General features: G+C 66.6%; 51 protein-coding genes and 2 pseudogenes. 37 read left to right on the top strand and 16 right to left on the bottom strand.

Going from position 1 to position 53,789, the window contains the following annotated elements; all coding sequences use genetic code 11:
• A partial coding sequence (locus QOC69_RS26650) for an Lrp/AsnC ligand binding domain-containing protein (protein ID WP_526445321.1) occupies window positions 1-197 on the bottom strand: 197 nt, incomplete at its 3' end.
• Window positions 198-294: 97 nt separating this feature from the next.
• On the opposite strand from QOC69_RS26650, the gene QOC69_RS26645 reads away from it, so the two are divergent.
• Entirely contained in the window at window positions 295-1,260 is a 966-nt protein-coding gene (locus QOC69_RS26645; protein ID WP_526445319.1) for a thiamine-phosphate kinase, read from the top strand.
• A 28-nt stretch (window positions 1,261-1,288) separates the two neighbouring features.
• Entirely contained in the window at window positions 1,289-1,972 is a 684-nt protein-coding gene (locus QOC69_RS26640; RefSeq protein WP_526445317.1) for a uracil-DNA glycosylase, read from the top strand.
• An 86-nt stretch (window positions 1,973-2,058) separates the two neighbouring features.
• On the opposite strand, the gene rpmB is transcribed toward QOC69_RS26640, so the two are convergent.
• Window positions 2,059-2,253, bottom strand: a complete 195-nt coding sequence (rpmB, locus tag QOC69_RS26635) for a 50S ribosomal protein L28 (RefSeq protein ID WP_526445315.1) — start codon at window positions 2,251-2,253, stop codon at window positions 2,059-2,061.
• Window positions 2,254-2,450: 197 nt separating this feature from the next.
• Between rpmB and fakA the strand changes: the two genes are divergently transcribed.
• From fakA to QOC69_RS26620, 3 genes are read left to right on the top strand one after another with little or no spacing between them, the layout of a single operon-like run.
• Window positions 2,451-4,082, top strand: a complete 1,632-nt coding sequence (fakA, locus tag QOC69_RS26630; protein WP_526445313.1) for a fatty acid kinase ATP-binding subunit FakA — start codon at window positions 2,451-2,453, stop codon at window positions 4,080-4,082.
• Window positions 4,083-4,084: 2 nt separating this feature from the next.
• Complete coding sequence (gene recG, locus QOC69_RS26625; protein ID WP_526445311.1) at window positions 4,085-6,313, top strand: ATP-dependent DNA helicase RecG; 2,229 nt, start codon at window positions 4,085-4,087, stop codon at window positions 6,311-6,313.
• 8 nt (window positions 6,314-6,321) lie between these two features.
• Window positions 6,322-7,011, top strand: a complete 690-nt coding sequence (locus QOC69_RS26620; protein ID WP_526445327.1) for a GmrSD restriction endonuclease domain-containing protein — start codon at window positions 6,322-6,324, stop codon at window positions 7,009-7,011.
• A 198-nt stretch (window positions 7,012-7,209) separates the two neighbouring features.
• Here QOC69_RS26620 and QOC69_RS26615 read toward each other — a convergent pair whose 3' ends face one another.
• The 3 genes from QOC69_RS26615 to QOC69_RS26605 all read right to left on the bottom strand — a co-directional run bounded on the left by QOC69_RS26615 (window position 7,210) and on the right by QOC69_RS26605 (window position 9,817).
• Window positions 7,210-8,004: an alpha/beta fold hydrolase gene (locus tag QOC69_RS26615; RefSeq protein ID WP_526445309.1), complete on the bottom strand. Its 795-nt coding sequence runs from the start codon at window positions 8,002-8,004 to the stop codon at window positions 7,210-7,212.
• Between the two features lie 411 nt (window positions 8,005-8,415).
• On the bottom strand, window positions 8,416-8,811 hold the full coding sequence (locus QOC69_RS26610) for a DUF6262 family protein (RefSeq protein ID WP_526445307.1): 396 nt from the start codon (window positions 8,809-8,811) through the stop codon (window positions 8,416-8,418).
• 358 nt (window positions 8,812-9,169) lie between these two features.
• A complete protein-coding gene (locus tag QOC69_RS26605) occupies window positions 9,170-9,817 on the bottom strand; it encodes a hemerythrin domain-containing protein (protein ID WP_526445305.1) in 648 nt (215 codons plus the stop codon).
• Between the two features lie 253 nt (window positions 9,818-10,070).
• On the opposite strand from QOC69_RS26605, the gene QOC69_RS26600 reads away from it, so the two are divergent.
• From QOC69_RS26600 to QOC69_RS26585, 4 genes and pseudogenes are all read left to right on the top strand, one after another.
• Window positions 10,071-10,577: a pyridoxamine 5'-phosphate oxidase family protein gene (locus QOC69_RS26600; protein WP_526445303.1), complete on the top strand. Its 507-nt coding sequence runs from the start codon at window positions 10,071-10,073 to the stop codon at window positions 10,575-10,577.
• A 37-nt stretch (window positions 10,578-10,614) separates the two neighbouring features.
• Window positions 10,615-11,010 (top strand): hypothetical protein, encoded by a 396-nt coding sequence (locus tag QOC69_RS26595; RefSeq protein ID WP_526445301.1) that lies wholly within the window; start codon window positions 10,615-10,617, stop codon window positions 11,008-11,010.
• Between the two features lie 471 nt (window positions 11,011-11,481).
• Window positions 11,482-12,813 carry a protoporphyrinogen/coproporphyrinogen oxidase gene (locus QOC69_RS26590; RefSeq protein ID WP_526445299.1) on the top strand — a complete coding sequence of 444 codons (1,332 nt, stop codon included), beginning with the start codon at window positions 11,482-11,484 and terminating at the stop codon, window positions 12,811-12,813.
• A 720-nt stretch (window positions 12,814-13,533) separates the two neighbouring features.
• A pseudogene (locus QOC69_RS26585) lies at window positions 13,534-13,817 on the top strand (GmrSD restriction endonuclease domain-containing protein); the annotation flags it as partial.
• 58 nt (window positions 13,818-13,875) lie between these two features.
• Here QOC69_RS26585 and aroQ read toward each other — a convergent pair.
• Window positions 13,876-14,334, bottom strand: coding sequence for a type II 3-dehydroquinate dehydratase (gene aroQ / locus QOC69_RS26580; RefSeq protein WP_526445297.1), 459 nt, complete (start codon window positions 14,332-14,334; stop codon window positions 13,876-13,878).
• The gene (locus QOC69_RS26575; RefSeq protein ID WP_526445295.1) at window positions 14,331-16,160 is read right to left on the bottom strand and encodes a bifunctional sugar phosphate isomerase/epimerase/4-hydroxyphenylpyruvate dioxygenase family protein; all 1,830 of its coding nucleotides are present in this window, start codon (window positions 16,158-16,160) and stop codon (window positions 14,331-14,333) included. Before QOC69_RS26575 ends, aroQ begins: the two co-directional genes overlap by 4 nt.
• 92 nt (window positions 16,161-16,252) lie before the next feature.
• On the opposite strand from QOC69_RS26575, the gene QOC69_RS26570 reads away from it, so the two are divergent.
• From QOC69_RS26570 to QOC69_RS26525, 10 genes and pseudogenes are all read left to right on the top strand, one after another.
• The gene (locus QOC69_RS26570; protein WP_526445293.1) at window positions 16,253-16,894 is read left to right on the top strand and encodes a TetR/AcrR family transcriptional regulator; all 642 of its coding nucleotides are present in this window, start codon (window positions 16,253-16,255) and stop codon (window positions 16,892-16,894) included.
• 96 nt (window positions 16,895-16,990) lie between these two features.
• Complete coding sequence (locus QOC69_RS26565) at window positions 16,991-17,848, top strand: shikimate dehydrogenase family protein (RefSeq protein WP_526445291.1); 858 nt, start codon at window positions 16,991-16,993, stop codon at window positions 17,846-17,848.
• A 47-nt stretch (window positions 17,849-17,895) separates the two neighbouring features.
• The gene (locus QOC69_RS26560) at window positions 17,896-19,251 is read left to right on the top strand and encodes an MFS transporter (RefSeq protein ID WP_526445289.1); all 1,356 of its coding nucleotides are present in this window, start codon (window positions 17,896-17,898) and stop codon (window positions 19,249-19,251) included.
• A 159-nt stretch (window positions 19,252-19,410) separates the two neighbouring features.
• Window positions 19,411-20,202, top strand: a complete 792-nt coding sequence (gene pcaH, locus QOC69_RS26555; protein ID WP_526445325.1) for a protocatechuate 3,4-dioxygenase subunit beta — start codon at window positions 19,411-19,413, stop codon at window positions 20,200-20,202.
• On the top strand, window positions 20,199-20,771 hold the full coding sequence (gene pcaG, locus QOC69_RS26550; protein WP_526445287.1) for a protocatechuate 3,4-dioxygenase subunit alpha: 573 nt from the start codon (window positions 20,199-20,201) through the stop codon (window positions 20,769-20,771). Before pcaH ends, pcaG begins: the two co-directional genes overlap by 4 nt.
• Entirely contained in the window at window positions 20,768-21,973 is a 1,206-nt protein-coding gene (pcaB, locus tag QOC69_RS26545) for a 3-carboxy-cis,cis-muconate cycloisomerase (protein WP_526445285.1), read from the top strand. Before pcaG ends, pcaB begins: the two co-directional genes overlap by 4 nt.
• Window positions 21,970-23,151, top strand: a complete 1,182-nt coding sequence (pcaDC, locus tag QOC69_RS26540; RefSeq protein WP_526445283.1) for a bifunctional 3-oxoadipate enol-lactonase/4-carboxymuconolactone decarboxylase PcaDC — start codon at window positions 21,970-21,972, stop codon at window positions 23,149-23,151. The genes pcaB and pcaDC overlap by 4 nt, the downstream gene beginning before the upstream one ends.
• Window positions 23,148-23,852 carry a 3-oxoacid CoA-transferase subunit A gene (locus QOC69_RS26535; protein ID WP_526445281.1) on the top strand — a complete coding sequence of 235 codons (705 nt, stop codon included), beginning with the start codon at window positions 23,148-23,150 and terminating at the stop codon, window positions 23,850-23,852. Before pcaDC ends, QOC69_RS26535 begins: the two co-directional genes overlap by 4 nt.
• The gene (locus QOC69_RS26530) at window positions 23,849-24,532 is read left to right on the top strand and encodes a 3-oxoacid CoA-transferase subunit B (RefSeq protein WP_526445279.1); all 684 of its coding nucleotides are present in this window, start codon (window positions 23,849-23,851) and stop codon (window positions 24,530-24,532) included. The genes QOC69_RS26535 and QOC69_RS26530 overlap by 4 nt, the downstream gene beginning before the upstream one ends.
• A 170-nt stretch (window positions 24,533-24,702) precedes the next feature.
• Window positions 24,703-24,933 (top strand): annotated as a pseudogene (locus QOC69_RS26525) (hypothetical protein); the annotation flags it as partial.
• Window positions 24,934-24,945: 12 nt separating this feature from the next.
• Here QOC69_RS26525 and QOC69_RS26520 read toward each other — a convergent pair.
• Together QOC69_RS26520 and QOC69_RS26515 are read right to left on the bottom strand one after the other, a co-directional pair.
• Complete coding sequence (locus QOC69_RS26520; RefSeq protein ID WP_526445277.1) at window positions 24,946-25,785, bottom strand: DUF3159 domain-containing protein; 840 nt, start codon at window positions 25,783-25,785, stop codon at window positions 24,946-24,948.
• Between the two features lie 17 nt (window positions 25,786-25,802).
• Window positions 25,803-26,351, bottom strand: a complete 549-nt coding sequence (locus QOC69_RS26515; RefSeq protein WP_526445275.1) for a hypothetical protein — start codon at window positions 26,349-26,351, stop codon at window positions 25,803-25,805.
• Window positions 26,352-26,821: 470 nt separating this feature from the next.
• On the opposite strand from QOC69_RS26515, the gene QOC69_RS26510 reads away from it, so the two are divergent.
• Entirely contained in the window at window positions 26,822-27,805 is a 984-nt protein-coding gene (locus tag QOC69_RS26510) for a threonine ammonia-lyase (protein WP_526445273.1), read from the top strand.
• On the opposite strand, the gene QOC69_RS26505 is transcribed toward QOC69_RS26510, so the two are convergent.
• The 4 genes from QOC69_RS26505 to QOC69_RS26490 form a co-directional block, all read right to left on the bottom strand.
• A complete protein-coding gene (locus QOC69_RS26505; protein WP_526445271.1) occupies window positions 27,802-28,368 on the bottom strand; it encodes a hypothetical protein in 567 nt (188 codons plus the stop codon). The genes QOC69_RS26510 and QOC69_RS26505 overlap by 4 nt on opposite strands.
• A 255-nt stretch (window positions 28,369-28,623) precedes the next feature.
• Window positions 28,624-28,797 (bottom strand): hypothetical protein, encoded by a 174-nt coding sequence (locus QOC69_RS26500; protein WP_526445269.1) that lies wholly within the window; start codon window positions 28,795-28,797, stop codon window positions 28,624-28,626.
• Between the two features lie 9 nt (window positions 28,798-28,806).
• Entirely contained in the window at window positions 28,807-30,003 is a 1,197-nt protein-coding gene (locus tag QOC69_RS26495) for a cytochrome P450 (RefSeq protein WP_526445267.1), read from the bottom strand.
• Window positions 29,990-31,405, bottom strand: a complete 1,416-nt coding sequence (locus tag QOC69_RS26490; protein ID WP_526445265.1) for an ABC1 kinase family protein — start codon at window positions 31,403-31,405, stop codon at window positions 29,990-29,992. Before QOC69_RS26490 ends, QOC69_RS26495 begins: the two co-directional genes overlap by 14 nt.
• Before the next feature lie 74 nt (window positions 31,406-31,479).
• Here QOC69_RS26490 and QOC69_RS26485 point away from each other — a divergent pair, with 74 nt between their 5' ends.
• Window positions 31,480-32,079: a TetR/AcrR family transcriptional regulator gene (locus QOC69_RS26485; RefSeq protein WP_526445263.1), complete on the top strand. Its 600-nt coding sequence runs from the start codon at window positions 31,480-31,482 to the stop codon at window positions 32,077-32,079.
• A gap of 25 nt (window positions 32,080-32,104) precedes the next feature.
• On the opposite strand, the gene QOC69_RS26480 is transcribed toward QOC69_RS26485, so the two are convergent.
• Window positions 32,105-32,944 carry an aldo/keto reductase gene (locus QOC69_RS26480; protein ID WP_526445261.1) on the bottom strand — a complete coding sequence of 280 codons (840 nt, stop codon included), beginning with the start codon at window positions 32,942-32,944 and terminating at the stop codon, window positions 32,105-32,107.
• 6 nt (window positions 32,945-32,950) lie between these two features.
• Window positions 32,951-33,799 carry an aldo/keto reductase gene (locus QOC69_RS26475; RefSeq protein ID WP_526445259.1) on the bottom strand — a complete coding sequence of 283 codons (849 nt, stop codon included), beginning with the start codon at window positions 33,797-33,799 and terminating at the stop codon, window positions 32,951-32,953.
• Between QOC69_RS26475 and QOC69_RS26470 the strand changes: the two genes are divergently transcribed.
• The 6 genes from QOC69_RS26470 (at window position 33,798) to coaD (ending at window position 41,097) form a co-directional block, all read left to right on the top strand.
• Window positions 33,798-34,937, top strand: a complete 1,140-nt coding sequence (locus tag QOC69_RS26470; RefSeq protein WP_526445257.1) for an alpha/beta hydrolase — start codon at window positions 33,798-33,800, stop codon at window positions 34,935-34,937. The two genes, QOC69_RS26475 and QOC69_RS26470, sit on opposite strands and share 2 nt — an antisense overlap.
• 33 nt (window positions 34,938-34,970) lie before the next feature.
• Window positions 34,971-35,882: a DsbA family protein gene (locus QOC69_RS26465; RefSeq protein WP_526445255.1), complete on the top strand. Its 912-nt coding sequence runs from the start codon at window positions 34,971-34,973 to the stop codon at window positions 35,880-35,882.
• A complete protein-coding gene (locus tag QOC69_RS26460; protein ID WP_526445253.1) occupies window positions 35,879-36,520 on the top strand; it encodes a vitamin K epoxide reductase family protein in 642 nt (213 codons plus the stop codon). The genes QOC69_RS26465 and QOC69_RS26460 overlap by 4 nt, the downstream gene beginning before the upstream one ends.
• A 29-nt stretch (window positions 36,521-36,549) precedes the next feature.
• Window positions 36,550-39,939: a pyruvate carboxylase gene (locus QOC69_RS26455; protein ID WP_526445251.1), complete on the top strand. Its 3,390-nt coding sequence runs from the start codon at window positions 36,550-36,552 to the stop codon at window positions 39,937-39,939.
• On the top strand, window positions 39,936-40,526 hold the full coding sequence (gene rsmD, locus QOC69_RS26450) for a 16S rRNA (guanine(966)-N(2))-methyltransferase RsmD (RefSeq protein ID WP_526445323.1): 591 nt from the start codon (window positions 39,936-39,938) through the stop codon (window positions 40,524-40,526). Before QOC69_RS26455 ends, rsmD begins: the two co-directional genes overlap by 4 nt.
• A gap of 94 nt (window positions 40,527-40,620) precedes the next feature.
• Window positions 40,621-41,097, top strand: coding sequence for a pantetheine-phosphate adenylyltransferase (gene coaD, locus QOC69_RS26445; protein WP_526445249.1), 477 nt, complete (start codon window positions 40,621-40,623; stop codon window positions 41,095-41,097).
• Window positions 41,098-41,124: 27 nt separating this feature from the next.
• Here coaD and QOC69_RS26440 read toward each other — a convergent pair whose 3' ends face one another.
• Window positions 41,125-41,301 carry a hypothetical protein gene (locus QOC69_RS26440; protein ID WP_526445247.1) on the bottom strand — a complete coding sequence of 59 codons (177 nt, stop codon included), beginning with the start codon at window positions 41,299-41,301 and terminating at the stop codon, window positions 41,125-41,127.
• An 853-nt stretch (window positions 41,302-42,154) separates the two neighbouring features.
• Between QOC69_RS26440 and sepIVA the strand changes: the two genes are divergently transcribed.
• The 10 genes from sepIVA to QOC69_RS26390 all read left to right on the top strand — a co-directional run bounded on the left by sepIVA (window position 42,155) and on the right by QOC69_RS26390 (window position 53,533).
• Window positions 42,155-42,892 carry a cell division protein SepIVA gene (gene sepIVA, locus QOC69_RS26435; RefSeq protein WP_526445245.1) on the top strand — a complete coding sequence of 246 codons (738 nt, stop codon included), beginning with the start codon at window positions 42,155-42,157 and terminating at the stop codon, window positions 42,890-42,892.
• A gap of 49 nt (window positions 42,893-42,941) precedes the next feature.
• On the top strand, window positions 42,942-43,571 hold the full coding sequence (locus tag QOC69_RS26430) for a YceD family protein (protein ID WP_526445243.1): 630 nt from the start codon (window positions 42,942-42,944) through the stop codon (window positions 43,569-43,571).
• Window positions 43,568-44,275 (top strand): ribonuclease III, encoded by a 708-nt coding sequence (rnc, locus tag QOC69_RS26425; RefSeq protein WP_526445241.1) that lies wholly within the window; start codon window positions 43,568-43,570, stop codon window positions 44,273-44,275. Before QOC69_RS26430 ends, rnc begins: the two co-directional genes overlap by 4 nt.
• Window positions 44,268-45,116: a bifunctional DNA-formamidopyrimidine glycosylase/DNA-(apurinic or apyrimidinic site) lyase gene (gene mutM / locus QOC69_RS26420; RefSeq protein ID WP_526445239.1), complete on the top strand. Its 849-nt coding sequence runs from the start codon at window positions 44,268-44,270 to the stop codon at window positions 45,114-45,116. Before rnc ends, mutM begins: the two co-directional genes overlap by 8 nt.
• Before the next feature lie 35 nt (window positions 45,117-45,151).
• Window positions 45,152-45,568, top strand: coding sequence for an OsmC family protein (locus QOC69_RS26415; RefSeq protein ID WP_526445237.1), 417 nt, complete (start codon window positions 45,152-45,154; stop codon window positions 45,566-45,568).
• A complete protein-coding gene (locus tag QOC69_RS26410; protein WP_526445235.1) occupies window positions 45,555-45,860 on the top strand; it encodes an acylphosphatase in 306 nt (101 codons plus the stop codon). Before QOC69_RS26415 ends, QOC69_RS26410 begins: the two co-directional genes overlap by 14 nt.
• 27 nt (window positions 45,861-45,887) lie before the next feature.
• Window positions 45,888-49,487 (top strand): chromosome segregation protein SMC, encoded by a 3,600-nt coding sequence (gene smc / locus QOC69_RS26405; protein WP_526445233.1) that lies wholly within the window; start codon window positions 45,888-45,890, stop codon window positions 49,485-49,487.
• Window positions 49,488-49,553: 66 nt separating this feature from the next.
• Window positions 49,554-50,867 (top strand): signal recognition particle-docking protein FtsY, encoded by a 1,314-nt coding sequence (ftsY, locus tag QOC69_RS26400; RefSeq protein ID WP_526445231.1) that lies wholly within the window; start codon window positions 49,554-49,556, stop codon window positions 50,865-50,867.
• Window positions 50,868-51,809: 942 nt separating this feature from the next.
• The gene (locus QOC69_RS26395) at window positions 51,810-53,189 is read left to right on the top strand and encodes an ammonium transporter (protein WP_526445229.1); all 1,380 of its coding nucleotides are present in this window, start codon (window positions 51,810-51,812) and stop codon (window positions 53,187-53,189) included.
• Between the two features lie 5 nt (window positions 53,190-53,194).
• Complete coding sequence (locus QOC69_RS26390; protein ID WP_184442853.1) at window positions 53,195-53,533, top strand: P-II family nitrogen regulator; 339 nt, start codon at window positions 53,195-53,197, stop codon at window positions 53,531-53,533.
• The last annotated feature ends 256 nt before the right edge of the window (window positions 53,534-53,789 follow it).

Raw genomic sequence — 53,789 nt, 5'->3', positions numbered from 1 at the left:
ATCCCGGTCACCTGCTGGACGCTGGGAACGACGTTGGACTGCAAGTCGCCAAGTGAGTCGGCGCCGATGCGAACGACGACGTCGTAGGGCCCGGTGACGTACTCGGATGACAGCACGCCCGGCAGCGTGGCCAGCTGCTTGGCGATGACCTCGGCGCGGCCGACCTCGGTCTGAATCAGCATGAAAGCCTCGACCACCCGCTGTCTCCTCCGTCCCGCTGAATAGACTCCGGGGGACCAAACGTACCGCAGGTCGCGCCGGTGTTCAGGGGACGAAGATCTTGCTGGAGGTGGCATGGCGAGCGACGAGGGCGACGGGGTGAAGGTGACCCTGGCCGGGCTCGGCGAGTTCGCCGTGATCGACCGACTGGTGCGCGACCGGGAGCAGCCGCCGGTGGTGGCGCTTGGCCCCGGCGACGACGCCGCGGTGGTGTTCGCACCCGACGGCCGCACCGTGGTGTCCACCGACATGCTCGTCGAGGGCAGGCACTTCCGGCTGGACTGGTCGACCCCGCGTGACGTCGGCCGCAAGGCGATCGCGCAGAACGCGGCCGACGTCGAGGCCATGGGTGCGACGGCCACCGCGTTCGTCGTCGCCTTCGGCGCGCCCGGCGACACGTCCGGCGACGACGTGCTCGCACTCTCCGACGGTATGTGGGAAGAGGCCCGCAAGTTCGGGGCGGGGATAGTCGGCGGCGATCTCGTCGCGGCCCCGCAGTGGGTGATCTCGGTGACGGCTCTGGGCGACCTGGCGGGACGCGACCCCGTCCGCCTGGACGGTGCCCGCCCCGGTGACACAGTGGCGGTGGTGGGCGATCTCGGGCGGTCCGCGGCGGGATATTGGTTGCTGCACAACGCCGTTCGCGATCACGACGAGCTTCGCCGGTCGCACCTGACGCCGGAGGTCCGCTACGGGCAGGGTCCCATCGCCGCGGACGCGGGTGCGACCGCGATGACGGACGTGTCCGACGGTCTGCTGGCCGATCTCGGGCACGTCGCGGACGCGTCGGGTGTCGGCATCGACGTGTCGTCTGAGGCGCTGGCGGCCGATCACGACGCGCTCGCCGAGGCGGCCGCCGCGACGGCGCAGGACGCGTGGGCGTGGGTGTTGGGTGGGGGAGAAGACCACGCGCTGGTCGCGACGTTCCCCGGGGTGCTACCGGATGGCTGGCGCCGCATCGGCGTCGTGGTCGACGGTCCTGCGCGGGTGCTGGTGGACGGGACACCGTGGCGCGGAAACCCGGGCTGGCAGTCGTTCTGACCAACGCCGCACGCTAGGTTGACCCATCATGGCCGCACGTCCGTTGAGCGAAATCGTCGAGCGGGGCTGGGCCCGTGCACTGCACCCGGTTGCCGATCAGGTGACTGCGATGGGGGAGTTCCTCCGCCAGGAGATCGCGGCGGGCCACGGGTATCTGCCCGCCGGTGAGAACGTGTTGCGCGCCTTCACGTTTCCGTTCGACGACGTGCGGGTGCTCATCGTCGGCCAGGACCCCTATCCGACGCCAGGACACGCGGTGGGGCTGAGCTTCTCGGTCGCGCCAGACGTCCGGCCGTTGCCACGCAGCCTGGACAACATCTTCCGCGAGTACGCCGCCGACCTCGGGCATCCCGCGCCCACCTCCGGTGATCTGACCCCGTGGGCGCAGCGCGGCGTGATGATGCTCAACAGGGTGCTCACCGTGCGGCCCGGTACGCCGGCGTCGCACCGGGGCAAGGGGTGGGAGGCGGTGACAGAGTGCGCCATCCGCGCCCTGGTGGCGAGGTCAGGGCCGTTGGTCGCGGTGCTTTGGGGGCGCGACGCGGCGACGCTGAAGCCGATGCTGACCGGCGATCAGTGCATGACGATCGAGTCGGTCCATCCGTCGCCGTTGTCGGCGTCGCGCGGGTTCTTCGGCTCGCGGCCGTTCAGCCGGGCCAACCAGCTGCTCGCCGAGGTGGGTGCGGACCCGATCGACTGGCGGCTGGCCTAGTGCGTGGCTGCAACGACGTCGTTGAGATAGCGATGCGGGTGCAGAAGTGCGAGTAACCGCCGCCCTGGGCGCTATCTGAACGGGGATTAGCCCCGGGCGACCTTGCCGGCTTTGATGCAGGACGTGCAGACGTTCGTGCGCTTCTTGTTGCCGCCAGGGCGGTCCACGGCGCGCACCGTCTGGATGTTCGGATCCCACCGGCGGCTGGTCCGGCGATGGGAGTGCGACACCGACTTACCGAAGCCGGGGCCCTTCCCGCAGATCTCGCACACGGCAGCCATAGTAGAAACTCCTCGATCAGTACTTGGGGGTCTGGGTCCTGCGCCGCAACCGGCGCGTTTCGACCCGACAACCCGACCAGAATACCGGCCTTCCCTGGTATCGCCAAAACGCATCCACCGGGACGAACGCCGTGGAGTGGTGTCAGGCTCAGTGGCTAGGCTCAAGCGCACGCGGCGGCTCGTCGGTTGGAGGTGGGATGTCGGCTCGTCGGCTCGACGCGACCACCCTGCGGTACTGGGCCCACACCGCGGTCGGCGGCCTGATCGCCCACACTGACGAGATCAACCGGCTGAACGTCTTCCCCGTCGCCGATGCCGACACCGGCACGAACATGCTGTTCACCATGCGTGCGGCGTGCGCGCGGGCCGACTCGCGCCCCGACGGCGACGTGGTCGCGGTGGCCGCCGCGCTCGCCGAGGGCGCATTGCAGGGTGCCCGCGGCAACTCCGGCGTCATCCTGTCGCAGATCCTGCGCGGCCTCGCCGACGTCACCGCCGAGGCAGCCGCCGAACGCAACGGCGACTTCGCCGACGTCGACGGCGCGCTCTTCGGCGCGGCCCTGCGCCACGCGGTCGGCCTGACCGTCGCGTCGATGGGCGAGACCGTGCCTGGCACCATCGTCTCGGTGCTGCAGGCCGCCGCCGGGGCCGCCGAGGGTACTGCCGAGGACGGCGCGGACCTCGTCGCGGTGGTCGGATCGGCCTCCGAAGCGGCGGCGATCGCCCTGGACAAGACACCACAACAACTCGACGTCCTCGCCAAGGCCGGCGTGGTCGACGCGGGAGGCCGCGGGCTGCTGGTCCTTCTCGACGCGATGACCAGCGCACTGGCCGGGCAGTCGCCGCAACGCGCCGAGTACCAGCCCGCCCGGCCGCCCGGCGACGCGGTGACGGTGTCGGGGGGAGCGCCGCCGCAGTTCGAGGTGATGTACCTGCTCGGTGACTGCGACCACGCGGACGTCGAACTGTTGCGTGAGCGTCTCGAGCGGCTCGGCGAATCGGTGGCCATCGCGGCGTCCGGGCGCGGTGGCCGGTATTCGGTGCACGTCCACGCCGACGACGCGGGCGGCGCGGTGGAGGCGGCGCTGGACATCGGCACGCCGAGCCGCATCCAGGTCACCGCGCTGAACGGAGACGCAGGGGCACGGCCGCCGGGCGGCTGGAGCCGGGACCGCGCCGTGCTGGCGATCGTCGACGGTGACGGCGCAGAGGCGCTGTTCGCAGGCGAGGGCGCGCACGTGCTGCGACCGGATGCCGACGCGCCGATCAGCGCGCAGCGCCTGCTCCGCGCGCTCGTCGACGCCGGAGCTGCGCAGATCATGGTGCTGCCCAACGGTTACCTCGCCGCCGAAGAACTGGTCGCCGGGTGCACCGCCGCGATCGGCTGGGGCATCGACGTGGTGCCGGTGCCCGCGGCGTCGATGGTGCAGGGCCTGGCCGCGCTGGCGGTGCACGATGCCGGCCGTCAGGCGGTGGACGACGGCTACACCATGGCGCGTGCCGCCGCCGGCGCGCGGCACGGTTCGGTTCGTGTTGCCACCGAGGAGGCGCTGACCTGGGCGGGCATGTGCAGTCCCGGCCAAGGCCTTGGCATTTCGGGCGACGAGGTGTTGATCGTCGGCGATGACGTCGCCGCCGCGGGCGCGGGTCTGATCGACCTTCTGCTGACGTCCGGCGGCGAACTCGTCACCGTCCTGACCGGCGCCGGAGTCGACCCGAGCGTGGGGGAGGCCCTGCGCGCGCACGTTCACCACGAACACCTCGGTGCCGAGCTGGTGAGCTATCACACCGGCCACGGCGGTGACGTGCTGCTGATCGGGGTGGAATAGCGGTGGCCGCACTCACCGATCGGCTGGACTACGTCCTTGGCAAGAAGGCCGCAGGCCCACTCGAGGAGCACTTCGGGATCCGCACGGTCAACGACCTACTGCGGCACTACCCGCGCACCTACAGCGACGGCATGTCGGTGCGTGGCGAGGGCGACGAGCTCGACCTCGAGGAAGGCGAACACGTCACGTTCGTCGACGTGATCACCGACACCAAGGTCGGCACCATGAAGCCACAGCCAGGCAAGCGGCCGCGCAAGTGGCTGCGCGTCACCCTCGGACGTCGGCGGCCTAACGTCACGGCAACCTTCTTCAATGCGGACTGGATGATCGACAAACTGCCAGAGGGTACTCGCCTGATGCTCTCCGGCGAAGTTGGATACTTCAAGGGCGCAACGCAATTGACGCATCCCGCGTTCCTCGTCCTCTCCTCGCCCAGTGGCAAGGAGATCGGCACCAAGTCGCTGAAGACCATCGCCGATTCGTCGGGGGCAACCGGCGATGATCTGCTGGCGGTCTTCGAACGGGAACTCTTTCCGATCTATCCCGCCAGCGCCAAGGTGCAGAGCTGGAACATCTACGCGTGCGTGCGCCAGGTGCTGGACGTACTCGACCCCGTCGAGGATCCGTTGCCGGAATCGTTCCTGCGCCAACGGAATCTGATCTCCGAAGACGAGGCGCTGCGAGCGATCCACCTTGCCGAGAACGCCGCGCAACGCGATCGTGCCCGCGACCGACTGACCATCGACGAGGCGATCGGGCTGCAATGGGGTTTGGTGGCGCGCCGATATGGCGAGCTGAGCGAAACCGGGCCCGTCGTCGCGCCCAAGGACGACGGGCTCCTGGCAGCGATGCTGCAACAGCTGCCGTTCGAATTGACCAAGGGGCAGCACGAAGTGTTCGACGTGCTGTCGGCGGAATTGGCGGCGAGTCGCCCGATGAACCGGATGCTGCAGGGCGAGGTCGGGTCGGGCAAGACCATCGTGTCGGTCCTGGCGATGCTGCAGATGATCGACGGCGGCTACCAATGTGCGCTGTTGGCGCCGACGGAAGTCCTTGCTGCCCAACATGCGCGGTCGATCCGAGACGTACTGGGACCCTTCGCGATGGCGGGTGAGCTCGGCGGCGCCGAGGGGGCGACTCGGGTTGCGCTGTTGACCGGATCCATGTCGGCGCAACAGAAAAAGCAGGTGCGCGACGAGGTGGCCGCGGGTGGGGCCGGGATCGTGATCGGCACGCATGCGCTGTTGCAAGACGCCGTGGAGTTTCACAATCTTGGCATGGTCGTCGTCGACGAGCAGCACAGATTCGGAGTCGAGCAGCGAGACCGGTTGCGCGCCAAGGCTCCCGAAGGCCTGACGCCGCATCTCCTGGTGATGACGGCCACCCCGATTCCGCGCACGGTTGCCCTGACCGTGTACGGCGACCTCGAGACGTCAACACTGCGGGAGCTACCCCGGGGCCGCCAGCCCATCACCACCAACGCAATCTTCACCAAGGAGCATCCGACCTGGCTCGACCGAGCGTGGGCGCGCATCATCGAGGAGGTGCGTGCGGGTCGCCAGGCCTATGTCGTGGCCTCCCGCATCGACGCGAACGACAAGACGGCCAACGACAAGAACCTCGGTCCGCCTGCCACACCGGTCGTCGAGTTGTTCGAGCACCTCGGGCATGGCCCGCTGTCCGAACTGCAGTTGGGTCTGATGCACGGCCGGCTGTCCGGTGACGAGAAGGACGCCGTGATGGCCGCCTTCCGGGCCGGCGACGTCGACGTTCTGGTGTGCACCACCGTCATCGAAGTCGGTGTGGACGTGCGCAACGCGACGGTCATGCTCGTCATGGATGCGGATCGGTTCGGCATCAGCCAGCTGCACCAGTTACGCGGCCGGATTGGACGTGGCGAGCACGCCAGCCTGTGTCTGCTCGTCACCCGGCTCCCGGAAGGATCCAAGGTGGGAGCACGGCTCAAGGCCGTGGCCGGCACACTGGACGGGTTCGTGCTCGCCGACCTCGACCTGAAGGAGCGCCACGAGGGTGACGTGCTCGGGCTCAGTCAATCCGGCCGCGCCATCACGTTGAGGTTCTTGTCGCTGTCCGAGCACCTCGATGTCATTCTGACTGCTCGCGAGTTCTGTGAGTCGCTCTACGAACAGGACCCGGATAATCGGGGAATGGCACTACTGGCAGCGCAATTCACCGAGACCGAGCGCGTCGAGTACCTGGACAAGTCGTGAAGCGGTGGATGTGGCTGGCGGCTGGTGTGCTGCTCGCCGTGGTGGTGGCGATTCAGGTGGTGGTGTCGACCCAGAGTGCAGGCCGGTTCGTCGCGGCGGCCGACGTGCCCACCGTCGCCCCCGGCGTCGACGTGCTCGCAGGCATCGCGGAGATTCCCCAGCGGATACGTGGAAACGACTACCGCCGAGCGGCTTTCGGCGACAGCTGGACGGACGACAACGCCGCGCCCGGGGGACACAACGGTTGCGACACCCGCAACGACATTCTCGATCGCGACCTCGTGGACAAGACCTACGTGTCAATTAGCCGCTGCCCCAACGCAGTAGCGACGGGTACCTTGCACGATCCGTACACCGGCGAAACCATCAACCTCGTGCGCGGAAACCAGACGGGTGCGGCGGTCCAGATAGATCATCTCGTGCCATTGGCCTACGCCTGGGACCAAGGGGCTCGGAACTGGACCGACGAGATGCGCGTGCGGTTCGCAAACGATCCCGCCAATCTCCTTGCAGTGGACGGACCGATCAACGAGGACAAGAGCGACGGAGAGCCCGCGGTCTGGATGCCACCGAACCACGCGTTCTGGTGCCAGTACGCAGTGCAGTTCGTCGCGGTGATGCGCGGCTACGGGTTGCCTGTCGATGCGCCCTCGGTGCCGGTTCTGCGTGACGCGGCCGGGACCTGCCCGAAGAGTTGAGCTCTCCGTTCGCCCAAGTCTGCGTGTTGGGGAAGCTCGGCGATGAGGAGTCGATGTCGCGTCCGTTCTGCTGGTATCCCCACGGCTGAGTGGGTTTCGCAATGCGCGTGAAGTTGGGCAGAATGCTGCAAATCTCACGACTGTTGGCCGCGCTGTCGATTGCGGGGTCCGACGTCTGTCCGCGAACAGCGTTGTTGGTCAGTGTAATTCATGGGCTCCGTGTCGTTGGGCGATCGCGCGGATGTGCTCTGCCAGCATGCCTGCTGCACTGACCTGCGGGAAATGTTTGCAATTCAATAGACTGATCGGGCAGCCGGATTTGACCGCGAGCACAACGTTGTCAAAGAACATGCCAGCCGGATTCAGGCCCCCGATCGTCCATGTAATGGGCTTGCCCGCGAGATCTTCCGGCGAATGCGACGGTGGTGGTTCGGGGGCGACGTAGCGGCGGACCCACGTCACATAGTTGTCGGCGAGGCGGGTGTGGTACTCGTCGCCGAGTGCTTCCCATGCGGCGAGGTCGTCGTTCAACACGTGCCCGTAGGCAAATTTGCAGCTCTCAACTACCGCCGCATCGTCTAACGTCGCGAGGACGGCCAACGGGGCTCGGGACTCGGCCGTCGCGACTTCGTGCACAATGGCGTTCCGGACAAGTTCGGGGTGGCGGACCACGAGGTCGAGGACAGCGAGCCCGCCGGAGCTGCATCCATAGAAACTGGCGGGGTAGATCCCCAACGATTCGACCAGGCCCGCGATCTGCTCGGCAAGGTTCGATACCGAGACGTCATCAGCAGTTTGGACGTGGCTTCTTGAGAAACCGGGGGTATCGAAGGTCAGTACTGTGAATTCATCGGCCAGTTGAGCCGCCACCTGCTCGAACGACGCGCAATCCCCTTCGCCAGATGGCACCAACACAACAGGTGGGCCATCGCCTCGTTGTTCGCAGTGCCAGTCGACGCCAGCCGCCTGGTGCATAAACCGCTGCACGTCCACGTGTACACCCCCGCATTGTCACGATACGGCTGATCTTTGCTGATCGCATGAGTCATATCATGTGCGCCTTCCGATCGAGTGCGTGTTTGTCCGATTCAAGGACCTGGACGACGACAATGCTGGCCATCGCAGCCGAAACGTCGCGGCTTTGTGCGCGAGGGCAGCGTCGAACTGATGGCCCGGAACTTCATCGGTGGGCTCATCTTTCAGACCTCGCCAACCCCAGCCGCAGAGCGGTATCACGGGACGAGTTGCTTGTATTGGTCGTAGATCTCAGCACCTGGCTGTCCGCGGGGAACCCAGACTAATCGTTGCGATTCTCCTCATCGTCGTAAGGTCTTGGGGGCTGATATTGCCCGCTAGAGCAGACCGATATAATCGACCCGCGCGGGTGCAAAGTTGAGTGCTGCGCTACTCGTACGCCGCGAGTTTCCTTCGCAGCGCCAAGTTCTCACCTTGTGCTACTGCGAGTGCCTTCTGGAGTGCGGAGACTTGATCGTTGTGACCTCGTCGAAGTTCCTTCAGTTGCGCTGAAAGGGCACGGACAGGGGCCGATTCGGCCGGCGGCGTCCCGCCCTCTGAATCGACAGCGTTCACGGTCCGATTGATTGGGGTGCGCATCTGTTGGATGCGTTGACGTAGCTGAGGCTGGCGGTAGAGGAAGTCGGTGGAGACGTCGGCCTCGCGGGCGACGCTCGCGAAGCTGACCGCCGCCCCAGTGGCCGACAGTCGTGCCAGCGCAGTGGTCGCTCTTTCGGTGGCTTGATCGTGTTGGCGTTGAGCGGCTTTGCGAAGATGCTGCGGCACAATCGCGCTCCAATGCGGGTTGGTCGGTAACGCCCGCACCGCGCACGGCGCGGTCGGTGATCGAGAGCAAGGTGCGGTTCAGCGAGTCCATTTCGGTGCGGCGGCCCTGCAGCCAAACGTTGTCGTCACCCATGGGAGCGCCGTACTTGGCGCTGAAGGCCTCCTGGCGGTTTGTCACCAAGCGTTCCGTGTCCTCTAGTTGGCGGCGCAGTTCGGGGCCGTGGGTGACGTCGGTGACGAACTTGGCGCAGGTGAGGCAGGCTTCTCTGAACTTATCCAAGGGACGCGATACGCGAGCACCTGACGTCCTGCGTAAGGTGGCTCCGCCCAATGCGCCGGTTACATTCGGGTTGTGAAACTAGGCCGAGCCGTAGATCTTGGTCCGGTATGTGTCAAAGGTGCGTTGCCCGAGCAGTTTCCAGAGTATGCGTGCTGCCATCGGGATACCGGCGAGAAACTGCCGTTGCTCGTCGGGGGTGAGGTTTTGGAGCGTGAGGCCGAGCAATACGAGGGCCATCGTGTTCGTGGGCATGCCCTCCGCGCCGCGCTTGACGCAGCTCTTCCATTCGTCGGCGGTGATGTGCTGATTGATCAAAGGAAGAATGTTTTGTTCTTCGTCCTCGAGGTGCGTATCGACTCTGGCCGATAGATCCTCGGTCGCGGCGATCAGCTGCGCTGCCAGTTCGGGGCCGGCCGACGTGCGCCAGGGCATTCGAACGGTCTGTACCTTTTCGACCGCCTCGGCGATGGCGGCGTGGGCGTCTTCCATCTGCTTGATCGTGAGGTCAGAAGTGGCGGGCACACGGGTGTGCAGCGCGGGCCACAGCAGATCGTCCTCAGCCGTGTGGTGATGATGAAGCGCGGCCACGATGTAGCCGAGGTGATCGGCGATCAACGCGGAGCGCTTCGTGTCACCCGCCTCGACGCCACCGATCAGCTCGGGCGCGTTGCGTAGCTCATGGCGGAACAGACGGTGCGCGAACAGCATGTCGCTGGTGTCGATCATTGGATCCCCCCGGGCCAACCATTCGTGGTCGTGGCGGGAATCGTAGTTCAGTCTCGTGACCGGCAGCTCCGGAATGCCACCGTATGTGGCGTCGCACGGTGGCCGCTGCATGGCGAGCCTTTTCTGAAACGCCGCCGAAAGGTCCTGTGCAGCCGCGCCACAATCCGGGGACAAGTCAGCGGAACAGGCGTGAGGTAGGCCGAAATGCCTGGTCAAAGTGATGGTGCGTGTTTTCCAGGCGTAACGTCTATTCATGCCGTCCCCAGCCGTCGAGGTTGTCGTCAAGTACCGAACGTGCGAGTTCACCACTCTGTCCCGTGACGGCTCGCCGCAAACATGGCCCGTGAGTGCGCTATTGCTGGAGGACGGTCGTTTCCTGTTGTGTACGAGCATCGGGTTGCCGCAGAAGGCGTTCAATATCCGGCGCAATGCCAAGGTGAGTTTGTTGTTCTCCGAGCCGATTGGCTCCGGTGTCACTGAGCCGGGTGCGGTGCTGATTCAGGGCGATGCCACGGCCGAGGACCGCGTCGTGTCCGACATGATGGCCGACCCCCACCTCGCCGCGTTCATGCAGACGTGGTTCGGCCGCCAGCCCGCAGGCGCCTTCATGAGCTCGTGGCTTGGCCGACGGCTTCTGCCCTTCTATTACTGGCGCATCCTGATCTACGTCACGCCACGGCGGGCTGCTTTCTGGCCGACCCGCGACTTCACGAGCGTCCCTCAAGCGCTGGACCTTTCGGAGTTGCACCGTGTGGGCTGAGGCGGCCAAGTGGCTCGCCAAGTTTCCGGAGGCCGTCGTGACCGCGGTAGACGCCGAGGGCTACCCCGTCAGCGTCCGTGAAACCGCGCCGCGCTACGACGCTGAAACGGGCCAGATGTCCGTCACCTGGCCAGCCGGCGTCGCGGTCGCCGAGGGGCCGGCCAGCGTCTTGTGCCACTCCCACGATGAGAAGGTCTGGAACATCACGGCGATGCAGATCAAAGGCCGCCTCGAGCGCAGTGCGGGTGACTGGGTCTTCATCAGCACCGCATTTAGAGCCCCGTCGGGGATGCTCATCACCTTTTGGCGTCTCAACAGGAACGGCCGTGCAGCCGCGAGACGCTACCTCGAGAAGCGTGGCCTCACAACGCCGGCGGTCAACTGGGACGCCATAGACGAGCTTCAACGCCGCGCTCGGAATGGCCAAAGTTAGCCACGCTCGCCCCACGCACAGGACGAGCGTCAAAGCAGAGTCTCAGATCACTGTCAGCACTCAGCCCTGCTTCAGAGGGGTCCGAACTGAGAATGTGAATCTTATTTTGAGGCTGGTTTGGAGTCCTCCAACTTCGCCGGTCCAACCGTTGGCGCGGGCTTCGTCCATACGGTCGCGCAGGTTGGCGATGAACTCGACGAGTCGGGGCCGAGCTCGCGGATCGACCCGCAGGGCTCGGGCACCGGATACATGCTCACTGAACTTGTCAAGATCGATTGACCTGAAGCCAGGTGTCTCGTCCAGAGATTGAAGAATGTGCGGTTCTCTCACGCGCCAGAGGCGTTCGTCGGAGGCGACTTCGAGACCGCTCTGGCCGGCCCTTGACAGCCCTCCCACGTGAGGTGATGCTCAGCGCAGATCTTGTAGACGCCGGGATCACATGGTTCCGAACGTCGGGGTGGAGAAGGTCATATGAAGCGCGTGGTCGTCGTAGGTAGCGGCCTGGCCGGGTTGAGCGCCGGATACCGGCTCCGTGAGCAGGGCTGGCAGGTCACGGTATTTGAGTCCCTGGGCCGTGTCGGCGGGCGGGTGCTATCGGAGTCCGAGGACGGCTTCGTGTTCGACGTCGGACCGGTCATCGTCACGGACAAGTACACCGAGTACATGAAGCTTGTTCGCGATGTCGGCTTGTCTGACCAGGTGGTTGACTGCAAGCCGGAAATGGGCGTGGTCAAGGGCAATGAGCTTCACATTCTCGACACCCGTAAGCCGGTTAGATCGTTTCTCAGGACCAAGCTCTTGCCGGCGCGGGCGAAACTGCGGTTAGTGGCCAATGCGCTGCGGTTGATCAAACCCGTTTACGGTATGAGCCCGTATGACGTGAGCAACCGTGTGCAATACGACAACGAGTCCATCGAGTCCTACGTCGACCGGATTTTCGGGCGTCAGATCAACGACCTGTTGATCGAAGGATTAGCGCGGACGATGACGACCAGTCCACGCGACCGAGCGTCGGTGATCGAGTTCTTTGCCGGCGCCGTGCTCGCGTCGGGCAAGATGCAGACGATAAGGGGCGGGCTGCAGCTCTTGCCCGACCGGTTGGCCGATCTGCTCGATGTCCATCTCGACTCGCCGGTCACCGCCGTGCACCGCAATGAGCGCGGTGTCGAAGTCCAGTACCAGGACAAGTTTGGGGCATCGGCTCAGGTGCAGGCTGACGCGTGTGTGATCGCAACTGTTTTTCGGGATGCCGTCGAGATTTACCCGCCGCTGAAAGAACCTGGGGCCGAGCTTCTAGAAGCGACGAAGAACGCCGGTTGCATCACGGCGCGACTCACGTATGACAGAAACACCGACAAGGAGCCCTTTCTGATCATGGTGCCGACGGCGTCGTCCCCAGAGGTAGGAACCTTGTTCATCGAAAATGTCAAGGCGACGGACGGTGCTCCAGCAGACACCAGCCTTATCACCGCTTTCATCCCAACCCACTCCGACGACTTCGCCTCATGGAGCGATGACCGCCTGATCGGAGTCGTCCGCGACCTTGTAGAGCGCCTCTTCGCTGAACTTCGTGGCAACTTCCGCGCAGGCCGCCTCACTCGATGGTCGTACGCGTCGCACCAGGGCGAAGTCGGGTATTACACGGCCCTCCAGCGATTTCTCGATAGCTACCCAGCCGATGAACCAGTCCAAGTCGCCGGCGATTACTTGGCTACCTCTGGACAGGAATCCGCCGTGGTCGCCGGTATCAACGCCGCCCAGAGAATTCTCGCTGCGCACAACGGACGAGCCCCGCTCGGCTGAGCCCAGAAACGATGTCACCGACGCCGAAAGCGGCCGGACGCTCACGTTTTCATACTCGCAAGTGCGTTGGTCGCGGTCGGGGCATCGGCGGCTGAATTGCACTGCGGTAGCGAAGGTCGCCGTGCCATTCGCCGTCGTTGGGGGGAGGGCACGGCTTCGGCGTCGAGCAGATCTGTGATCAGACCCGGGGTGAGGATCGGGATCTCTCTACGTGGCAAACGCACCCGCACCGCAACTCTGCGCTGGGGGTTCCGGCCGCAGCGACTAAACGGTTGCATCGAACTCGTTGTGTCGGACGGCGGCGAGGAAGTTGCCGAAGTCGTGGATTCGCACTGCATCCCAGGATTTCGAGCTCGTCTCGAGGTAGGTCCACCATTGCGAGTCCGCGGGCGTATGCCTTGATGGTGTTGGGCGCGAAGCCGGTCTGGCGGCCGAACTCGAGGTACCTCTCCGCGGGCTCGACCACCGAGAGGGATTCCGACACGGCTGTCCATGTTGTCGTGCCGTCGAGTACCACCCGCTGCGTCGTCGCCACCCTGACCCTTTCGGTTAGGGCCAAAGTAACTCCCCGGTCTGACATCTCGGCGGAACGCTCGGGTGCGGCGCTGACGCCGGCTGCACTCCTAATCAGCTACGGATAACGGTGTCTTCGACGCCAACAATCCGGCAATTCAGAACCAGTCGATGACGTCGTCGGCACCGGGAAGCAGCTATGGATACCACCTCGTCCCGTTGGCCCTGGCGTGGGACCTGGGCGCCCGGTTCTGGACGGACGAGCTGCGCACCGGTTCGCCAACGATCCGGCCAACCTGCTCGCGGTCGAGGGAAAGGCCAACCGGCACAAGGGCGACGGGCAGCCCGCGGAGTGGATGCCGCCCAACCACGCGTTCTGGTGTCAGTACGCGGTGCAGTTCGCCGAGGTGTTGCGTGGCTACGGACTGCCGATCGATGAGCCGTCCGCGCCGGTGCTGCGTGAAGCGGCCGCCACCTGCCCGACGGGCTGACATCCGTGTCGGGGGAACACGACGACATCGGCCCCGCGCACGAGATCGACGCGAACTACTAGCCAGGTAACTTGGCGGACACCCTCGTTGCAAGGTATCGGACCGCAAGCTCGTAACCCAAGATCCCCGCACCGGCGACCACCATCTCGGCCACCGCGGACACGTACGAATGATGCCGAAAGGCTTCGCGCCGCTGGATATTGGTCAGGTGCACCTCGGCGACCGGCAGCGCCACCGCCGTCAACGCGTCGGCGAGGGCAATCGACGTGTGGCTGTAGCCGCCGGGGTTGATGACAACGCCGGAGCAATCGAGTCGCGCGTCGTGAACGGCGTCGATGAGGGCGCCTTCATGATTGCTCTGCACGGCCCGCACCGCCACGTCGAACTCAGCCGCAGTCGCGGCAACCGCCTCCTCGATCTCCTGCAGGGTCGTCGTCCCGTAGATCTCGGGCTGCCGTGTACCGAGAAGGTTCAGGTTGGGGCCATTGACCAGCAGCAGTCGCCGTCGATCGGTCACCTCCGCATGGTTCCTGCGAGGCCACTTCGTTGAGCGGCCAGACGCACCGGGGCATTGTCGGATCCGTATCCGTCGTAGTGCCCCCGCCGCTCAACGAACTCGAAGAAGACGCTGCCGACCGTGCGGGTGTAGAAATGCACGAATTCGCCGTCCGGATTCCGGTCGTACAGCAGGTCGAGTTCGCGGAGTTCGGCGACTGTCTCGGAGTCCACGCCGAAGCGGCCCGCCACGTAGTCGTAGTAGTTGTCCGGCACCGAGAGGAATGGCAGCCCCCGAGCGCGGGAAGCTCGAGCCAACTCGACAACGTCGTCGCATGCGAACGCAATATGTTGGGGCATCCCGGATTCGTCGAGCACGTGCGGGGCGACGTTCAGCGGCAACCGAACCGCGCCATCGGCGGTGCGCATCACCTGGCTGCGAACCAGCCCAGTGGGAGCCGCCACCTCGGTGGGCGCGTCCGCGGCTAGCCCGAAGACGCTGGTCAGGAACAGCACGGCTTCCTCGGCAGTCTGCCAGGGCTGCACGAAGTTGACGTGGTCAATGGCGCGTACGGGTGAGAGCTTGGCGCCGGGTACGCCGTTCTCGAATTCATCGATCCACGCCGGCGGCATGCCGGTGGGCGGTGCGGTAACCCAGAAGATCTCACTGCCATCGGGGGCGACTGCGCCGCCAAGAGGCTGTTCGGAAGCGTAGGTGCGGCGGTAGGCGGTGGGCGCCATCAGATCGGCGGCCCGGCGTGAGGTCGCTTCGGCATCGGGCACTTGCAGGCCGACGGCGGCGACGTGGGGTTCCAGGTCGCGAGCCTGCTGTTCGTTGAGCACGACACGGGCTGCGCCTGCGACCCATAGCGACACCGGCTTGGTTCGGTGACGTCCCTGGGCGGTGAAGCCCAGCTGTTCGAGCAGGACTTCCACTTCGGTAGTGTCCTCGGCCTTGAGCTCGACGAAGTCAAAGCCGGTGGGCGGCTTGGCTTCCGCCACCGCGGTCAGGCCGGTGACGTTCGTAATCGCATGCTGCGTGGCGATCTTGTCCTGCAGCCACAGCAGCGAGCGCAAGGCGTGCACGGCAGTGCGGTGCGGGTCGGTCTGTCGGAAGGTGTCGTTGAAGACCTCCAGCGACAGCGGACCGTCAAACCCGGTCGAGAGCACATGCGAGACGAAGGTTGCGAGATCGAAGGTGCCCTCACCGGGAAACAGCCGATGGTGACGGCTCCAGGACAGCACGTCCATGGTCAGTGCAGGAGCGTCGGCGAGTTGGAGATAGAAGATCTTGTCGCCTGGGATCTGCTCGATCGCCGCGGGGTCATGCCCGCGGGACAACACATGGAAACTATCCAGGCACAGTCCGACGGCGGGATGGTCGGCCAGCTCCACGATGCGCCACGAGCGGCGGTAGTCGTCGACGAAGCGCCCCCAGGCCAGCGCCTCGAAGGCCACCTTGATGCCGTGCTTCTGCGCCAAGCCGCCCAATTCGCGGAGCTGGCCGGCCGAGTGCTCGTCGGAGTCGACGGTCGCGGTCGCCACATTGCTGCACACCAGAACCGTGTCAATACCGAGTCGCTGTGCCGTCGCGAACGTGGCACCGGCGCGACGCAGATTCTCGGCGAACGTGGCGTCGTCGACACCCTCGATGTCGCGGAGCGGTTGATAGAGATCCAGGGACAGTCCCAGCCGTCGGGCGAGACTGCGGATCTCCTCGGGGCTGTGGTCGCTGGCGATGAGGTCAGGCTCGAAGATCTCGACGCCGTCGAATCCTGCCGCGGCGCACGCGTGCAACTTTTCGGTCAGGGCACCGCTGATTGAGACCGTGGCGATGGATGTCTTCATTGGGACCTCCTGTCGCGGCTCAATGTACCAAATAGTTAATTAGATCGGAAGGGTTACGAGGGAATCGGGCCACTGACCAGTAAGCTGCCGACGTGACCACCGAGTCCCGTCCAGAGCTGCAGCGTGACGCCGAGCGCACGCGCGCCGAGCTGCTCGCGGTGGCTACGGAAGTGTTCGCCGAGTCGGGCTACTCCGGCGCGCGGGTGGACGAGATCGCCGAGCGCACCCGCACCACGAAGCGGATGATCTACTACTACTTCGGCGGCAAAGAGCAGCTCTACATGGCGGTGCTGGAGAACGCCTACCGGGGCATCCGCGAGGCCGAACAGAAGTTGCAAGTCGACCACGTCGATCCGGTCATCGCGATGCGCCGACTCGCCGAGCTGACCTTCGACCATCACCTCGACCACCAGGCCTTTATCCGGCTGGTCTCGATCGAGAACATCCACCGCGGTGAGTTCATCGGGCGGCTGGGCTCGCTGCGCACCCTGTCGCAGCCGGCGACCTCGCTGCTCGACGAGCTCCTCGCGCGCGGCCGCGAGCAAGGCGTCTTCCGCAACGACGTCGACGCCCTGGATGTCCACATCGTGATCAGCTCGTACTGCGTGTTCCAGGTCGCGAACCGCTATACCTTCGGGTTTCTCTTCGACGTCGACTTCACCGAGACCACCCAGCGCGCTCACCTGCGCCGGATGATCGGCGACGTGGTCGTCGGCTGGCTCACCGCTCGCTGACGCGACCCCAATCACATCAAAGGCTTGACGAGACGCGCATCACAGTGCTCTACTTTGCGTACGTACTAGTTCGTACATTAGTGAGGACGGTGGAGAGTGGCATCCAGCCCGTATCTGGTGGGCCTCGTCGGCCAGGGTGTTGGGCCGTCGTTGACGCCCGATCTGCACATGGCTGAAGGCCGCGCGCACGGCCTGGACTACGTCTACCGCACGATCGATCTCGACGCGGTCGGCGTCACGCCCGAGCGCATCGGTGAGATCCTTACATGGGCACGCGCCCTCGGTTTCAACGCGCTCAACGTCACCCACCCCTGCAAGCGGTTGGTGATTCCGCACCTCGACGCTCTCGACCACGATGCCGCAGCGCTGGGCGCAGTCAACACCGTGGTGTTCGAGGGAAACGGCGTCATCGGCTACAACACCGATGCCCCCGGCTTCGCGACGGGATTCACCGAGGGATTGCCCGGCGCGGTCACCAGGAACGTGGTTCTGCTGGGCGCCGGCGGCGCGGGCGCGGCCGTCGGGCATGGGCTGCTGGAACTCGGCACCGAACACCTCACGGTTGTCGATCTCGACGTCGACCGCGCCACCACCCTGGCTCGCGATCTCGCCAGCCGCCATCCGGACGCACGGGTCGACGCGTCGGCCTTCGAGAAGCTGTCGGTCCTGCTGGCGGGCAGCGATGGCGTGGTGCACTGCACCCCCACCGGAATGGCCGAACACCCCGGCCTGCCATTCGACGCCGCGCTGCTGCACCGGGGCCTGTGGGTCGCCGACATCGTTTACCGCCCGCTGGACACCGCACTGCTGACGGCCGCGCGCCAGGCCGGTTGCCGCACTCTCGACGGCGGCCACATGGCCGTCCACCAGGCCACCACAGCATTCGAATTGATCACCGGGATCACCCCCGACGCCGCCCGAATGTCGCGGCACTTTCGCAGCCTTGTCGGGTGAATTCTCACCCGTCGTCCCGACATTGAATGGAAACTAGGAGGAATCCGATGAGCGTGATCAACACCAACCCGCCCGACGGCGCGCCGTCGAGTACCCCGGAGCGGACGCCCCGACGCGCCGCGCTGGCCAGTTTCATGGGCAGCGCGGTCGAGTACTACGACTTCTTCCTGTTCGGCTCCGCCGCGGCGCTGATCTTCCCGAAGGTGTTCTTCCCCTCGGACGACGAAGCGGCACTGGTGATGTCGTTCGCGACGTTCGGTGTCGCCTATGTCGCGCGGCCAGTGGGCGCGTTGATCCTCGGGCACTTCGGCGACCGGATCGGCCGGCAGAAGGTGCTGATGTTCACGCTCGTCCTGATGGGCCTTTCGACGTTCCTCATCGGCTGCCTGCCGACCTTTTCGACCATCGGCTGGGCCGCGCCGGCACTGCTGGTGCTGTGCCGACTGCTGCAGGGCCTGTCGGCCGCCGGTGAGCAGGCCGGAGCCAGCTCACTGACGCTGGAGCATGCTCCGGACCATCAGCGGGCCTTCTACACGTCGTGGACGCTGACCGGAACTCAAGGCGGCCTGGTGCTGGCGTCGCTGGTGATGATCCCATTCGTGTCGCTGCCCGACGACGCCGAGCTCAGTTGGGGCTGGCGGGTGCCGTTCTGGTTCAGCGCCGTCGTCGTGCTCGTTGCCTACTTCATTCGTCGCACCCTGCACGAGCCGCCGGAGTTCGCCGAGGCCAAGGCGTCGGGCGACATCGCCCGGATGCCGCTGGTGCCGCTGATGCGCGACCATTGGAAAGACGTGCTGCGCGTGGTGTTCTGCGCGTTCATCGCCGCGGTCTCAACGGTTTTCGCCAACCTGGCCATTGCCTACGGCAAGAAGGTGGGTCTGGAAGCGGATATCACACTGTGGTTGGTCGTCGTCGCCAATGTCGTCGCGATGGGAACCCAGCCGTTGTTCGGAATGCTCGCCGACCGCATTGGGCGCAAGCCGGTGTTCATCTACGGTGCGCTGGCGTCGGCGGCACTCATGCCCTTCTACATGCTCTCGATGAGCGGGGGTAACACGCCGCTGATATTTGCCCTCGCGATCGCCACGTTCGCCTTCGGCTACGCCGCCGCCAACGCCGTCTGGCCGTCGTTCTACGGCGAGATGTTCAGCACCAAGGTGCGGTTCTCGGGCGTCGCCGTCGGCACCCAACTTGGCTTCCTCGTCGCCGGCTTCACCCCGTCCATCGTCACCGCACTCGGCGGTGTGCGAGAGGGTGGCTGGGTGGTAATCAGCGTGTTCACCGCTGTCGTGGTGTTGATCGCCACGGCATCAGCGTTGACCGCTCGCGAAACCAAGGGCGTATCGACACCACTACTCGGTCACAAGGTCCCGGACTCCGCCAGGGATCTGGTCCACAACTGAGCGATCGCTGCCATGGTGTCCTGCGGGTCAAAGCAAGCGGCCGATGCCGCGCGCCGCGACCTGCAGGGCACCGAGCATTCGACGCCACCACAGCATTGTCAGACGACCGCACCACCCGCGACGCATCCAGGAGGCGACACCGTGCGCACCACGGCAGCAATGATCGAGGCCGACCCCGACAGCGCATCGGCCAGTCAGGCCGAAGTCAGCGTCGAGATCGCCGCGGTCGAGTCCGCGTACCAGCGCGCCGGCGTCGAGGAGACGCAGCCGCGGCTGAACTACGCGCCCTACCGGAGCAGCCTGCTGCGACATCCAACCAAGGACTTGCACCACGCCGACCCCGAGGGCATCGAGCTGTGGACGCCGTGCTTCGGGCAACGCGACGTGCATCCGCTCGAATCCGACCTGACCATCCAGCACCCCGGCCAGCCCATCGGCGAACGGATGGTGGTGACCGGACGGATCGTGGATGGCGATGGACGGCCTGTACGCCGTCAGCTCGTCGAGATCTGGCAGGCCAACGCCGGCGGGCGCTACGTCCACAAGCGCGATCAGCATCCGTGCCCGCTCGACCCGAACTTCACCGGAGTGGGCCGCTGCCTGACCGACGACGACGGGCGCTACCGATTCACCACGATCAAGCCCGGGCCTTACCCGTGGAAGAACCACCGCAACGCGTGGCGCCCCGCGCACATCCACTTCTCGCTGTTCGGGACGGAATTCACGCAGCGGATGATCACCCAGATGTACTTCCCCGGCGACCCGCTGTTCGCCCTGGACCCGATCTACCAGTCGATCGCCGATCAGAAGGCCCGCGACCGGCTGGTCGCCAGCTACGACCACGACGTCACGACCCACGAGTGGTCGACCGGCTACCGGTGGGACATCGTGCTCACCGGCGCGAGTCGTACACCACTGGAAAACCACGACGACGGAGCCGATCACCAATGACGACGCTGCTGACCGCAACCCCCGGGCAGACCGTCGGGCCATTCTTCGGCTATGCGCTCCCGTTCGACAACTGCAGCGAGCTCGTCCCACCCGGATCCCCCGGTGCGGTCCAATTGCACGGAGTGGTCGTCGATGGTGACGGGCAGCCCGTTCCCGATGCACTCTTGGAAATCTGGCAGGCCGACGCCGACGGCAGAATTCCGAAGGCAACCGGTTCGCTTCGTCGCGACGGGTGGACGTTCACCGGCTGGGGCCGCGCTAGCACCGACGACGAGGGGCACTACAGCTTCTCCACCGTGACTCCCGGTGCTACCCAACGGGGTTCGGCCCCATTCATCCTGTTCACCGTCTTCGCCCGCGGTCTGCTCAATCGCCTGTTCACCCGGGCCTACATCCCTGGGGGCCAGCTGGCGAGCGACCGGCTGCTGACGTCGCTGCCCGCCGAGCGCCGCCACTCCTTGATCGCCAACCGCGATGAGCACGGCCTGCGCTTCGACATCAGATTGCAGGGCAGCCCCGAGAACCAAGACGAGACCGTCTTCCTGCGCTACCCGGGACAGCCACGATGACCGACATCTTCTGGCCCGGCGACCAGCACGCCGGTGAGCTGATGAGTGATGCCGCGTTTCTGGCCGCGATGGTCGCCGTCGAACAAGCGTGGCTCGATGGACTCATCGATGCCGGGATCGCGCCAGCACGGGCGCGGGTCGATCTGGGGGAGCATCTGACCGATGGCGACGCCGAGACGATCGCCCGTGGCGCCGACGCCGACGGCAACCCCGTCACCGTGCTGGTCGCGTTGCTGCGGGAACGCACGCTGGAGCCGAGCGCCCTCTGGCTGCATCGCGGACTGACCAGCCAGGACGTGATCGACACCGCGCTGATGATGTGTGCGCGCGATGCGCTGGCCCGCATCGGCGATGAATTCGCCACACAGGTGCAGACTCTTTCCGCGCTCGCCGAAACTCACCGTGGCACACCGATGCTTGCGCGCACGCTGACCCAGCCCGCGCTGCCGAGCACGGTCGGTGTGAAGGTTGCACGATGGCTGTCCGGCGTGCTCGACGCCGCCGAGCCGTTGGCGGAAGTGCGGGCCTTGCTGCCCGTGCAGGTGGGTGGCGCGGCGGGAACGCTGGCGGCGGCCACCGAGCTGGCCGGCTCGGTCGACGGGGCCATCGCGCTCAGCGACGCGCTGGCCGAGGCGCTGCGGTTGGCGCCGGCGCCGCCCTGGCACACGACGAGATCGCCGATCACCCGTATCGGTGATGTGCTGGTGGGCTGCTGCGATGCGTGGGGGCACATCGCCGCCGACGTCGCCACCGGGAGCCGGCCGGAGATCGGCGAGCTGGCCGAGGGACGCGTCGGCAGCTCGTCGACCATGCCGCACAAGAACAATCCCGTCCGCTCGGTGCTGATCCGGCGCGCCGCACTGACCACGGGTCCGCTCGGCGCCACCCTGCACGCCGCCGCAGCGGCCAGCGTCGACGAACGCTCCGACGGGGCCTGGCACGCCGAGTGGGCCACCCTACGCACGTTGGCCCGCCACACCGTCGTTGGTGCCGCACACACCTCCGAACTGCTGACCGGGCTGCGGGTCAACCCGGCCCGCGCGGCCGCCAACATGGCCGCCGCCCACGGAGTGCTCTCCGAGCAACAAACCATGACCGAATTGACCGGGCGCCCAGCGATTCCGGGCTACACCGGCGCCGCAGAGCGGTTGATCGACTCGACACTGCAACGTGCGCGTCGCTACGTCAAGGACGCGCCATGAGCATTCCGGGCCTCATTGCCACCGACTTCGGCGGACCCGCCAATGGCCGCCTGCTCCTGCTCGGCCCGTCACTGGGTACCTCGGTCACCACTCTGTGGGGCAACGCGGCCGCACGACTGTGCGAGCACGTCCGCGTCGTCGGCTGGGACCTGCCTGGCCACGGCCGCAGCGACCGTGGCGAGTCGTTCACGATCGCCGAACTCGCCGCCGGCGTGCAGACCCTCGCCGATGAATTCGCCGCCCACACCTTCCACTACGCCGGCGATTCGGTGGGTGGCTGTGTGGGCCTGCAGCTTCTGCTCGATGCCCCGCAGCGCGTCACGTCGGCGACCGTGCTGTGTACCGGCGCGACCATCGGCACTCCGGACAGCTGGCGTGAGCGTGCTGTCGCGGTGCGGTCGGTGGGCATCGACGCCGTCCTGCCCGGCGCGCCGCAACGCTGGTTCTCCGCCGGGTTCACTCAGCGACGACCCGATGTCAGCGCGGCATTGCTGGGCGCCCTGCGTGACACCGATCCAGAGTCCTACGCGCAGACATGTGAAGCGCTAGCGGGCTTCGACGTCACTGATCGGCTGCATGAGATCCTCGCGCCTGTTCTTGCCATCGCCGGCAGCGACGACATCCCCACTCCGCCGGAGTGCTTGCGGCGGATCGCTTCTGGCGTCAAGGACGGCCGGGTCGTAGTACTCGACGGAGTCGGCCACCTCGCGCCCGCCGAGGAGCCCGTGCGGGTCGCCGAGCTGATCGTCGGGCATCTGAGTGCAGCGACGGACCGCCCAGCGATGACCACCGACGAGGTCTACGCCGCCGGAATGGCGGTGCGGCGCGAGGTGCTCGGCGATGCGCACGTCGACCGGGCGATCGCGGCGACCACCGACTTCACCGCCGACTTCCAGCGGTTGATCACCGAATACGCCTGGGGCAGCATTTGGACCCGCCAGGGTCTGGACCGCCGCAGCCGGTCGCTGGTCACACTCACGGCCCTTGTCGCGCGTGGTCATCACGACGAGCTGGCCATGCATCTGCGGGCCGCCCGTCGCAACGGCCTGACGAACGACGAGATCAAGGAGTTGTTGCTGCAAACCGCGATCTACTGCGGCGTGCCGGTCGCCAACACCGCGTTCCGGATCGCCGCCGAGGTACTGCCCGATCTCGACAACAACGGAGACCGATCGTGAGCCGCACCGTGATCTGCGATACCGCGCAGCAGGCGGTCGCCGGAATCGCCGACGGTGCAACGATTCTCGTCGGTGGATTCGGCATGGCAGGCATGCCCACCACACTCATCGACGCATTGATCGAACAAGGAGCCAGCGACCTCACCATCGTGAGCAACAACGCGGGCAACGGCGACACTGGCCTGGCCGCGCTGCTGGCTGCCGGGCGGGTCGCCAAGGTGATCTGTTCATTTCCCCGGCAGACCGATTCCCATGTGTTCGACGGACTCTACCGCGCAGGCAAGGTCGCCCTCGAAGTCGTGCCGCAGGGAAATCTCGCCGAACGCATCAGGGCGGCTGGCGCGGGAATCGGTGCGTTCTTCTGCCCGACCGGCGTCGGGACGCCGCTGGCCGAGGGCAAGGAGACCCGCACCATCGACGGCCGCGACTACATCCTGGAATACCCGATCCGCGGCGACGTCGCCCTGATCGGTGCCCACATTGGCGATAGGGCCGGAAACCTGTTGTACCGCAAGACCGCCCGCAACTTCGGGCCGGTGATGGCCACCGCCGCGGCACTGACCATCGCCGAGGTGTCCCGCGTCGTCGACGCCGGCAACATCGACCCCGAAACAGTGGTCACGCCGGGGATCTTCGTCGACCGCATCCTCGAACTGTCTGCGATTTCCGTCTCCCGGCATACCACGGAGGTGGCTTCATGACGCTGCACATCCCGACCCGGGCCACTGTTGAGCATCTAGACCGCGGCCCACTGGACCGCCGCGAACTCGCTGCCATCATCGCCCGCGACATCCCATCCGGCTCGTACGTGAACCTCGGCATCGGTCAACCAACGACCGTCGCCGAGTACCTGACACCCGAGGCCGATGTCGTGTTGCACACCGAGAACGGCATGCTCGGTATGGGTGGAGAAGCCGTCGGCGAAGCCGTCGACCCAGATCTCACGAACGCAGGCAAGATTCCGGTCACCGAGACCCCCGGAGCGTCCTATTTTCACCATGCCGACTCCTTCGCGATGATGCGCGGCGGCCACCTCGACATCTGCGTACTCGGCGCCTTCCAGGTTAGTCAGCGCGGAGATCTGGCGAATTGGCACACCGGCGCGCCGGACGCCATCCCAGCGGTCGGCGGGGCCATGGACCTTGCGATCGGTGCGAAGAACGTGTTCGTCATGATGAACCTCTTCGCAAAGGATGGCACCGCCAAACTCGTTCCGGCGTGCGACTATCCGCTGACCGGACTGCGCTGCGTCAGCCGGGTTTACACCGATCACGCCATCTTCGACATCGATAGCAGCGGTGAAGGCCACGTACGGGTGGTCGAAACCTTCGGCATGACGGTGCTGGCGCTGGCGGAGCGGACGCGTATCGAACTGGGATAGCCGCGGGCAGTGGGAGTCGGTTCCAAGCCGCTAGCAGTTCTCGGCGAGGAGCTCGGCCGTGCGGCGCTCGCGTAGGGCGGCGGGGTCGAGGCCCCAATCCCGCAGCGAATTGAGCGTCCAGGTCGTCGCCGTCCAGGGCTGCTCTGCCGCCTCAGGATCGTGAAAGCCGAAGTCTGCGTACCCGGTTCGCCGACGATCCGGCCAACCTGTTGGCGGTAGCTGGCCAGGGCAATCAGGACAAAGGCGACGGCCAGCCCTGAGTGTGGATGCCGCCCAACCACGCGTTCTGGTGCCAGTACTCGGTGCAGTTCGCCGAGGTACTGCGCGGCTACGGATTGCCGATCGACCAGCCGTCGGCGGTGGTGCTGCGCGATGCGGCGGCCACCTGCCCGACGGGCTGAACTCCGGTGCCCCTAGGGGTCAGAGGGCTCGTCGCGTTTCGCGGAGAACGTTCGGATCAGCGCGGCTCCGCCGCCTCCGAAGACGACCATGCCGATGCCGACGGCGTCGGGTAGCGCATCGGTGACCCAGCCGAAGATGCCGGCCGCCAGGATGAATGTGGGCAGCCAGTCGTAGAGGGCGGAGACCGGCTGTGCTACCTCCTCCGGTTCTCCTCGGTCGGCGGCATCCTTGGCCCCGGCGTAGTCGGGGTAGAACTCGGTGAACGCGACCGCGAAGAAGAGGGTGGCAATCTGAAGCACCCAGCCCGTCCAGAAGTTGTTGGAATCATGCAGGACGACATCCCCGACAAAACCGACGATTGCCGACAGGATGAACGCACCCGCCCATACTGCTGAGATCGCGTAGTTGATGTGCAGAAATAGTGCACTGCCCCAATACTCCTGCGGGGTCCGTTCTTTGGCATAGGCCACGGTGAACGGCTTGCGGGCGATCAGTGTCGCGCAGACGAAGAGAGCCAGGGCCACGTTCGTCAGTTCGCCCGCCCAAAGTTCGAGCCACTGGATGGTCCCCGCCGAGGCGGTCAAACCCACGACGGCGAGGATGGCGAAGAACGCCACGCCGAACACCTCGAGGGAGTGAATGCTGATACCCCGCCGACTTCCGATCCACAACATCAGCAGCGTCAATCCCAAAGCCGCACAAATCGCTTCCTCGAACCGGCCCGGCGTTGAGAACAGCGAGAACAGCACCCACGGTGCGATGCCGGAGAGTGGTGAGTCGAGGAATGCGTCGATGACGCTGCCGGCCTTGCCGGGCTTGTAGTTGTCGGGCTGCGGGGCCGTGCCGGTCATTCAGAACGTCCCACGGGTCAGGCCGTGAGCGAATCCTTGATTGCCGTGTCCTGTTTCTGGCCGTAGTCAACGACCAAGTCCAGCGGCACGGAATCGGTCTTCGGTCCTTCGAATTCGATTGACCCAGCGGCATTGCCCTCGGTGAACAGCAGCACGCTGACGGACTTGGTTCCATCGGGTGAGGTCCCCGTGACGACGGTTCCACCTGTCCCCACCGCCGCCGGCCGCGTCCTTCCATTGCTGACCCGGTCGCCCAGTCCGCTCTGTATTTCGCTGATCGCGTTCGTGGCCGCCTGGGGGTCGGGCAGAACCAGGATGGTGTTCGTGATCTGCCGGGTGTCGTCGCGATGGGTATAGACCGTCGTGACACCTGGCTGGCCGTTCGGATTGATCGTCGGTGCAGAGGCGGTATAGGCCGTTGAATCCGTGATGACGTTGGGGCTGACGGGAATGGCGCTGTAATCGCCGGGTTCCGCTGCGGCACTGCTGGATCCGCCGATGGTCATACCGGCCGCCAGGAGTGCGGCGGCCGTCAATCCACCGATCGCGATCAGAGGTCGATTCATGGGCGACGTGCTCCTATCCGATGTTTGTCAGGTGATGTTCGTCTGCAAGCCGTCGCCGAGTCAGGCCGGCTCAGCGTGCGTCAGCAGGGGTAGCACGCAAAACCGCGCCAGCCGTCGCGCCAGAACCACCCAGGACCACAGCCCATGCGGCCGGTTCCGCCTGCGCAATCGAGCCCCTGCACCGTCGGCCTCGGAGCCTGCGTGTACACGGTGATATTCGGATCGTGTGTCACCTGCGCGGCAGTCGCGGTCTGAGCGGTCGCCAACGAGCCGCTCAATATGGCTCCCGCGACGACGGCCATGGCAATCTTTCGCATCAAGTCCTCTTCCATTAGCGAGCTTGAACGCGCGTGACGTTACGCTGAAATTGACCTGGTCGTGGATTAACAAGCGGCATTCCGAAAATGGGGCTCGACGCGCTGAATCTCGGGCTTCGAACTCAGAAGCCGGTCGCACTACGCTGCTGTGTCGTGCAGGAGACGCGCCTCGACACTGCTCGGATCAGGGCGGCTCGCACGGTAATCGACCCGATCTTTCTCGACACTCCGCTGTACCGCTGCGAGGCGCTGGAACCCGTTCTCGGGTGCACGGTGAGCATCAAGCTCGAAACGGCGAACCCGGTCCGCAGCTTCAAGGCCCGCGGCACCGAGGTGGTCGCGAGCCGGCTCGCCGACAACGGCCCGCGAGCCGTGGTGTGCGCCAGCGCGGGCAACCTTGGCCAGGCCCTCGCTTGGTCCGGTCGCAGCCGGGGGCTCGACGTCACCGTCGTGGCATCCCGCCTTGCCTCTGCGGCCAAGCTCGATCGCATCCGCACATTGGACGCCAGGTTGGAGCTGGTCGATGGCGACATCGAAGTGGCGCGCGAGCGGGCGGCGGCCCTCGCGCGGGACGGCGGCATCCGGCTGGTCGAAGACAGCCTGGACATCGAGACCTGCGAGGGGGCGGCGACCATCGGCCTGGAACTGGTCGACACCGTGCCGTCGTTCGACGCCGTCCTGATCGCGCTCGGCGGCGGGGCACTGGCCACCGGTGTGGGTCACGTGGTGAAGGCCTTGGCACCCGACGTCGAGGTGATCTGCGTTCAGCCGCTGGGCGCTCCAGCGATGACGTACTCGTGGCACCAACGGCGCGTCGTCACCACCGACTCGATCGACACCATCGCCGACGGCGTCGCCGGACGGCGTCCCATCCCAGAAGTCCTGGACGATCTCCTCCTGGTCGCCGACGACGTCGTCCTGGTTCAGGAGGCGTCGATCATCGCCGGTATGGGAATGCTCCTTGACCACGCCGGCCTCGTCGCCGAACCGTCGGCCGCGCTCGGCATCGCGGCGATCCTCGAAGACCGTGATCGCTTCGCCGGCCGACACGTCGTCACCATCGTGTGCGGCAGCAACGTCGACCTAGACGCCTATCACCGTTGGGTCGGCTCATCGAAATCCCTTGAGCAGAGCTAGAAACCCGGACCCCGAACTCGATCGGCGTCCCACCAGGCGAGCACCCGTGTCCCGTACAGGGTTAGCCACTTCGATGGTCCGCCAGCCGGTACGTCGACCTCGAACCACACCCGCCCGGGATCTCGAGGACCCTGCAGCCAGGTGCCGTCGGGTTGCCTGGCGGCACGGATGAGCTCGATCGCGTCGGCCATCCGAGGGTCTGGTGGCACGTCGTCGAGCAGCGAGGCCTGGCGGAAGTAGTCGGCCGCGTTGAGCACGTTGCAGACCCAGCGGAAGGGGTAGGCGAATCCGTCCACCCAGGGTGCCACCGGCTCGCCCGTCGAGAGACGTCGGAAGAGCCCGCGCTGCAAGAGATATTCCTCGCCGGAGCGCCGGGCAGCGCGCGTTGCGTCCGTGCCTCCGGTCGCGGCGTCGTAGGCGAGCAGTCCCTTGAGCGAGTTGAGCGTGGAGTGGAACGACGACCGCGTGGAGCCCTCGACCCATTCGCAGTTCCAGCCGCCGTCGGGCAACCGATGCTCGAGGAACCAGTCGACGATGCCGGTGACGTCGGCGCCGAGCCACACGCCGTTCGCGACGGTCCAGGCGTTGATGCAGCAGTCGACCTCGCCGTGCCAGTACGGCAGGTTCTCGTACTCCCAGCGGCTGTTCTCGGCGAGCAGTTCGGCCGTGCGGCGCTCGCGTAGGACAGCCGGGTCCAGGCGCCACTCCCGCAGCGAGTTCAGCGTCCACGTCGTCGCCGTCCAGGGCTGCCCGGCACCCTCTGTCGCCTCAGGACCGTCGAAGTCGAAGTCTGCCGGGAAGAACGCGCCGCCGGCCCATTAGCCGTCCGAATCCTGCAGTGCGAGAAGGCGTGCGCCGAAGCCTTCGGTCGCAATCCGTTTCCGCGTCGCTTCCCAGACCTCGGGTGGCTGTTGCGCGACGTCGCGCTCGACCTGCCAGCGCAGCGCCGCGTCGCAGTCCAGGAGCCACTCGATCAGGGCCTCGGTCACCATGGCGTGACTCTAGCGAGACGGATCGTGGTCTGCTTCGAACACGGTCGTCACGTGAAGAGGCCCACGGATGGCGGGAGTGTCTCGCCATACGTGGCTGCCGAGGGTGGGTCGGCGGGCCAGGAGACGTTGGAGCGCTCTGGCGATCTCGAGGCGGGCCAACGCGGCACCGAGGCAGTAGTGCGCGCCGTAGCCGAAAGTCAGCGGAGCGGGTCCGGAGCGGTCGGTTTGGAGTTGGCCGGGTTCGTTGAAGATGGCTGGATCGCGGTTGGCTGCCGCGATGACCACCAGGGCCGGCTCTCCGGCGCGGATGGTGACGTCGTTGATGACGTGGTCGGCTGTGGCGGTCCGACCCACGGCTTGCACGGGGCCGTCGAGGCGGAGCAGTTCGGTGATCAGGCGATCGTCGACGGTGTCGACCGCATCGACCGGCCGAACTGCGCCGAGCCAAGGTGTTAGGAGGCGAATCATGGCTGCGCCGAGCAGGTTTGCGGTGGTTTCGTGCCCTGCGATGGCGATGACGACCGCGGTGGTGACGACATCGTCGAGTTCGAGAACTGGGTCCGCGGCAATGAAGCTGAGGAGGTCGTCGCCCGGATGGGTGCGGCGATCGGCGGCCAGCGGCAGAAGGTCGGTCAACAGCGTGGCGAAGGCGGCTGTTCCGGCTTCGACAGCGGCGGTGTCGCCGAAATCGCTGAGCATTCTGCTGATCGCCGGGGATTCCTCACGCAGCAGTCGCGCCGAGTCGGCGTCTAGCCCCAACCAGGCCGCCGCGACGGCGATCGGAAGTGGCAATGCGATTTCGGCCATGAAGTCGAACTCGACGCCGGCGCGGAAGTGGTCGATCGTCTCTGCGGCGATCTTGTCGATGCCGTCCTCCAGGCCGTTGACGAAAGAGCGGGTGAAGACGTCTCGAACGGCGCCGCGCAACCGCAGATGATCTGCCCCGTCGACGAATAACATATTGCGGCGCAAGATGTCTGGATTCATCGTGCGGAGTGCGGTCGGGGCATTGGAGTTCGCTTGCGGGCTGCTGGTCCATCCGGGTCCGCCGAGAATCTGCTGTGCGGGGTGATACCCGAGTACCAGCCACGCGCCGACCTCGTCATCCCAGACCACCGCGCCCTCGCGCCGCCGCAACTCGTAGTAGGCGTAGGGGTCGGCGGCATCCCAGGGAAGCCTGGCCGCCGCGGCGTCAGGGGTGGTCATGGTGATCGAACGCCGATGGCAAGCCACGTTCGCGGACCCACGCATGATGTGCTTTGCCGAGATCGGTGACGGGTTCGGCGGCATTGTCGATGTCGTCGAAGATCGCCCGCGCCGGCATGGTGGCACGCAGGCCCGCGCATACGCTGCCAACGGCGAGCTGGAGGCGGCTGGCGAACACGTAGTCGTCGGGCACGTTCATGCGCGCCATCGGATGGCCGGCGTCGCGAAGGTCGAACAGCCCACGGACGGTGCGCGCGGTGGTGTCGGGCGTATAGGTGACCGGCTGGGGTGCCGCGATGGCCTCGTATTGCATCTCCGACATCCACTCATACATCTCGTCGGCGGTGAGGTCGGACTCGGCGGTGAGGAAGCCGGCCTGCAACATGAGGTCGCGATAGTCGTGTTTGCGGCCCTCGACGACGGCACGAAACATCCCGACCCAAAGCAACCGTTTGGCTTCCGGCACGACCTTGACGCAGCCGAAGTCGACGAAGCCGACGGTGCCGTCGGAGTTGAAGCGATAGTTCCCGGGATGGGGATCGGCGTGCACCAGGTTGGCATGCCGAAAGTTCGCTTGGCTGAACCGCGTGATGACCTCCGCCCAAGTGTTCTTCAGGTCCTGGTCGGCCTCTTGTGCTGCCGCCCAGTCCATTCCGTCTAGGTAGGTCATCGTCAGCACGCGATCGCTGGACGTCTCGGGAACGACGTCTGGAATCCGGATGAACGGGTGGTCCCGATAGAGCTGCCCGAACCGGGCGACCATGGCCGCCTCGTGACTATAGTCAACCTCTTCTGAGATCCGCGCGGCCGCTTCACGCGCGACGGCCCGGACGTCAGCCTTGACCCCCGACGCTGAGGTCACGAACCGCAGAAACGTCGCCAGAAGCTCCGTGTTGGCCAGGTCATCGCGGATCGCCTGTGCCACACCGGGATACTGAATCTTGACCACAACCTGTCGACCATCTTCAAGGACGGCACGGTGAACCTGACCGATGGATGCTGCAGCCATCGGCTCGGCTGTGAACTCGGCGAATTGCTGGACGGTGGAACCGAGTTCGGCTTCGAAGACTTCTCGGACCAGGTCGGGATGCATCGGCGGAGCGTCAGCCTGTAGCCGGCTCATGGCCTTCTGGTACGGCCAGAACCCGCCGGTGCCCACTGCGCGGGTATCGAGCATCGACATGATCTGGCCGACCTTCATCAACACGCCGCGCGAGTGGCCGAGGAGTTCGGCATACCGCTCGGCGGTGCGCTCGTGGAACCGCTCGACGGCGCCGTCGTTGCCCGTCTTCTCCCGCAGCCCGGCCACCAGCCGGCCCCCGGCAGCACGCGCGGTGAAGCCTGCCAGCGGCATCGTGCGCCGGATCCGTCCGCGCGGAACGGGGCTGTTCTGAGGTGGCATCGCGTTCTCCTAGTCGACCCCGACGTAGTAAAGTGATGTCTTGTTAAAGGTAAGCGATCACTTTGGAGAGGTCAATGTCAGCACCGGCGCCGACACGCGAACGGCTGGTCACCGAGGCGATGCGGTTGTTCAGCACCAAGGGATATGAGGCGACGAGCGTCTCGCAGATCGAAGCCGCGGCCGGGCTGGCGGCGGGGTCGGGCGCCCTTTATCACCACTTCAAGTCCAAGGAAGCGCTTCTGGACGCCGGGGTCGACCGTCAACTGGACCGCCGGCACGCGATGCGGGACATCCGCACACTGTTCGCCGGGCTCGGCGACCTTCGGGCCGAACTCACCGCCCTCGGCCGCTACCTGCTCACCGTCGTCGACGAGGAGATCGAGCTCCTGCAGATCGCTGCCCGCACACCGGCAGGCCGATCAGCACGCCTCGACACCGCCTACGCCGCGCTGGTCGACGGACTCAACGCCGAACTCGCGGACTGGATCGCCGCCTGGGGACCGAAGCTCACTCAGCAGGAGTGCGAAGTCTTGGCAGCACTCGGAGTCAATGGCATCCTGGGGGCGCGCTTTGCCACCAGCCTCTTTCACCAGCCCGTGGCACGTGTACCCGACGACCGCTATCTGGCCGAATGGACCGCGCTCCTCGCCACCCGCATCGAAATGCTCGGCTGACGTTCAATCCGGCGCGCCGCGCAGGTTACGTGCCGGTGTAGGTCTCGGGGTCCGGCCGGAACCGGGTGCCATCGTCGAGCGCGTTCAGCTGATCCATGTGCTCGGCGGCCAGCTCGAAGTCGAACACGTCGAAGTTCTCGGCGATGCGCTCGGCGGACGACGAGCGCGGGATCACGACGTTGCCGAGCTGAATGCTCCACCGGATCAGCACCTGCGCCGGGGACTTGCCGTACTCACCAGCGATCGACTGGACGGTCGCGTTCTCCAGCAGCCTGCCCACGCCCAGCGGCCCGTACGCCTCGGTGACGATGCCGTGCTCGGCGTTGACCGCTCGCAACGCGGCCTGATTGAGCAGCGGATGCAATTCGATCTGGTTGATCGCAGGCACGAAGAACGACAGGTCGACGACGTTCGAGAGGTCGTCGGGGGTGAAGTTGCAGACGCCGATGGACTTGGCACGGCCGTCTTCCTTCTCCTTCATCATGCCGCCCCAGCTGTGGATGTACCTGCCCGCATCGCCGGCGGGCCAGTGGATCAGATAGAGGTCGACGTAGTCCATGCCCAAGCGTTCGAGGCTGGCCTTGACCGCGTCCTGAGCCTTCGTGAAGCCCTGATCCTCGGTGGCCAGCTTCGTGGTCACGAAGATCTCGGCGCGCGGAATCCCCGACGCGGCGATCGCCCGGCCCACCGCCGCCTCGTTGCCATACGCCGCCGCGGTGTCGATCAGACGGACGCCGATCTCGAGGGCGGCCGAGACCGCGTGTTCGGTCTGCGCCTCGGTCAGCTCACCGACGCCGATACCGAGGACCGGGATTGTGTTCTCGTCGTTGAGAGAGACATTGGGGATCGCTGCCGCCGAGGTCATGTCCGCCTAACCTGTGAAGTTGAAGGTTCGTGGATCGGGCCCCAGCCGGGTGCCGTCCTCCAGCGAGGCGATGGACGCCATGTCCTGCTCACTCAGCTCGAAGTCGAACACGTCGAAGTTACTCACAATCCGTTCGGGGTTCACCGATTTGGGGATGACGATATTACCGAGCTGGATGTGCCACCTAATCAGTACCTGCGCTGGCGTTTTGCCGTTGGCGTCGGCAACCTTGGTGACCGTTGGGTTCTGCAGCAGCGAGCCCTGGCCCAGTGGACTCCATGCCTCGGTAGCCACGCCGAGTCGAGCGTGCAGCTCCCGCAGTTCGTGCTGTGGCAGAAGGGGATGCAGCTCAATCTGATTGACCGTCGGGACGATTCCCGTCGCGTCGATCAGGATGTTCAGGTGCTCGGGGGCGAAGTTGCTGACGCCGATCGAGCGCACCCGGCCCTGGTCGCGAAGATGCGCGAACGCCTTGAAGGTGTCGACGTAGGCGTTCAGTTTGGGCATCGGCCAGTGGATCAGGTAGAGGTCGAGGTCGTCGACACCGAGCTTCGCGACGCTGGCGTCGAACGCCTTGAGCGTCTTGTCGTAGCCCTGCTCGGAGTTCCACAGCTTGGTCACCAGAAAGACGTCCTCACGCGGGATGCCGGAGGCGGCTGCGCTGGTCAGGGCCCTTCCGACCTCGGCCTCGTTGCCGTACGCTGCGGCGGTGTCGACGTGCCGGTAGCCCGCCGCCAGCGCCGCACCAACGGCCCGTTCGGTGTCGTCGGGAGGCGTCTGCCAAACACCTAGCCCGATGGTGGGTATCGAATTGCCGTCGTTCAGTGGAACCGAGGGATGTGAAGGACTAGCCATGACGAAGAGTCTGCCAGCCGAGACTGCGCACACCGGATCGCCGCTACCGATGCCGCAGCCGGGGAAGGGTCGACCCAGTCCGGTCCGCATGGCCGCGGTCAACGCCGCCAGCCGTGTCGTGCTGCGCACGCTGCCGAAGATCCCCAAGACGGTCAAGCGGCTCCTGACCGCCCGCAGACCCGTCACGATCGACGGCAACACCCTGGACGCCACGCTGCAGCTCCTGCTGGCCGCGCAACGGTCCGCCGGCCTCGACGGGTTGGTCGCCAGCTGGGACGTTTCGGAGGCGCGCACGCAGTTACGGAAGCTGGCCGCCATGGTCGACGCGGACGTCGCGGTCGGGGTGACCGACACCTCGCTACCCGGACCCGCAGGCGCGATCCGCGCGCGGCACTACGTCCCGGTCAACACGGTCGGCAGCGAGCCGCTGCTCGTCTTCTTCCACGGTGGCGGCTTCGTGATCGGCGACATCGACACCCACGACGGCCTGTGTCGACTGATCTGCCGCGACGCGGGCGTGCACGTGCTGTCCATCGACTACCGGCTCGCACCGGAGCACAAGGCGCCTGCCGCAGTGGAGGACTGCTACGCCGCGTACCGATGGGCGCTGGAGCACGCGGCCGAGCTCGGCGCCGACCCGGCGCGGGTGGCCGTGGGTGGCGACAGTGCCGGCGGCAACCTCGCCGCCGTGGTGGCGCAGCAGGCCCGCGCAGACGGTGTGCAACTGCCCGCGCTGCAGCTACTGATCTACCCCGTCACCGACTTGAGCGCCGACACCCGGTCGAAGACGTTGTTCGCCGACGGTTACTTCCTGACCAAGAAGGACATGGACTGGTTCCGCGCCCAATACCTAAAGGGCGCACCGATCGACGGGGCGGACCCGCGGGTCGCGCCACTGCTCGCCGACGACTTTTCGGGTCTCCCGCCCGCGTTGCTCCTGACCGGCGGTTTTGATCCGCTGCGTGACGAGGGCAATCAGTATGCCGCCGCCCTTGCCGCGGCAGGGGTACCGGTCGACCATCGGCACTACCCATCACTCATCCACGGTTTCGCGAACTTCTTCCCACTCGGCGGCGGCAGCGCCACCGCGACTGCCGACATGGTGTCGGCGCTGAAGGCTCACCTAAGCCGCGGCTGAGAAGCCTCGGACCGCGCCGGTACCCTTGTCCCCGTGGCCACGAAACCCAAGAAGAACGCCAGCTACGACCTGAAGGCCGCCGACCGCAGGCGCAGCCTCTTCATCCGGATCGGCCTCACGGCGGTCGTCGTGGTCGTCGCCGTGGCGCTGTTCGGCTACATCGTGACGTCGGGCAGCAAGAAGCCGTCAGGAGGCGAGGCGAAGTCGATCCGCGTGGCGTCGAGCAAACTGATCACCAAGGAGGGCACCACGGAGCCGAAGGCCGTGCTGTCCCTCTACGAGGACTTCCTCTGCCCGGTGTGCGGACGTTTCGAGCAGCAATTCGGCCCCACGATCAACCAGCTGATCGAGAGCGGCGCGATCGCCGCCGACTACTACATGGTCGCGATCCTGGATCGACCGGCCAACCAGAACTACTCGTCGCGGGCCGGCTCGGCGGCGTACTGCGTGGCCGACGAAGACACGACCCCGGACAAGCAGGCGTTCCGACGGTTCCACTCAGCGCTGTACGCCCAGCAGCCCAGCGAGACCGGTTCGGTGTTCCCCACCAACACGCAGTTGGTCGAGACCGCGCGTCAGGCAGGCGTCGCGGGCAAGGTGCCCGACTGCATCAACGGCAGCCGCTACGTCGAGATGGTCGACGGCCTCGCCAAGGCAACCAACGTCAACGCCACCCCGACCGTGCGGATCAACGGTGAGGACTACCAGTACTCCACGCCCGAGGCATTGGTCGCCAAGATCAAGGAGATCGTCGGTGACCTGCCGGGTCTGACGCCGGCGCCGGCCGCACCCGCCCCGACGCCACCCGGTGGCGCACCGGCCGCACCCGGCGCACCCGCCCCGGCCGCACCCGGCGCACCGCCCGCGGCCGCCCCGGCACAACCCTTGGTGCCGGCCGAACCTCCCGCGGCCGCCCCCGCCGCACCCGGCAAACCGACGCCATGACAGTCACCGCGGAGAGTTCGGAGCCGTCGACCGACCCGTCAGCCGGCCGGCCCGCGGGCGGCGTATCCACGGCGAGCGCGCTCTGGGTGCTCATCGCCGGTGTCGTTGGTCTCGCCGCGGCCGTCACCTTGACCATCGAGAAGATCAAGCTGCTCGAGAACCCGGCTTACGTGCCGTCCTGCAGCATCAACCCGGTGCTGTCCTGCGGATCGGTGATGGTCACACCGCAGGCCGCGGCGTTCGGCTTTCCCAACCCGCTGATCGGCATCGTGGCGTTCTCCGTGGTGATTGTCAGCGGTGTGCTGGCGGTCACGAAAGTGCCACTGCCGCGGTGGTATTGGGCTGGACTTGCGGTAGGCACGACGCTGGGCGTGGTCTTCATTCATTGGCTGATCTACCAGAGCCTGTACACCATCGGCGCGCTGTGCCCGTACTGCATGGTGGTGTGGGCCGTCACCATTCCGCTTCTGGTGGTGGTGGCGTCGATCGCCTTGGCGCCCACGGATGGCAGACAGGCGGGCAACGCGGTGGCGCGGTCGATTCATCAGTGGCGCTGGTCGCTCGTCACGCTGTGGTTCACCGCGCTGATTCTGCTGATTCTGGCCCGCTTCTGGGATTACTGGTCGACGCTCATTTAATAGCCGTCAGGGGGAGGTTAGAGTAGCGCGTGATCTCCAAACTCCTGGTGGCCAATCGCGGTGAGATCGCGATCCGTGCCTTCCGCGCCGCCTACGAGATGGGCATCGCGACGGTTGCGGTCTACCCGTACGAGGATCGCAATTCGCCGCATCGGCTGAAGGCCGACGAGTCCTACCAGATCGGTGAGATGGGCCATCCGGTCCGTGCCTACCTGTCGGTCGAAGAGATCATCCGCGTCGCCAAGCACGCAGGTGCCGACGCCGTGTATCCGGGTTACGGATTCCTTTCGGAGAACCCGGAATTGGCCGCTGCGTGTGCCGATGCGGGCATCACGTTCGTCGGTCCAAGCGCGCACGTGCTCGAGCTGACGGGCAACAAGGCCCGTGCGATCGCCGCGGCGCAGGAGGCGGGCCTGCCGGTGCTGGCGTCGTCGGCGCCGTCGGCGTCGGTGGACGAGCTCGTCGGTGCCGCGGCAGACATGCAGTTCCCGTTGTTCGTCAAGGCGGTGTCCGGCGGCGGCGGGCGGGGCATGCGGCGGGTGGTCGAGCCCGCGGCGCTGGCCGAGGCGATCGAAGCCGCCAGCCGTGAGGCGGAGTCGGCGTTCGGCGATCCGACGGTCTACCTCGAACAGGCCGTGTTGAACCCGCGTCACATCGAGGTGCAGATCCTGGCCGACGGTCAGGGCAACGTCATCCACCTGTTCGAGCGGGACTGCAGCGTGCAGCGCCGCCACCAGAAGGTGATCGAGCTGGCGCCAGCGCCGAATCTGCCCGGCGAGCTGCGCACGAGGATCTGCGCCGACGCCGTGGCATTCGCTCGGCAGATCGGCTACAGCTGCGCGGGCACCGTGGAATTCCTGCTCGACGAGCGCGGCGACCACGTGTTCATCGAGATGAACCCCCGCATCCAGGTCGAGCACACCGTCACCGAGGAGATCACCGACGTCGACCTGGTGGCCAGCCAGCTGCGGATCGCGGCCGGGGAGACGCTCGCCGACCTCGGGTTGAGTCAAGACTCGGTGCAGGTGCGCGGCGCGGCCATGCAGTGCCGCATCACCACCGAGGACCCCGGCAACGGCTTCCGGCCCGACACAGGCCGGATCACCGGCTACCGCTCGCCCGGCGGCGCGGGAATTCGGCTCGATGGCGGCACCCACCTGGGGGCCGAGATCAGCGCGCACTTCGACTCGATGCTGGTGAAGCTGACGTGCCGGGGCCGCGACTTCTCCACGGCGGTGACACGCGCCAAGCGCGGGTTGGCGGAGTTCCGGGTCCGCGGGGTGTCGACCAACATCCCGTTCCTGCAGGCGGTGGTCGACGATCCCGACTTCCGGGCGGGCCGGGTCACCACGTCGTTCATCGAAGAGCGGCCGCATCTACTCACCGCGCACATTCCCGCCGACCGGGGCACCAAGATCCTCAACTACCTCGCCGAGGTCACCGTCAACACGCCCTACGGAGGCAGTCAGCGGGTGTACCCGCAGGACAAGCTGCCCGACGTGGACGACTCCTCGACGCCGCCACCGGGTAGCAGGCAGCGGCTGATCGAGCTTGGGCCCGAGGGCTTCGCGGCGTGGCTGCGGGACTCGCCCGCGGTGGGCATCACCGACACCACGTTCCGGGACGCGCACCAGTCGCTGCTCGCCACCCGCGTGCGCACCACCGGGCTAGTGCTGATCGCGCCGTACATCGCCAGGATGACACCGCAGCTGTTGTCGATCGAATGCTGGGGAGGCGCGACTTACGATGTGGCCCTGCGGTTTCTGAAGGAAGATCCGTGGGAACGGCTGGCAGCGCTGCGGGAAGCGGTGCCCAACATCTGCCTGCAGATGCTGCTGCGGGGCCGCAACACCGTCGGTTACACCCCGTACCCGGAGGTGGTCACCTCGGCGTTCGTCGAGGAGGCCACCGCGACGGGCATCGACGTCTACCGGATCTTCGACGCGCTCAACAACGTCGAGTCGATGCGGCCCGCGATCGACGCCGTGCGTGAAACCGGCTCTGCGGTAGCAGAAGTCGCGATGAGCTACACCGGCGACCTGTCCGACCCCGGCGAGACGCTGTACACCCTGGACTACTACCTCAAGCTCGCCGAGCAGATCGTCGACGCCGGCGCCCACGTGCTGGCGATCAAGGACATGGCCGGGCTGTTGCGCGCGCCCGCGGCCACCACCTTGGTCTCCGCGTTGCGCAGCAGGTTCGACCTGCCGGTGCACGTGCACACCCACGACACGCCCGGTGGGCAGCTGGCCACGTACACGGCTGCGTGGCAGGCGGGTGCCAGCGCCGTCGACGGCGCCGCCGCACCACTGGCCGGGACCACCAGCCAGCCGGCGTTGAGCTCGATCGTCGCCGCGGCGGCGCACACCAGGTACGACACCGGGCTCTCGCTGCGTGCCATCTGCGATCTCGAGCCGTACTGGGAGGCACTGCGAAGGGTCTACGCGCCCTTTGATGTTGGGGCATCCGCCATGCCCGCGCCGACCGGCAGGGTGTACGAACACGAGATTCCCGGCGGCCAGCTGTCCAACCTGCGTCAGCAGGCGATCGCGCTCGGCTTCGGTGACAGGTTCGAACAGATCGAGGAGGCCTACGCCGCGGCCGACCGCGTGCTCGGGCACCTGGTGAAGGTCACGCCGTCGTCGAAGGTCGTCGGTGATCTCGCGCTGGCCCTCGTCGGTGCGGGGGCGACCGCCGACGAATTCGCCTCGGACCCCGCGCGTTACGACATCCCGGACTCCGTGATCGGGTTCCTGCGCGGCGAATTGGGTGATCCGCCGGGTGGCTGGCCCGAACCGCTGCGGACCAAGGCGCTGGCCGGACGTGCACCTGCCAAACCGGCCGAGGCACTCACAGCGAAGGACGAGGCAGCGCTGGCAACGCCAGGCCACGACCGCCAGGCGACCCTCAACCGGCTGCTGTTCCCCGGCCCGACAAAGGAATTCGAGGCCCATCGCGAGATCTACGGTGACACGTCGCGGCTGAGTGCCAACCAGTTCTTCTACGGGTTGCGCCACGGTGACGAACACCGCATCCAGATCGACCGCGGCGTCGAGCTCATCATCGGGCTGGAGGCAATCTCCGACGCCGACGAACGCGGCATGCGCACCGTGATGTGCATCATCAACGGTCAACTCCGGCCGGTCGTGGTGCGCGATCTCAGCGTCGCGTCCGACGTCCCCGCCGCGGAGAAGGCCGACCGGACCAACCCCGACCACGTCGCCGCGCCGTTCGCGGGCGTCGTCACCGTCAACGTCGCCGTGGACGATCAAGTGACCGCGGGCCAGACCATCGCCACCATCGAGGCCATGAAGATGGAGGCGGCCATCACCGCACCCAAGGCGGGCACCGTCGAGCGGGTGGCCGTGTCGGCCACCGCTCAGGTCGAGGGCGGTGACCTGCTGGTGGTTGTCAGCTGACCCGGATCATCGGTGGCCAGTTCGGCGGTCGCCGAATCACGGTGCCGCAGAGCAACTCCGGAGGTCGGGGCGGCCCAGGCACCCGTCCCACCACCGACCGGGTACGGGAGTCGGTGTTCAACGTGCTCGACGCGCGCATCGAGCTGGCCGGGACCACCGTGCTCGACCTCTATGCCGGATCGGGTGCGCTCGGCATCGAAGCGCTGTCGCGGGGCGCGGCGTCGGCGACGTTCGTGGAGTCCGACCGGCGCGCCGCCGCCGTCATCACGCAGAACCTGGCCACGCTGGGCATCACGGGTGCCACGGTGCGCTCGGCGACGGTCGCCGCGGTGCTGGCCGGCGGCACGGACCGGCCCGCCGACCTGATCTTCGCCGATCCGCCGTACGAGGTGCCCGCCGCCGACGTCAAGGCCGTGCTGGCGGCGCTCGTCGACCGCGGCTGGGTGGCGCCAGGCGCGATTGCGGTGATCGAACGCGCCGCCTCCGGCCCGGCGCTGACGTGGCCCGAGGGCTGGACGCCGGGGCGGGACCGCCGCTACGGCGACACCCGGCTCGAGTTCGGCTACTTCGGCGACAGCCGAGATTAGGCGGAAGCGGCGACAGCCGAGATTGGGCGGAAGCGCCACGCTGAGCAGCGGTGAGCGCACCTAAGCCCGGCGAGATCGCGTAGCCTGCTGCACCATGAGCGGCGCCGTATGCCCGGGATCGTTCGATCCGGTGACCCTCGGCCACGTCGACGTCTTCGAACGCGCGGCCGCCCAGTTCGACGAGGTCGTGGTGGCCGTGCTGGTCAATCCCAACAAGGCCGGGATGTTCACCGCCGACGAGCGCATCGCCATGATCGAGGAGGCATGCGCGCACCTGCCGAATCTCCGCGTCGAATCCGGATCGGGGCTGGTGGTCGACTTCGTCAAGTCCCGCGGTCTGACCGCCATCGTCAAGGGCCTGCGCACTGGCCAGGATTTCGAGTACGAGCTGCAGATGGCGCAGATGAACAAGCACGTCGCCGGCGTGGATACCTTCTTCGTCGCGACCAGCCCGTGCTACTCCTTCGTGTCGTCCTCGCTCGCCAAGGAGGTCGCCAGCCTCGGCGGCGACGTCTCCGGACTGCTGCCCGCGCCGGTCAACCGGAGGCTGAACGCCAAACTCGGCCGCTGATTCCGCCGCGTTTGGTCGTCGGGGCCGTCAGCTGAAGCCGAGGTCGATTCGCGCTTGATCGAGCACTTCGGTGTAGACCGTGCCCGCCTCTTCGATGAGCTTGTCGATCTCGGCTGACATCGATGCTTCGTCGCGCAGCAATCCTGCGTCGTCCTTTTCGCCAGGCCCTCCCGGCGTGAGATATCGAAGTGTGAATGGGGTCATGTATTGACCGGAGAACCCGCCTACAAGCGTTGCGAATTGCGGGATGATTTCTGACATTTTCGGGCTTCCCGCCAGCAGCACGCCAAGTGAGCTGGATAGCGCCTTTCCTCCTCGGGTCGCCGCTTCGTTGAGAACCGATTTGAGGGCGTCACGATCTGTGCTGTTGGAAGCGAATAGCCCCCCTTCAGAACACCGACTTGGCCAAGGTAGTCGCTACACGGTATGCCTTCTGTCTGTCTGCGCCGATGGTCTGATTCGTGTTCACGTAGATCGCGCATCCGGCCGACACGGCGCCGGGAACGATGGCCGCACACAATGCGGCAATCAACGCCCATCGGCCGTTGCGAGTCGCGATCCTGACTTCGTGTTCGAGGCCGCCTCGGCCGGGGATTGGTCGACTGCGGTTGAGTCGGGCTCGCGGGCGCCGGCGCCGGCGCTGGTTCGGCGCCTGGCGGCTCGGGTTCGACAACGGCGTCCCTTCGGCCAACTCCAACCTCGTAGAGAATCCGAGCAGGGTAAATGCCTCAAATGACATGAGAAACCGACTACTCACTGATTCTGAACGACATAGGCTACCCGAGCTCGTGGCGGCGATGATTTTCTCTGCCTGCGGCAATTCAATGGCTTTCCAGGCGGCCGACGATTGGGTGATGGACCACGAGGTGCCACCGGGCAATCAGCGGGAGTTCGAGTGGTCGGCACTCGCCAACACGGTCCCCGGGCAGCCTCCGTGCATCCCCGGAGGTCAAACCGGCCGAAAATCGCCACCGCGACACACCGGCGCGGCAAACCGAGTCACAGGCGTAACACCAGGCACACTAGTAACCATCAACTAGTGCTGGAGGATCTTGCCGTGTACCGAGTATTCGAAGCGCTCGACGAGCTCGGCGCGATCGTGGAAGAAGCCCGCGGCGTCCCAATGACAGCAGGCTGCATGGTGCCCCGCGGTGACGTCCTCGAGCTGCTCGACGACATCAAGGACGCCATTCCGGGGGAGCTGGACGACGCCCAGGACGTGCTCGACGCCCGTGACGCGATGTTGCGCGACGCCAAGGAGCACGCCGACTCGATGGTCTCGACGGCAACCGCCGAGGCCGACTCACTGATCAACCATTCCCGCAGTGACGCCGACCGCCTGCTGGCCGACGCGAAGGGTCAGGCCGACCGAATGGTCGCGGAGGCGCGTCAGCACAGCGAGCGCATGGTCGCCGAGGCCCGCGACGAGGCCAACCGCATCGCGGCCGCCGCCAAGCGGGAGTACGAGGCCAGCACCGGGCGCGCGAAGTCCGAGGCCGACCGGCTGATCGAGAACGGCAACCTGTCCTACGAGAAGGCCGTACAGGAGGGCATCAAGGAGCAGCAGCGCCTGGTGTCGCAGACCGAGATCGTTCAGACCGCGACGAACGAGGCAACCCGGCTCGTCGACACCGCCCACGCCGAGGCGGACCGGCTGCGCGGGGAGTGCGACATCTACGTCGACAGCAAGCTCGCCGAGTTCGAGGAGTACCTGAACGGCACCCTGCGCTCGGTCGGCCGCGGTCGCCATCAGCTGCGTACTGCGGCGGGCACGCACGACTACGCCCAACGCTGACCTCACGCCCGGTCCTACGTCCAGGAGCGCCGCCGTAGGATTGCACGTCATGGCAGGGAAGTCGGGGCATCGCAGACGTCGCGATTCGCACTCTCCGTTCGTGATCGACGTCTCCCGGCTCGGCCGTCGGCCGGGTTCGATGGTGGAGCTCACCGAGACCGTGACGGCACCGGCGCGCATCGGCATCGCACTGCTCGGCATCGCGCAAGGCGCACCCATCGAGCTCGACCTGCGGTTGGAGTCGGTGTCGGAGGGCGTGCTGGTCACCGGGACCGTCGCCGCACCCACCACGGGGGAGTGCGCGCGCTGCCTCACCCCGATCACCGGTGACGTGGAGATCGACCTCACCGAGTTGTTCGCCTACCCGGACAGCGCCACCGAGGCCACCACCGAGGAGGACGAGGTCGGTCACGTCGTCGGCGACGCCATCGACTTGGAGCAGCCGATCATCGATGCGATCGGCCTGGTGCTGCCGTTCTCCCCGCTGTGCGAAGAGGACTGTGCCGGCCTGTGCCAGCAGTGCGGCGTGCGGCTGGCCGACGCCGAACCAGGTCATCACCACGACCTGATCGACCCGCGTTGGGCGAAGCTGGCCACTGTGTTTCCCTCCAAGCCGACCGCCGAGCCGACATCCGAACCGAATAGCGAGGAGCCGGAGAAGTCCGGAGGGCCTGCGTGACGGTCGACCGGACGCCGCTGCTGCAGGCGCTTGGCGTGGAGCTGTCCGATGGGCTGCTCACCATGGCGCTGACGCACCGCAGCTTCGCCTACGAGAATGGCGGCCTGCCCACCAACGAGCGGCTCGAGTTCCTCGGCGACGCCGTGCTCGGGCTGGTCATCACCGCGGAGATCTTCACCAAGTACCCGGACCGCACCGAGGGCGAACTGGCCAAGCTCAAGTCCGCCGTCGTCAACACCCAGGCGCTCGCGCAGATCGCCAGGGAGCTCACCGACGACGGCCTTGGTTCGTATCTACTGTTGGGCCGCGGCGAGCTGGCCAGTGGCGGATCGCAGAAGGCCAACCTTCTGGCCGACGGCCTGGAGTCGTTGCTCGGCGCGACGTACACCGAACACGGACACGGGGTGGCCCGTGACGTCATCCTCCGGCTGTTCGGCGAATTGCTGGAGACCGCAGCCAATCTCGGCGCCGGCCTGGACTGGAAGACCAGCCTGCAGGAGCTCGCGGCGGCGCGTCGGATAGGCGTGCCGTCGTACATCCTGACCTCGACCGGCCCCGAGCACGACAAGTACTTCACCGCCAGGGCCGTAGTGAACGGCGCCAACTACGGAGAAGGTGGCGGCCGGACCAAGAAGGAGGCCGAACAGCAGGCGGCCGCCGCGGCGTACGCCGCGCTGGAAGCGACGCCGGCCCCGGATGCCTGAACTGCCCGAGGTCGAGGTCGTCCGGCGCGGACTGGAAGCGCACGTCACGGGCCACAGCATCACCGCGGTGCGGGTGAACCATCCCCGCGCGGTCCGCAGACACGAGGCCGGCCCCGCCGATCTCACCGCACGACTGCTGGGGTCGACGATCACCGGCACCGGTCGGCGCGGGAAGTTCCTCTGGCTGACCCTCGATGGCGGCGACGCCCTGGTGGTCCATCTCGGCATGAGTGGGCAGATGCTGCTTGGGGAGGTCGCGAAGACCGAGCACCTGCGCATCGCGACGTTGCTCGACGACGGCACCGCGCTGAGCTTCGTCGACCAACGTACGTTCGGCGGCTGGATGCTGGCCGATCTGGTCACAGTCGACGGGGCCGAGGTGCCCGAGCCGGTCGCCCACATCGCCCGTGACCCCCTTGACCCGTTGTTCGACCGCGACGCGGTGGTGAAGGTGTTGCGGCGCAAGCACTCCGAGATCAAGCGCCAACTGCTCGACCAGACCGTGGTGTCGGGTATCGGCAACATCTACGCCGACGAGGCGCTGTGGCGGGCCAAGGTCAACGGCGCACGGCTGGCCGATACGTTGTCGCGGCCCACGCTGGGCGCACTCCTGGACAATGCGGGCGACGTCATGCGCGACGCGCTGGGGCAGGGCGGCACGTCGTTCGACTCGCTGTACGTCAACGTCAACGGCGAGTCCGGCTACTTCGACCGCTCGCTGGACGCCTACGGCCGCGAGGGTGAGCCGTGCGGGCGCTGCGGTGCGGTGATGCGACGGGAGAAGTTCATGAACCGCTCCTCGTACTACTGCCCGAAATGCCAGCCGCGGCCACGACGTTGATGTCAACGCACCGGCTCGCGACAGAAAGGTGAGTCATGACGGATCTCTGGGTCGAACGCACGGGTGTGCGCCGCTACACCGGTCGCAGCTCGCGGGGCGCGGAGGTGCTCGTCGGGTCGGAGGACGTCGAGGGCGTCTTCACCCCCGGTGAGCTGCTCAAGATCGCGCTGGCCGCCTGCAGCGGGATGAGCAGCGATCATCCGCTGCGCAGCCGGCTCGGCGACGACTACCAGACGACCATCAAGGTGTCCGGCCCCGCCGACCGCGACCAGGAGCGCTATCCCCTGATCGAGGAGAACCTCGTCGTCGACCTGTCGGGGCTGACCGACGACGAGGTGAAGAAGCTGAAGACCGTGGTCGAACGGTCCATCGACAAGGTGTGCACCGTGGGACGGACGCTGAAGTCGGGCACCGAGGTCACGTTCGAAGTGACCGACAGTGCCCAATCTTGAGAGGCCTAGTCCTGAGCCTCCCGAGGTCCGGCTGACCGCCTGGGTGCACGGCTACGTCCAGGGTGTCGGTTTCCGGTGGTGGACCAGGTCCCGGGCGCTCGAACTGGGGCTGACGGGGTTCGCCGCCAACAAACCGGATGGGCGTGTCCACGTCGTCGCGCAGGGTCCGCGATCGGCCTGCGAGCAACTGCTTGACCTGCTACGGAGCGGTGAAACGCCAGGCATGGTGGACACCGTGGTAGCGGACTGGGCCGACACCGGTGAGCCGTTCGTCGGCTTCGGCGAGAGATAGCCCGACGCGGCGGTAGTGTGGCACGTCGTGCACCTTAAGAGTCTGACGCTGAAGGGCTTCAAGTCCTTCGCCTCGCCGACGACTCTGCGCTTCGAACCGGGCATCACGTGCGTCGTCGGACCCAACGGATCGGGCAAGTCCAATGTGGTCGACGCGTTGACGTGGGTGATGGGCGAGCAGGGCGCCAAGACGTTGCGCGGCGGCAAGATGGAGGACGTCATCTTCGCCGGCACGTCGTCCCGCGCGCCGCTGGGCCGCGCCGAGGTGACCGTCACGATCGACAACTCCGACAACGCCCTGCCGATCGAGTACTCCGAGGTGTCGATCACGCGGCGGATGTTCCGCGACGGCGCCAGCGAGTACGAAATCAACGGCAGCAGTTGCCGATTGATGGACGTGCAGGAGCTGCTGAGCGATTCCGGCATCGGCCGTGAGATGCACGTCATCGTGGGCCAGGGCAAGTTGTCCGAGATCCTCGAATCCCGCCCCGAGGACCGCCGGGCGTTCATCGAGGAAGCCGCAGGCGTGCTCAAGCACCGCAAGCGCAAGGAGAAGGCGGTCCGCAAGCTCGACTCGATGTCGGCCAACCTCGCGCGCCTCACCGACCTCACCACCGAGCTGCGCCGCCAGCTGAAGCCGCTGGGCAGGCAGGCCGAGATGGCCCGGCGCGCCCAGACCATCCAGGCCGATCTGCGCGACGCCCGGCTGCGACTGGCCGCCGATGACCTGGTCAATCGCCAGGCCGAGTTCGACGACACCAACCAGGCCGAGACGACGCTGCGCCGCGAGCACGACGAACTCGCCACCCGTCTGGACGAGGCGACCTTCGAACTGACAGGTCACGAGACGGCGGTGTCGGGGCTCACCGGGCGGGCCGAGTCGGCGCAGCAGACGTGGTTCCGGCTGTCGGCGCTGGCCGAACGGGTCAGCGCGACGGTGCGCATCGCCAGCGAGCGTGCCCAACACCTCGAGATCGGCATCGAGGCGTCCTCTGGCCCCGACCCGGACGCGCTGGATGCGGAGGCCGACGAGGTCGCGGCGCGCGAGCAGGAACTGCTGGCCGAACTCAACCAGTCCAGGGAACGGCTGGAGGCCGCACGCGCCGAGTTGACCGAGCGCGAAAACGTTGCGGCAGAAGCGGAACGCTCGCGCATGGCCGCGGCCCGCGCCGAGGCGGACCGCCGAGAGGGACTGGCCCGACTCGCAGGCCAGGTCGACACCATGCGCACCCGCGTCGAGTCGATCGACGAAGGCGTCGCGCGGCTGTCGGTGGCCATCGAGGACGCCGCGAACCGCGCGCAGGTGACGAAGGCCGAATTCGAGACCGTGCAGGCGCGCGTCGGCGAGCTCGACGCAGGCGAGGTCGGCCTCGACGATCACCACGACCGCACCGTCACCGCCCTGCGGCTGGCCGACGAACGGGTGGCCGAACTGCAGGCGGCCGAGCGCGGCGCCGAACGACAGGTGGCGTCGCTTCGGGCGCGCATCGACGCGTTGTCGGTCGGCCTTGACCGCAAGGACGGCGCTGCCTGGCTGCAGAAGAACCACACTGGCGCAGGACTTTTCGGCTCCGTTGCCAAGATGGTCCGGGTCCGCCCCGGTTACGAGATCGCGGTGGCCGCGGTGCTGGGCACGGCCGCCGACGCACTCGCCGCCGATGACTTCGGCGCCGCCCGCTTGGCGGTCGCCGCACTCAAGGAACGCGACGGCGGACGCGCGGCGATCGTGCTCGGCGACTGGCCCGACGACGCCGCCCCGCATGGTGACACGGGGGGTCCGCTGCCGGACGGTGCGCAGTGGGCCCTCGAACTCGTCGACGCCCCGCCGCGGCTGCGTGGCGCGTTCACCGCACTGCTGGCCAGGGTGGCGGTCGTCGATCACCTGGGCGCGGCGCTCGACCTGGTGGCGGCGCGGCCGCAACTTCGCGCCGTGACGACGGACGGCGACATCGTCGGTGCGGGATGGGTTAACGGCGGATCCGACCGCAAGCCGAGCACCCTGGAGATCGCGTCGGAGATCGAGAAGGCCCGCGTCGAACTCGAGTCCTCCGAACGGCAGACCCGCGAGCTGTTGGCGGCGTTGTCGGGCGCGCTTGCCGAGCAGTCGTCGCGGCAGGACGCCGCCGAGCAGGCGCTGGCCGCGCTCAATGAATCCGACGCAGCGATCTCGTCGATCTACGAGCAGCTGGGCAGGCTCGGGCAGGACGCCCGGGTCTGCGACGACGAATGGCAGCGACTGATCCAGCAGCGCGACGAGCTCGAGACGGGCCGGGTGCGCACCGTCGAGGAGCTGACCGAGCTGGAGACCCGCCTGCACAATGCGCAGCAGGCACCCACGATGGAGGCCGAGCCGGTCGATCGCCTTGAGTCGACGACCGCCGCGGAGGCCGCTCGCGCCGCCGAGGTGGAGGCCAGGCTCTCCGTGCGCACCGCGGAAGAACGTGCGAATGCCGTTCGCGGCCGGGCGGATTCGCTGCGCCGGGCTGCCACGGCCGAGCGGGAGTCCAGGATGCGCGCGCAACGGGCGCGCGACGCCCGCCAGCACGCCGCGACGGTGGCGGTGGCGGTGGCCGAATCGGGACGCCTGGTGGCAGCGAGGCTCGCCGCCACCGTCGCGGTGGCCGAGCGCAACCGCGACCAGCTGGCCGTCGAACGTTCCCACCGGGCCGAGTCGCTCACCAAGGCGCGTGCCGAGGTCAACGAGCTCGGGACGAGGATCGCCGCACTCACCGACGCACTGCATCGCGACGAAGTCGCCAAAGCCCAAGCGGCGCTTCGCATCGAGCAGCTCGAGCAGCAGGCCCTCGAACAATTCGGCATGGCCGTCGCCGACCTCATCGCCGAGTACGGGCCCGACGTGTCGTTGCCGCCGACCGAGTTGGAGATGACCGAGTACGAACAGGCCAAGGAGCGTGGCGAGCAGGTCACCGCGCCCGCCCCGCTGCCGTTCGACCGGCCCACCCAGGAACGGCGCGCCAAGAAGGCAGAACGCGAACTCGCCGAATTGGGCCGGGTCAACCCGCTGGCCCTCGAGGAGTTCGCCGCGTTGGAGGAGCGCTACAACTTCCTGTCCACCCAACTCGAGGACGTGAAGGCCGCGCGCAAGGACCTGCTCGAGGTGATCGCCGACGTCGACGACCGCATCCTACAGGTGTTCGCCGAGGCGTACGCCGACGTGGAGCGCGAGTTCACCCAGGTGTTCTCGACGCTGTTCCCCGGCGGCGAGGGCCGGTTGCTGCTCACCAACCCCGACGACATGCTCACCACCGGCATCGAGGTGGAGGCCCGCCCGCCTGGCAAGAAGATCAAGCGGCTCTCGCTGCTGTCCGGTGGCGAGAAGTCGCTGACCGCCGTGGCGATGCTGGTGGCGATCTTCCGGGCCCGCCCATCGCCGTTCTACGTCATGGACGAGGTCGAGGCGGCACTCGACGACGTCAACCTGCGACGCCTGATCAGCCTGTTCGAGCAGCTGCGCGAAGTTTCCCAGCTGATCGTGATCACGCACCAGAAGCCGACGATGGAGATCGCCGACGCGCTGTACGGCGTGACCATGCGCGACGACGGCATCACCACGGTGATCTCGCAAAGGATGCGGGGTCAAGAACTGGTCACGGCGGGTAAGTCCTAGCTGGTAGGCACGACGCGACCTGAGCCGCTGGTAATCACCGCCCTCCCACCCTGAGACAATGTCGCGGTGTCACAAGGTTTGTGGATCGCACTGGCGGTCGTCGCTGTCCTCGTCGTAGCCGCGCTGGTCCTCGGGCTGGTGCGCTACCGGCGGCGGCAAGTCAGCCTGTCGAGGCCGGACGAGGCCACCCCGGTGGACCGGTCCGGTGGGTACGCGGCGTCGTCGGGCATCACGTTCAGCCAATCGACGGAGACGCGGGAACCCGTCGTACCGCCCGTGCAGGGACGGGAGCCGCCTGCCCCACCCGTGGAGCGCATTGACACCAGCGGTCTACCCGCGGTCGGGGACGACGCCACCATCCCGCGCGACGCACCCAAGCGGACGATCTCCGACGTTCGGCTTCCCGAGCCGCCCGTTGCAGCCCCACCGGAGATCGCGGTACCCGACGTCGAGTCCATCGCGCCTGCCGACGGAAGGCTGGAGCGCCTGCGCGGCAGGCTGGCCAAGTCGCAGAACACCCTCGGGCGCAGCATGCTCGGCCTGCTCGGCGGCGGAGACCTCGACGAGGAGTCGTGGCAGTCGGTCGAGGACACGCTGTTGATCGCCGATCTCGGCCCGGTCGTCACCGAATCGGTGGTCGCCGCGCTGCGGTCGGAGATGGCGAGCAACAACGTGCGCACCGAGGCGGACGCCCGCGCAGTGCTGCGTGCGGTGCTGATCTCCGCGTTGCAGCCCGGCCTGGATCGCTCGATCAAGGCGCTGCCGCACGAGAACAAGCCGTCGGTACTGCTGGTGGTCGGGGTCAACGGAACCGGCAAGACCACCACCGTCGGCAAGCTTGCCCGTGTGCTCGTCGCCGACGGTCGCCGCGTGGTGCTCGGTGCGGCCGACACCTTCCGGGCCGCCGCGGCCGACCAGTTGCAGAGCTGGGCGGCCCGGGTGGGCGCCGAGGTGGTGCGCGGTGCCGAGGGGGCCGACCCGGCGTCGGTGGCGTTCGACGCCGTCGACAGGGGCATCGAATGCGGGGCCGATGTGGTCGTCATCGACACCGCGGGCCGACTGCACACCAAGACCGGCCTGATGGACGAACTCGGCAAGGTCAAACGCGTGGTCAGCAAGCGCGCGGAGGTCGACGAGGTGCTGCTGGTGCTGGACGCCACCATCGGTCAGAACGGGCTGCCCCAGGCCAGGGTGTTTGCCGACGTCGTCGACATCACCGGCGTGGTGCTCACCAAGCTGGACGGAACTGCCAAGGGCGGGATCGTTTTTCGGGTTCAGCAGGAGCTCGGCGTGCCCGTCAAGCTGGTCGGGCTCGGCGAGGGTCCTGACGACCTGGCGCCGTTCGAGCCCGCCGCGTTCGTCGACGCACTTCTGGGTTAAAGCGTGTCGAACAGCTCGGGTGAGTGTTCGGCACCGCCCTTCTCGGGCGTCGTCGGTTCAGGCCGCTGGCGCGGTGTGAACGTCAGTTCCCGCGTCTTTCGGGCTGGTTTCACCAGCACACGTGGGGTGCTGATCAGCGCCGTCCCGTCGGCCGGCGTTGGTGGCCCGGCCCCGTTGCTTGGGGGTCCGGGGATCTGGTGAGGTTTCGTGATGTGTCTTGCCCCATCGGGCCAGATTCATCGCAGCGTTGCAGTCGCGATCCATGCAATGTCCACAGGGGCAGGTGAACACGCGGTCAGCCAGCGTGAGGTCGGTGGGGTCGAGACAGAACCGGAATGTGGTGTGTCGAGACATTGCCCGTGAGCATCGCATAGCACACCGACACAACCCTGACCAGCAGCGATGTGTCCGACCACGTGAAGTGCATTGACCCCTCGTGTAACCCGAACCCACCACGCCCGCGACGCTGGCACTACGACTCCGACCTGTCCGACACCGCCTAGGCCAGGATCACCCGATTCATCGCGCCGAAACATCCGCGCGCCCGGCAGCCCAGCCCACTCGAACGCTGCCGCGAACACCTCGACGCCACGCCGCGAGGTAGTCGAACGCACCAACGGCTGGATCAAACTACTGCCGCCGCATCGATCGCCACCACGAAATCACCCTCCAAGAAGGGCTCCTCATGCTCAGTCAAATCGCCCCACTGCTAAGACGACTCGACCACAGCCAGTGTTCGCCACGCCCTAGCGGGCGAATCTCCCCCGATCGTCAAGGTCCGCGTATTGCGTGACGAGGGGATTAACGCCGACGAAACGTAATCCACAGATCCGTTCACGCGAGCGAAACACGGGCGCGTCATCCGCGAAACAACCACTGCGCATTGTCTCTGCCTAGGTCAACGGTGCCTAACCGTGGCATGGGCGAAGGAGGAAACTGCGAGTGGATGGCTTCCCGATAATGGGTATCCCCGACACCGGGGATACGGCATGGATGCTGGCGAGTTCCGCCCTGGTGTTGCTGATGACACCGGGACTCGCGTTCTTCTACGGCGGCATGGTTCGCGCCAAGAGCGTTCTGAACATGCTGATGATGAGCATCAGCGCCATGGGCGTGGTGACGGTGCTTTGGGTGCTGTACGGCTACTCGCTGTCCTTCGGCAACGACAAATACGACCTCTTCGGTGACCCGACGCAGTACTGGGGACTAAAGGGTCTTATCGGCGGTAACGCGGCCGCCGCGGTTGCCGCGGATCCCAGCACCGGGACTGCCGCGGTCGATGCGGTGAACATCCCACTGGCAGGCACCATCCCGCAGCTGGTGTTCGTGATGTTCCAGTTGATGTTCGCGATCATCACCGTCGCCCTGGTCTCGGGTGCGGTCGCCGACCGGCTGAAGTTCGGCTCCTGGCTGGTCTTCGCGGGCCTGTGGGCGACGTTCGTCTACTTCCCGGTGGCGCACTGGGTGTTCGCCTTCGACGGCTTCACCGGCGAGACCGGTGGGTGGATTGCGAACAAGCTCAAGGCAATCGACTTCGCCGGTGGTACCGCGGTCCACATCAACTCGGGTGCCGCCGGCCTGGCATTGGCCATCGTTCTTGGTAAGCGCAAGGGTTGGCCGGGAACTCCGATGCGACCGCACAACCTGCCGTTCGTCATGCTGGGTGCCGGTCTGCTGTGGTTCGGCTGGTACGGGTTCAACGCCGGTTCGGCTCTTAGCTCGGGTGGCATCGCGGCGTCGACGTTCGTGACCACCACCGTCGCTACCGGTACCGCCATGCTGGCCTGGCTGCTCGTCGAGAAGATCCGCGACGGGCACGCCACCTCGTTGGGTGCGGCGTCGGGCATCGTGGCCGGCCTGGTCGCGATCACGCCGTCCTGTTCGTCGGTCAACGTCCTCGGCGCGCTGGCGGTCGGGTTCATCGGCGGCGCGTTGTGTGCGCTGGCTGTGGGGCTGAAGTTCAAGTTCGGCTTCGATGATGCCCTCGACGTGGTCGGGGTGCACATGATCGGTGGTCTCACCGGCACCTTGCTGATCGGTTTCCTCGCGGCACCCGAGGCGCCCGCTGCCGTGAAGGGGTTGTTCTACGGCGGTGGATTCGATCAATTGTGGCGCCAGGCAGTCGGTGCGTTCGCGGTTCTCGCGTACTCGTTCATCGTTACGACTATCTTGGCGTTGATCCTGAAGTACACCATTGGCCTTCGCCTCGGTGAAGAAGATGAGGTCAACGGCATCGATGAGGCCGAGCACGCTGAAACCGCCTACGACTTCAGCACAGTCGGCAGCACCTCGGTTCTCGCCCCGCACAGCTCGGAGGAATGAGGGAAATGAAGCTGATTACTGCGATCGTCAAACCGTTCACGCTTGAAGACGTCAAGACTGGCCTCGAACAGTCGGGCATCCTCGGAATGACCGTCAGCGAGGTGCAGGGCTACGGACGCCAGAAGGGCCACACCGAGGTCTACCGAGGTGCGGAGTACTCCGTCGACTTCGTGCCGAAGGTGCGGGTCGAGGTTCTGGTTGACGACTCCGCCGTCGACAAGGTGGTGGACGTCATCGTCCAGGCGGCGCGCACCGGCAAGATCGGTGACGGCAAGGTGTGGGTCAGTCCAGTCGACACCGTCGTGCGGGTACGCACCGGTGAACGGGGGACTGACGCCATCTGATGCGCCCGTGATCTGATCCATTGAGCCCGTCTCCCGGACGTGCACCGAGTGAGAATCAATCGCTACGCCCGGGGAAGGACCGAGATGACAAAGCAGACACCAGATCCCGCCGCCGGGGCCTCTCGATGGGAGGCGCCGGCGGCGGGTTCGTCGCGTCCGGCCACTGACCTTGCCAAGGCGGCCCAACAACTGCTCAACGGCGGATCCAAGCAGCTCGACTCCGCCGCGCTGCGTGATGCCCTGCTCGATCTGAACG

Origin of the sequence: Mycobacterium sp., from assembly GCF_032162105.1 — a bacterium.
Taxonomy (GTDB): Bacteria; Actinomycetota; Actinomycetes; order Mycobacteriales; family Mycobacteriaceae; genus Mycobacterium.
The sequence above is the reverse complement of the archived record's forward strand: the minus strand, read 5'-3'. Positions and strand labels throughout refer to the sequence as shown.

Coding starts and splice junctions, on each gene's coding strand:
- QOC69_RS26645 (WP_526445319.1), top strand. CDS start 295: ATGGCGAGCGACGAGGGCGACGGGGTGAAGGTGACCCTGGCCGGGCTC.
- QOC69_RS26640 (WP_526445317.1), top strand. CDS start 1,289: ATGGCCGCACGTCCGTTGAGCGAAATCGTCGAGCGGGGCTGGGCCCGT.
- rpmB (WP_526445315.1), bottom strand. CDS start 2,253: ATGGCTGCCGTGTGCGAGATCTGCGGGAAGGGCCCCGGCTTCGGTAAG.
- fakA (WP_526445313.1), top strand. CDS start 2,451: ATGTCGGCTCGTCGGCTCGACGCGACCACCCTGCGGTACTGGGCCCAC.
- QOC69_RS26620 (WP_526445327.1), top strand. CDS start 6,322: ATGTGGCTGGCGGCTGGTGTGCTGCTCGCCGTGGTGGTGGCGATTCAG.
- QOC69_RS26605 (WP_526445305.1), bottom strand. CDS start 9,817: ATGATCGACACCAGCGACATGCTGTTCGCGCACCGTCTGTTCCGCCAT.
- QOC69_RS26600 (WP_526445303.1), top strand. CDS start 10,071: ATGCCGTCCCCAGCCGTCGAGGTTGTCGTCAAGTACCGAACGTGCGAG.
- QOC69_RS26590 (WP_526445299.1), top strand. CDS start 11,482: ATGAAGCGCGTGGTCGTCGTAGGTAGCGGCCTGGCCGGGTTGAGCGCC.
- QOC69_RS26575 (WP_526445295.1), bottom strand. CDS start 16,160: ATGAAGACATCCATCGCCACGGTCTCAATCAGCGGTGCCCTGACCGAA.
- QOC69_RS26560 (WP_526445289.1), top strand. CDS start 17,896: ATGAGCGTGATCAACACCAACCCGCCCGACGGCGCGCCGTCGAGTACC.
- pcaH (WP_526445325.1), top strand. CDS start 19,411: ATGATCGAGGCCGACCCCGACAGCGCATCGGCCAGTCAGGCCGAAGTC.
- pcaG (WP_526445287.1), top strand. CDS start 20,199: ATGACGACGCTGCTGACCGCAACCCCCGGGCAGACCGTCGGGCCATTC.
- pcaB (WP_526445285.1), top strand. CDS start 20,768: ATGACCGACATCTTCTGGCCCGGCGACCAGCACGCCGGTGAGCTGATG.
- pcaDC (WP_526445283.1), top strand. CDS start 21,970: ATGAGCATTCCGGGCCTCATTGCCACCGACTTCGGCGGACCCGCCAAT.
- QOC69_RS26530 (WP_526445279.1), top strand. CDS start 23,849: ATGACGCTGCACATCCCGACCCGGGCCACTGTTGAGCATCTAGACCGC.
- QOC69_RS26520 (WP_526445277.1), bottom strand. CDS start 25,785: ATGACCGGCACGGCCCCGCAGCCCGACAACTACAAGCCCGGCAAGGCC.
- QOC69_RS26515 (WP_526445275.1), bottom strand. CDS start 26,351: ATGAATCGACCTCTGATCGCGATCGGTGGATTGACGGCCGCCGCACTC.
- QOC69_RS26500 (WP_526445269.1), bottom strand. CDS start 28,797: ATGGTGACCGAGGCCCTGATCGAGTGGCTCCTGGACTGCGACGCGGCG.
- QOC69_RS26495 (WP_526445267.1), bottom strand. CDS start 30,003: ATGACCACCCCTGACGCCGCGGCGGCCAGGCTTCCCTGGGATGCCGCC.
- QOC69_RS26490 (WP_526445265.1), bottom strand. CDS start 31,405: ATGCCACCTCAGAACAGCCCCGTTCCGCGCGGACGGATCCGGCGCACG.
- QOC69_RS26485 (WP_526445263.1), top strand. CDS start 31,480: ATGTCAGCACCGGCGCCGACACGCGAACGGCTGGTCACCGAGGCGATG.
- QOC69_RS26480 (WP_526445261.1), bottom strand. CDS start 32,944: ATGACCTCGGCGGCAGCGATCCCCAATGTCTCTCTCAACGACGAGAAC.
- QOC69_RS26470 (WP_526445257.1), top strand. CDS start 33,798: ATGACGAAGAGTCTGCCAGCCGAGACTGCGCACACCGGATCGCCGCTA.
- QOC69_RS26475 (WP_526445259.1), bottom strand. CDS start 33,799: ATGGCTAGTCCTTCACATCCCTCGGTTCCACTGAACGACGGCAATTCG.
- QOC69_RS26460 (WP_526445253.1), top strand. CDS start 35,879: ATGACAGTCACCGCGGAGAGTTCGGAGCCGTCGACCGACCCGTCAGCC.
- coaD (WP_526445249.1), top strand. CDS start 40,621: ATGAGCGGCGCCGTATGCCCGGGATCGTTCGATCCGGTGACCCTCGGC.
- QOC69_RS26440 (WP_526445247.1), bottom strand. CDS start 41,301: ATGACCCCATTCACACTTCGATATCTCACGCCGGGAGGGCCTGGCGAA.
- QOC69_RS26430 (WP_526445243.1), top strand. CDS start 42,942: ATGGCAGGGAAGTCGGGGCATCGCAGACGTCGCGATTCGCACTCTCCG.
- mutM (WP_526445239.1), top strand. CDS start 44,268: ATGCCTGAACTGCCCGAGGTCGAGGTCGTCCGGCGCGGACTGGAAGCG.
- QOC69_RS26415 (WP_526445237.1), top strand. CDS start 45,152: ATGACGGATCTCTGGGTCGAACGCACGGGTGTGCGCCGCTACACCGGT.
- QOC69_RS26390 (WP_184442853.1), top strand. CDS start 53,195: ATGAAGCTGATTACTGCGATCGTCAAACCGTTCACGCTTGAAGACGTC.